This window comes from Collinsella sp. AF39-11AT, from assembly GCF_003474585.1.
In the GTDB taxonomy this organism is placed as follows: Bacteria; Actinomycetota; Coriobacteriia; order Coriobacteriales; family Coriobacteriaceae; genus Collinsella.
Genome location: NZ_QROG01000018.1, coordinates 1 through 46,193 on the forward strand (window position 1 = coordinate 1; position 46,193 = coordinate 46,193).

Here is a 46,193-nt window from a genome sequence, read left to right on the forward strand (position 1 = left end):
GTGAGGTCGGTCAGGGCGTCCAGGCGGGGCGACGCGAGGCTCAAGTCTCTTCTGATCTTCTCGTGCAACAGCCTGGTGAGGTCGTCGGGGCGCTACGGCGAGTGCTACCGGGCCTGCAGGGCGCGGGGCATGGGGCACGGGCGGGCGCTCAAGGCCGTCGCGAGGAAGCGGCTCAGGGCGATATACGCCGTGATGCGCGACCGGGTGCCCTACCGGGAGTAGCGTCGAAGGTTGACAAAACTATAGGAACACCCAATGACTAGGTGGGGGAGGCGTGCGACAATGGTGGGCGTTGTGTTGTCCGCGCTAAGGAGTTGCCATGTTGTTGTGTCCCGTTTGCCATGATCCGTTGGTGGACGACGAGCGCGGTGCTGCGTGCGCGGGCGGACATCGATTTGACCGTGCGCGCGAGGGCTATCTGTATCTGCTGCGCTCGTCCAAGAGCGGCGACTCCATGGGCGATCCCAAGTCGCAGGCGCGCAGTCGTCGCGACTTTCTTAACCGCGGCTACTACGCGCCGTTGCGCGATGCGATGGTCGAGCTGGTGCGCGAGCAGGTGTCTGGACGTGCAGCGACTGCGAATGGCCCCATGACGCTGCTCGATATTTGCTGCGGCGAGGGCTACTACACCAGTGCCATGGGTGCGGTGCCGGGCGTGGATGCTTATGGGTTCGACCTGGGCAAAGAGATGGTGCGTCTGGCCGCCAAGCGCGGCGATGCGACCTACTTCGTGGCCAACATGAAGGACATCCCCGTGGCCGATGGCACCTTCGATATGGTGACCGAGCTCTTTGCTCCCTTTAACGAGCGTGAGTTTGCTCGCGTGCTGGCACCCGAGGGGTCGCTCTATACCGTTATACCGGGTGCCCGTCATCTCTTTGGGCTCAAGGAGGTGCTCTACGACACGCCATATCTCAACGATGAGAAGTTGCCGCAGACAACCGAGCTCGAGTTGGTTGGCACGAAACGGGTGTCTGCGAACATTACGCTCCAGACGCAGACCGATATCGAGGCGGTGTTTCAGATGACGCCGTACTACTACCGCACGCGCCCTGCCGACAAAGAGCGCTTGGCAAACCTGGACACCCTTCAGACCGATATCGACTTCATCATCGCCGAGTACCGCCACTAACCTACCAAAAAGGGACAGGTTTATTTTGGCAGGGTTTATCTGGGCAAACGTAAAGGGCCGACCGCGTTGCTGCGCGATCGGCCCTTTTTAGCTGCTTGATAGCAGGGGTTATGGGAGGCAGGTGCCTACAGGCGGTCCTTGTTTTCGGCCTTAATGTCGTGTGCCTGCTGAATAAAGAACAGGTCGTACACCACGATGACAAAGGCGCCATAGTTGATGGCGTCGCCGCCAAACGCGGGGAGCGTGAGCACAGCCTGCGCAATCGTGGCGATTGCGGCGACGATGCCGAGCTTAAACGCGCCGCCTACCTGCGAAGGCTTGTTGGCGCCCTTGATGCCCGCAACGCCCGCGGCGAGATCGATGAGGCCCTTGGCGACAAGCACGACCGTGGCGAGCATGGCGTACGGCCCGTAGGTGGACTCGAACTTGCCGGTCGCGATGCCGGCGATTCCAATGACGAGACTGGCGATGCCCAGAACAAAATAAATCAGGGCAAGGATTTTGAGAGTCTTGCGAGTGAAACTCATGGCTGGTCCTTTCGATACGAGTACGTCAACCTGGCGCACCCCATGTGCTGCACATATGATGAAGCACATTGTAGTTCAACGGGGCGATGCATGCGTTTGAAAGCGTCTCTTGCCTGTACGGTCCAACCTTTCAAAAAGGAAAGCTGGACGTAAGCCAAATCGATGGCAGCTCATGTGCGGCGCTGCGATGATGAGGATGTAACAAGGAGTTGGTCTAAGGAGGAGCCATGATGTACGGAACAGGGCAGGCGCGCGAGCCGCAATCGTTGGGAAGGCGCATGAGCGATTCTGTGATCGCTGCCGTGTGCACGGGATTGATGGCGGTGCTTTGCATTGGGATGCTGTGGGCCATGTCGCATGTGGGACAATAGCGGACGATTGGGTGCCGACACATGCGGCGCTCACGTATCCGCTTTGCTTGCTAAGGAGTACCCATGGGCGTCGTCGATCCCTTTTCTGTTGCTCGGGCCGCGGGGCTTGAGCTGATCGGGAAGCCCGAGGGCCTCACGCTCACCGACGGTGCGATGGAGCTGCGTGCCGATTTTGCCCGTATGCTCCCACGGCTCAAGCAGGGTCGTCTGCAGCAAGAGCTGTTGGTGAAGGCTGCACGCACAAAAGGTATCGAGAACCCCTGGGCGATTGACGCCACGGCAGGCTTTGGCGAGGATTCGCTGCTGTTGGCCGCTGTGGGCTTTACCGTCGATTTGTATGAACAGGATTGCGTGATCGCGGCGCTCCTTCAGGATGCCCTGGATCGCGCGGCAGATGATCCGGCGCTTGCGGCTGCCGTGGCGCGCATGCGCTTACATGCGGGCGAGGACAGTGTTGCCGGCCTTCGCCATGCGGCTGAGCTGGTCGAGCGTGGTGAGCTCGCGGCTCCCGATGTGGTGTATCTGGATCCCATGTTTCCCGAGCGCACCAAGAGTGCGGCGGTCAAAAAGAAGTTCCAACTCCTGCACCATTTGGAGCAGCCGTGCGCCGATGAGGAGACGCTGGTTAAAGCTGCGCTTGCAGTGCGGCCGCGCAAGGTCGTTATCAAGCGGCCGGTGAAGGGGCCGCTGCTTGCCGGCGTTAAGCCGAGCTATCAGCTTGCGGGCAAGGCCGTCCGCTACGATGTTTTGGTGCCGCCGCGCCCGTAGCCTGCGTGCGATGGCCGGCGATGTGTCGGTGCCGTGCCGCTGCGTGAGCGTCGCGCCGATGCGGCGCCTATTTCCAAGGGTGCGACGTCAGGTGCCACCCGCCGCAGTATTCACATTTGTAGCAGGCCAAGCCACGTCGTCCACGGTTTTCGCAGTCGGCCATAACGGCCTCGGCCTCGGCGCGTGTGTCGTAGCGGTTTTTGCGCTCGCACGACTTGTAGCGCCAAGCCTCATCGCGCTCGGCGTCCAGGGCATCGCGGCGCTCGTCCTCGCGCGCAAACAGGTCGCTCATATCGCCGCCGGTGGCAGCGCCCAAAAACTCGCTTTTGGCCTTTGACCAGGCGGCTCGCTTTTTGCTTCCCATCTGCTTCATGCCCTTTCCAAACGCTGGTATCATTGCCCAATCAAAGTGATACCAATAAACGTGAGGTCGCCGCGTGATGATCAGAAAAACCCTCGATACCGACATTCCCGCCGTCATGGCTATCTATGACGCCGCCCGCGCCTTTATGCGCGCGCATGGCAACGCCACACAGTGGCCCGAGGGCACGCCTTCGGCCGAGCAGCTGGCTGCCGATATCGCCGCCGGTGGCAGCTATGTGTGCGAAGTCGACGGTCGCGTGGTGGCGACGTTTGCCTTTTTGCCGGGCCCGGACGAGTGCTATGACGTCATCGAGGACGGTCAGTGGCGTAGCGACACTCCGTACGCCGTACTGCACCGCGTGGCGTCCGACGGCACCGTGCACGGTATCGCGGCCGCGATGTTTGCCTTTGCCAAGGCGCGCGCTGACCACCTGCGTATCGACACGCACGCGGACAACCTGCCCATGCAGGGCGCGAGCATGAAGGCGGGGTTCGAGCGCGCCGGCGTCGTGTATGTGTCGGACGGCACGCCGCGTGTTGCGTTCGACTGGCTGCGCGAGGCATAAGGGCCGAGTCGCATACCAGCGTTTCATCGAAATGAAAATGGCCCCGCGTGGGGCCATTTTTGGTAAAACGCGTCGTTGTAGGACTCGCATTGTTACCGCCTCAGATGAGACCGGGCAGACAAAAGGGGAGGTGCCGGCTTTCGCAAGGCGCGAACCTGCGAAAATCGCCGCGCGGCAACGCGGGGCGATGAGCTCGGTCGGGGGATAGGGCCCGCTTCGCCCGCCGGCCCGTAAATTGTATCATCCAGTGTGGAACGAGAATGCCCGTTGCCGCGTGCGATGGGCTCGCAATAAGAGGAGAGCCATGTCGAAGCAGGCGGTCGTTGGAATCTTGGCGCATGTCGATGCCGGCAAGACTACGCTGGCCGAGGCCATGCTGTTCAACGCAGGTCGCATTCGCAAGCGCGGCCGTGTGGACGATGGCGATTCTCACCTGGACACTAACACGATCGAGCGCGAGCGTGGCATCACGATTTTCTCGTCGCAGGCCGTGCTCGACCACGACGATACCCACGTCATGCTCGTGGATGCACCCGGCCACGTCGATTTTTCGGCCGAGGCGGAGCGCACACTGCGCGCGCTCGACTACGCGATTTTGGTTGTGGGCGCCAACGATGGCGTGCAGGGGCACACCGAAACCCTGTGGCGCCTGCTTGCGCGCTATGACATTCCGACGTTCATCTATATCAACAAAATCGATTTGGAGAATCCCGGCCGCGATGTTTTGCTGGCACAACTCGGGCAGCGTCTTTCCGAGGGCTGCCTGAATGCCAACGAACTGCTGGCGGGCGGTGCCGTTCAGGAGGATGCTGCTGCGTTGGACGAGGCGGCGCTCGAGGAGTTTCTTGAAGCGGGTGAGCTTTCCGTCGCAACGCTGTCGCGCATGGTTGCCGAGCGCAAGCTCTTTCCCTGCTTTGCCGGCTCGGCGCTCAAGGACCAAGGCGTGGACGAGTTGCTGGACGGCATATGCGCGCTGATGCGTGAACAGGCGTGGCTCCCGGAGTTCGCCGCGCGCGTCTATCGCGTCAGCCGCGGCGATCGCGGCGAGCGCTTGGCTTGGGTAAAAGTGACCGGCGGCACGCTGCGCGCAAAACAGATGATCGAGGGGCGCTCCGGTGCCGAGGCATGGGAGCAAAAGGTCGATCAGGTGCGCATCTATAACGGAGAGAAGTACGAGCTTGCCCAGGAAGTTGCCGCTGGCGGTATTTGTGCCGTGACGGGTCTTGCGCACGTTCGCCCGGGGGATGCCTTGGGTGCGGAGCCCGGGTGCGATGCGCCCGTCATTGCGCCGGTCCTTACCTATACGGTGCTCCCGGGCGAACATGATGCCCATGCGGTGTTTAAAGCGCTGACTGAGCTGGCGGACGAAGACCCCATGCTCGGCGTAAGCTGGAATACGCATCTTGAGCAGATTCACTTGCAGTTGATGGGCGCCGTGCAGCTCGAGGTCTTGCAGCGGGTATTGGCCGATCGCTTTGGCCTTACGATTGAGTTTGAGTCCGGCGGCATTCTCTATAAGGAGACGATCTCGCAGCCGGTCGAGGGTGTGGGCCACTTTGAGCCACTGCGCCATTACGCCGAGGTGCACCTGCGCCTGGAGCCGCTGCCAGCGGGCTCGGGCGTGCAATTTGGTACCGTTGCCTCGACCGACGAGCTCGATCTTAACTGGCAGCGCCTGGCGCTCACCAACGCCATGGAGCGCGATCACCTGGGTGTGCTGACCGGCTCGCCCATTACCGATGTGCGCATTACGCTCACGGGCGGCCGCGCTCATGCCAAACACACCGAGGGCGGTGACTTTCGGCAGGCAACGTACCGCGCGATTCGCCAGGGTTTGATGCAGGCGCGTGAGGCCGGCGCGGCGGTGCTGTTGGAGCCGTGCTACCACTTTGAGCTCGAGGTGCCGGGAGATTGCGTGGGCAGGGCGCTTTCGGATGTCACGCGCATGGGCGCCGAGTACGAGCCGCCGGCGATGGCGGGCGACCGGGCGAAGCTTGTGGGTCGCGTGCCAGCATCCGAGATACAGGATTATGCGCTGGAGGTGGCTGCCTACACGAGCGGCCGCGGACATCTGTACCTGGAGTTCGCCGGTTATGCGGCATGCCATGATGCCGAGCGCGTCATCGAGGCGGCCGCCTACGAGCCCGAGGCCGATCTGCCCAACACGCCCGATTCGGTCTTTTGCGCCCACGGCGCCGGCTATACGGTCAAATGGTACGACGTGCCCGCCGCGGCACACGTAAAGATCGATCCCGCCACCTTCCGCCCCTATCGCCCCGCCGACGCGGAATTTTTCGGCCACATGTGACAAAGGGACAGCTCCTTTGTCACATTCAGTTGGTATAACTCGGTATAAGTTGGTATAACTATTGCTAGCCTTTGCCAATCCGAGGAGGCCGACATGAATCCAAATCCCTTTAAGCCAACGGCTGGTAAGCGGCCTCCGATACTCATCGGTCGCGAGTCGGTCATCGAAGATTTTGAGGAGGGGCTCGATAACGGTGCCGGAGCGCCGGGCAGACTCATGCTCATTACAGGAAACCGCGGCTGTGGCAAAACAGTTCTCCTGCGGGAGCTGCAACGTCTGGCCAGTGAGCGCGGATGGGCGGTTGTCTCCGATTCCGCTTCGCTTGGTTTATGCGACCGCTTGGCCGACGCACTCCGCTCGAATAAGCCCGTTGTGACGTCAATGGAGTTTGGCCCATCGTTTGGACGGATGTCGGTTGAGGCGGCGCGGGCAAAAGGCGAGACGTTGCGAGGGCTGGTCAACGAACGTCTCAAGAAGCTCGGTCCAGGCAAGGGCATACTGTTTGCGATTGACGAGGCTCAATCTGCGTCTATCGAGGAGCTGTCGGCTCTTGCCGTTCTCTATCAGCAGGTGCTGGGAGATCAGGATGCTACGGGCTTGCCCGATGGCGACCAGCGTGGTCTTGCGCTGGTCTTTGCCGGCTTGCCCAGCATGGTTGACGATCTGCTCGAAGAGCCGAGCGTGACGTTTTTGCGGCGCGCCCAGCAGCGTACGTTGGGGGCGATTTCTTTGCCCCAGGTGCGCGATTCATATATCCAGACGGTCGAATGTGCTGGTCTTTGCATTGATGCGGGGACGGCGGACCTTGCGGCGCACAAGAGCATGGGACATCCCTATATGGTTCAGCTGGTGGGATATTACATGTGGCGGTCTGCTGTCCGGCGTGGCTCGCAGGTCATTGAAGGGTGCGATGTCGAGGTTGGTCATGCGGATGCCGTCTCTGAGTTCTACGAAGCGGTTGACGCGCCTCTGTATTACGGGCTGCGCACCCCACAGCGCCTCTTTATCGAGGCTATGGCGGTTGACGAGGGCAAGCTGACGCGCATGGCGGATATCATTGAGCGCTGCGACCGCACCCAGAGCTGGGCGAGTAAATATCGCGCAAGCTTAATTCGCGAGCGCGTCATCGAGGCCGCCGGATACGGTCTCGTCCGGTTTAGCGTGCCTATGCTGGGCAAGTACATTCGCGATCGTGTTTTATGGCACGAGTGATGTGACAAAGGGACTGTCCCTTTGTCACATTCCTTTGTCACATTCGATTAACAGGAAGGGGAGCGATGACGGTGTCGCAACAACCAAGTGCTATCGAGGTGCGCGGTGCGCGCGTCCATAACCTCAAAGACATCGATATCGATATTCCGCTGGGAAAGCTCGTGGGTATTGCCGGCGTCTCGGGCTCGGGCAAGAGCTCGCTGGCGCTGGGTGTTTTGTATGCCGAGGGCTCGCGCCGTTACCTGGAGGCGCTCAGCACCTATACCCGCCGTCGTCTGACGCAGGCAGAGCATGCTCAAGTGGATGAAGCGCTGCACGTGCCGGCGGCGCTCGCATTGCATCAGCGCCCCAGCGTGCCGGGCGTGCGCTCGACCTTTGGCACCATGACCGAGCTCAACAACAGCCTGCGCCTGCTCTTTAGCCGTTGCGCCCATCACGTGTGCCCGCATTGCGGGACGCGTGTGGAGCCGAGCCTTAACGTGGCCGCAGGCCTGTCGCTCACGTGTTCGACATGCGGCCGCGAGTTCTACGCGCCGAGTGCCGAGGATTTGGCTTTCAATAGCGGCGGTGCATGCCCCACCTGTGGCGGTACCGGTGTCATGCGCGAGGTGGACGAAGCGAGCCTGGTGCCCGACGAGTCCAAGACCATCAACGAAGGCGCGGTGCTTCCCTGGGGCACGCTCATGTGGGACTTGATGAAGCAGGTAGCTGGCGAGATGGGTGTGCGTACCGATGTGCCGTTTAACCAGCTTACACCTCAAGAGCGCGACATCGTGTTCCATGGTCCGGCGGTTAAGAAGCATATTCTCTACGTTCCCAAAAACGGCGAGGGCGCCACGCCGCTCGACTTCACCTATTACAACGCCGTCTATACGGTCGAGAATGCGCTCGCCAAGGTTAAGGACGATAAGGGACTAAAGCGCGTGGCTCGCTTTTTGCGCGAGGGCCCGTGCCGTGACTGCGGCGGCACGCGTCTCTCCGAGGTTGCGCGCCAGCCCCAGGTGCGCGGTATCAATCTGGCGCAGGCCGCGGCCATGACGCTTGGCGATGCGATTGAGTGGGTGCGCGGGGTGCCCGCATCCTTGTCGGCCGAGATGCAGCCCATGGCGACGGATATCTGCGATTCGTTTTTGGGCGCGGCCCGTCGTCTGGTCGACCTGGGCCTCGATTACCTTTCACTCGATCGCGCAGGTGCCACGCTCTCCACGGGTGAGCGCCAGCGCGTGCAGCTCGCCCGCGTGGTGCGCAACCGATCGACGGGCGTGCTCTATGTGCTGGACGAGCCCTCGATCGGCTTGCATCCTGCCAATGTCGACGGCCTGGTGGGCGTAATGCGCGATCTGGTGGATGACGGCAACACCGTGGTCGTTGTCGACCACGACACGCGCGTATTGGCGGAAGCCGATTATCTGGTCGAGATGGGCCCCGTTGCCGGAGCGGGCGGCGGTAATGTGATCGCCGCCGGTACGGTGGATGAGGTCGAGCAATCGCAGGACAGCCGCATCGCCCCGTTTTTGCGCTCGGAGCCCAAGCGCTTGCGGCCGCAGGTGGCTGATGACGAAATGTTCGACCGGGGCCATATCCGCATGGCGACCGATGCCATCCATACCGTCAAACCGCTCGAAGTCGATATCCCGCGCGGTCGCTTGGTCGCGGTGACGGGCGTTTCGGGTTCGGGTAAGACGACGTTGGTGCTCGAGACGCTCATCCCGGCACTCAAGGCGCAGGCAGCCAGCGAGTGCCTGCCCAGGCACGTGCGTTGGATCGACGCCGAGGGCATCGCACGCGCCAACCTGATTGACGCCACGCCCATCGGCGCCAACGTGCGCTCGACGGTGGCGACTTATGCCGACATCCATGACGAGCTGCGTCGCGCCTTCGCCCGTACGCCCGAGGCCAAGGCAGCCGGCTACAAGGCGGGCGCATTTAGCTACAACACCGGCGCCTTGCGCTGCCCTACGTGCGATGGCACGGGTTCGATATCGCTCGACGTGCAGTTTTTGCCCGATGTCGAGATCGTCTGCCCGTCATGTCGCGGCTCACGCTATGCAGACGCGGCCTCGCATATCCATCGCGAGGGCAAGGACGGGAGCCTGCTTACGTTGCCGCAGCTCATGGACATGAGTGTGGACGAGGCCATCGACGCCACGGTGGGGCTCAAGAAAGTTCAGGCGCGCTTACAGACCCTGCACGACCTGGGCTTGGGTTATCTCACGCTCGGCGAGCCCACGCCGGCGCTTTCGGGCGGCGAGGCGCAGCGTCTTAAGCTCGCGAGCGAGATGGGCCGCGTGCAGGATGATGCCGTATTCGTGTTCGACGAACCCACAATTGGCCTGCACCCGCTCGATGTTCAGGTGCTGCTGAGTGTGTTCGACGGCCTCGTTGCCAAGGGTGCCACAGTCGTCGTGATCGAGCACGACCTCGACCTTATCCGTAACGCCGATTACGTAATCGACATGGGCCCAGGTGGTGGCGAAGCAGGCGGGCAAATCGTCTGCTTCGGCACGCCAGCCGATATCGCGGCCTGCCCCAAGAGCATTACCGGCCGTTACCTCTAACCGAATGTGACAAAGGGACAGTCCCTTTGTCACATCCGATGCCTATTTCACGCATTGAACGGCGAGATAGTCGCGGAAGAACGGTAATTCAAAAGCGACGATTCCGCGCCCGCGTTCTCCAATGATGCCGGCGTCTATCATGCGGCGTCGGTAGCGGGAGACCTGTTGCGGCGAACGCTTAAGGCGCTCGACAAGGTCAGCGGTGGTGGACTCTTCCTCGTCATCGAGCATGGCGATGAGAAATCGCTTGTCCTCTGCAGTGAGTTCCCGATAGGTCGCCGCGAGGATCCGGTCGTCCATTTCATCGCGTGCGATTTTGATTCCCTGGTCAAAGTCGCGAGATGATATTTCCCTCGAGTTGCTCGTGAGATCCCAGGCGCGGTAACCCACAAGCTGCAAAAGGAAGGGAAAGCCCGAAATCGAGCGAACGGCCTTATCGATTCCCCCAGCATCTGCCAGGCGATCGTTTTCCTGGATTGTGCGAATCAAGGCCTCGCGTACGTCATAGTCTGCGATGCGACCCAGATGATATTGTTGGGCGCGGCGAAGGAACGAGACCGTCTTGTGGTTCAGCAACGTCGAGACGTTGTTGGGAAGTCCCGCCATGAGCAGGGCGACGCGTTTCCCATCGGCCACAAAGTGCTGATACGTCGCTGCGAGCTGAATCATCTCGTCGAGCGTCGGGTCCACCTCGTCAACCGTGACGAGCAGCCCGGTGCCCGCCTCGTTGAGCTGGTCGATGATGTCACTCATGCGATAACGCCAGGTTGAGGCATCGTGAACGCGATTGACCTCGATGCTGCCGAGCGGTGCAATTTCGAGACCGGTGACTTCGAAGCGGCTGGACGAGTCGATAAGATGGCCTGCAGCACGTTTCGCCCCGAACTCGATTTCCTCAAGCATTCCCGAGAGCGCGGTCGTCTTTACGGCAATCCAGCCGTGGGATTCCGCCCTTGTCGCAAGCGACGACATGAGAGCGGTTTTACCGGTTCCACGCGCGCCTGAGAAGATCGAGGTCAATTCCGGGCGCCTGCGCTGGCTCAAGAAGGCGCGGTCCAAATCCCGAATAATCTGTTGTCTGCCAGCGAGATGGGCAGGAACCTCGCCAAAGCTAGGGGTAAACGGGTTTTCGAGGTATTCCACAATGCCATCCTTTCGCGTCGCCGTTTAACTTCATTTTATTTTAGTTAATTCTGATTAAAAGTGATGGTTCGTTATTTAGAGCATCAATCAGGCATGTGTGTCATCGACGTGGCGCTTGAATGTGACAAAGGGGCAGTTCCTTTATCACATTTCCGGAAAGCCTGCCTGGCGCAGGGCCTCGTAGAGGACGATGGCGGCGCTGTTGGAGAGGTTGAGTGCGCTGATGCGGTAGTCGGCCGGGTCGACGAAGTTGCCGCAGATGTCCTGTTGAAGGATGGCCTCGTGGCTGTCCTCGGTATGCCCGAGCGACTCCTCATGAGCCTCCCAGGCATCGGCGTTATCGAGTGAGTCGCAATCGCGTAGCATGGGGATGCGCTCGCAGCGTTCGGACGCCGCGGCAAGCAGTGGCTCGGGAATCCCCGAGCTCTCGCTGCCAAAGACCAGATAGTCACCGTCGCGGTAGGTGCTTTGCGCATAGGTGCGGCGCGCCTTTTTGGTCAGCAGATGCAGGCGTTCATCGGCGGGGGAGAGGCCGTTGCACGTAAGGAAATCCTCCCAGCCGGCATAGGTCGTCACGTCCAAGTTTTGCCAGTAGCCCAGGCCGGCGCGACGCACCGTCTTGTCGTCGAGCGAAAAGCCCAGCGGCTCCACCAGGTGCAGGCGGGTACCGGTGACCACGCAGGTACGGCCGATATTGCCCGTATTGGCCGGAATCTCGGGCGCATACAGCACGATATTGAACATGAATCTCCTTGGCTCAGAACGAAAAACCACCACGAAGGGGACAGGCACCTTCGTGGTGGTTTGGCGGTTACGTGGCAGAAAATGCTCGCTTCGATAGCCTAGGCGCGGTGCCAGTCGGTCAGACAGGCATCGAGGGAGGCGATGAGCGCGTCCTTGTCCATGTGACGGCCGATGATGCACAGGCTCGTCATGCGGTCGCCCGTCTCGTCGTCCCAAATCTGCATGATCTCGGGGTTCTCGTCGATGATCTTCTGCTTCTCGCCCTCGGGCGCCGAATCGACAAACAGACCGTTCTCCATCAGGCGCATCTGGTGGCCGGCCTGCTCGAACATGTAGCACATGTCCGGATCGCCGGTCTGCCACAGCGGACCCTTGACGCGGATGACCTCGTCGGGCCACTCTTGCTCAACAAAATCGGTGAACTTCTGCAGGTCAAACGGCTTGCGGCGCGAGTACACAAAGGTCTCGATGTCGTACTCGAGCACCTCGGGGTCGTCGTGCTCCTCGGGATGCTCCATGGCCTCGATCCAGGCGGCGGAGTTGTAGGCGCGCATAAAGTCGAAGCGGCCGGTGTCGAGCAGCTCCTCCATGGGGACCTCGCCGTTTTGAGCCTCGACAATCACGGCGTCCTTCTGCAGGCTGCGCACGATGGCCTTAAGCTCTGCGATCTGCTCGGGGGTGACGGTGTCAGTCTTATTAAGAATCAGCGTGGAGCAAAACTCGATCTGCTGGATGAGCAGGCTCTCGATGTCGTCCTCGTCGATATCCTCGGCTAGCAGGTCGCGACCGCCGTTGAACTCGTCGTACATGCGGGCGCAGTCGACCACGGCCACGATGTTGTCGAGCGCGAGCTTGGGCTCGCCGCCCACCTTGGCCTCGTCGCAGAAGCTCGAGATGGTGTAGGCGATGGGGATGGGCTCGCAAATACCCGAGGCCTCGATGATGATGTAGTCGAACTTGCCCGAATCGGCGATGCCCTGCAGCTGGTTGGCCAGATCGTCCGAAAGCGTGCAGCAGATGCAGCCGTTGGTGAGCGGGATGAGGTCGTCGGTCTCGGAAAGGCCGCCGTCGGCGATAAGGCTGGCGTCGACGTTGATCTCGCCGATATCGTTGACGATCACGGCGGCGCGGATGCCGCCGTCGTTAGCGAGGATGTGGTTGAGCAGCGTGGTCTTGCCGGCACCGAGGTATCCGGTAAGCATGATGATCTTCACGGGTCTGTTGGGCATGTGCCCTCCTTTGTTAGACATGGCTTACAGTTAAATCTTATGCCAAACGCCTGCTCTTATACCCACGCGCCGGCAAATAACACAGGCTACTCCCAGGCTCCCCACACATCGGGGCAATAACCGACGGTGGCCTTCTTGCCGTTGCGCACGATGGGCTCGGCCAGAACCTGCTGGTTCTCGAGCAGCTTATCAAAGCGCTGGCTGGGGGTGAGGTGCTGGATGAGTGCGAGCGTCTCCTCGTCCTTGGCTTTGGGGTTGAGCAGCTTGTCGATGCCGCCGACCGCCTGCATCACGCTCGTGAGCTCGCCCTTGCTCATCTCCCTTTCCTTAAGGTCGATAAACTGCACCTTAATGCGTCGCTCCTTAAAATAGCGCTGGGCCTTCTTGGTATCGAAGGACTTCTTAGTCCCGAAAATTTGAATATTCATATCTATGTTCCGCCGTTCTACCTGATGAAGTTGGTCCTAGCGCGATCGGCCTGGGGGGCTTCGATGCCGGCGGCCTTTCCCGCCTCGATGCAACGTAGGAGCCAGGCCATGTTTTTGCCGATGTTTCGCATGGTGGCAAGGCCTTCGGCGTCCTGGGCGGCCTCGCCCGGCATGGCGCCAAAGACGTTGTTCCAGTAGGTGGATGCCACCACGGGCATCTGGTTGATGGTGAAGTATTTGTTGAGCACATCGAAGGTGGTCGACGTGCCACCGCGACGGGCAACGGCGACAGCGGCGCCCGGCTTGTGCGCAAAGGCCTTGCTGCCAGCATAGAATGCACGGTCGAGGGCAGAGAGGATGCGTCCGCTGGGATGCGCGTAGTAGACGGGCGAACCAAAGACAAAGCCGTCTGCCTGCTCGGCAGCGGCAATCAGCTCGTTGACCATATCGTCGTCAAAGGTGCAGCGGCAATCGAGCTTGCCGCACTGGCCGCACCCGATGCAATCGCGAATAGGCTTGGCGCCCAGCTGAAACACCTGCGTCTCAATGCCCTCTGCGTTGAGCTGCTCGGCAATCTCGGCGAGTGCGCGGTCGGTGTTGCCGTTTGCCTTGGGGCTGCCATTGACCAAAAGAACCTTCATCACAAACTCCCTCTGCTGTCGGTGACTTCTGCGGAGGATTATCGCACGAGCGGGCAGATGGCGTGGGGCGCGATTCCAGCGACCGCCCATCATGCGCCCCGTCTCGATCGGTAGCTTCATCCGAGTGTTTCTCGGGGCCGGGAAGCCGGCCCCGAGGGCCAACGGCGGGCTCGCTCACCAGGTACGAGAGGGACACGGTCCAGAGTATGTTGGAGCTCGGGGCCTCATGCAAGCCGATTGTGAGGAGTCTGGGCAGGTCGCCTTCGATGGCGAACTCTGAGGTCTTAGAAGGCGGGCTGCTGCGGCGGCTATGGTTTATACTAAGGCGGTTGCTATCGAGTAATTCATACTTGGTTTGATTCGATTGTGAATGCGTAACTAGGATGGAAAGCAAAGGAAACTCTATGGAAACAGAGGATGCTGTTTGCTTGATGACTTCGATTGCCTTGATTGTCCTTTCAATCCAATACCGAAGAGGAAGATGGCTCTGCTCAATTGCTGGATATGATGTCACAAAAAGGGAGAGCGAGATTGATATACGCCCCTACGCAAAGCTGATTTCTTCTGTGACGTTATGGATGGGGCTGCTGTTTTTCTTGTGGGCGGTAGAGGGCTGGGTACGCGATTGGAATACCAGCGTTTTTGAAGTTTTGGTTCTACTTCTGTTCAGCTTGGCCTCTTTGTCGTTCGTGCGGCTCGTTAGGTTTGTGTTTATGAGGCGATAGCCAGCGGAAGTGGCTGGACGACAAAATGGACCAATGCAGCCAATTGTCAATAGAATTTGATAGGCTTGGCTTAACAGATTTACTCGAGGGCATATCCGTGGCGGGGGATAGGTTCTATCTTGTTGAGCACTTATTTGCATCAGGCAAAGTAAACCAAGAGTATCGAAACGGTGCCCCCGGGCCCGCTAGGGACTGCGGGGGGGCGTTCGGCTAACTGCGGGTACGGCCTATTTGCCCAATGTGTTCGCCCGAGATCGGAAATTAACCATCATGCGCCCCATAACGCTAGTCCAGCTTGGTGCCCGGTACCTGTGGCGCCTCTTTAATCAGCGCATTAAGTTCGTTCAAAATGGAAACGGGCTGTCGGTCGACGGCGTCCAGATGAAGCGTCGCCACGCGAAGGGGCGGCTGATATTCAAATGAGCCGAGGAGCACGGGCGATCCCAAGAACCGTTCGATTTCGTCTGCAACCGCGTCGGTCTCTTCGGGATCAAGCTCGTCAAAGAGCGCCACGAACATCGGTCCGGTCGAGCGGAACAGACGACCCTTGCCGCGCGAGCAATCCATGAGGCAGGCGGCGCTTTCTGCCAAAACGCGGTCGCCTGCATCAAAGCCAAAGCGGGCATTGACCTGTGCGATTTCGTCGATTTTAATGGCGATCAAGCCCGCGTTTCGTGCCACGCGACGCATCTCGCCAATGGCGTTGACCAGGGCGTGGATATCGCCCAGACCGGTCACGGAATCGGTCGTATCTGCCAAGCTTCGGTTGGTGACAATGCCCACATACATGTTGGGCTCGGTATCGGTGCCGTCCAGGCGGTAACCCGTGCAGTCGCAAAGCGCGTATTTTCCGGCGGTATTCATGACGCGATACTGCATGCAGTGGAAGTGCCACGTGCCGTTTACCACCATATCGAGCTCGGCACGTACGTTGTCGCGGTCCTCGGGGTGAACACGGGCAAGCCATATATCGAGCGAGTTGTAGGGATGCTGGGAGGGTAGGTCAAAATCGCGCACGGCATTAACCGACCATTGCGATTCGCCGGTGTCGAGGTTAATGATGAACGGATAGCGTGTCTCGGAGCTCATGGAGATCGCTTGAAACACTCGGTCGTTGCAGGGGGGTTGTTCGGTGATCGGGCGTTGCAGCGCATCGCCTTCTTCCGGTTGTTGCACACGGTACATGAGCTTGTAGCGATACATTTTGCGGTCGGCGTCCTTTGTCATCTGGCGACGCGTATCGCCTGCAAGCGGGTCGACGCGCGAGCAGCCAAAGCTAAAGCTGGCGATCATGGGCGCCTTGCCGTCCGATGTTGCCTCGATAAGATTGGCACGCGTCCACTCCAGGCGCTGCTCGAGCTCGGCTTCGTTTGTCGTGGGGGATATAAGTACAAATTCGTCTCCACCGATACGGAACAGCAACTCATCGTGCTCCATTGTCTCGGTGAGTGCGCGGCAGATGCTCAGAATGTAGCGATTGCCATCGGCGTGGCCAAACTTATCGTTGCAATGCTTGAGGCGATCGATGTCAATATAGGCACAGGTGAAGGGGGTGCCTTTGCGCCAGAGCTGATCGACATGGCGGTCGAGTCCGCCACGGTTGCCAAGATTGGTGAGCGAGTCGATATAGGCGCCGTGCTCAAGCAACTCACGTTCTTGTTGCAGGATGGCGAGCGTTTTCTGCAGTTGCTCACCGATGGCACGCAGCTCCGGGGGCAGCGCGGCAACATCGAGCTCGGTGGTTGAGGCCCCGTTCGCAAGTCGCTGAAGATGAGCGATGATTGATTGCTCGCCCAGGCGATACGACTCGTTCATGATGGATTGCCTCCTTGGATGGAACAATGGTTTGTATCTTACTTCCAATTCGGTTTAGATTGGAGTATTAGTTAGCTCATGGGAACAAATGCTCCCCTCGACGGTGGCGTTTTGCGTGCGAGCGTATTAGTTGTCGTTGCCACCATCGAGCAATGCCTCAAAATCCTCCGCCTGCATGGGGCGGTAGTAGAGGAATCCCTGAGCGTAGCGGGCGCCCATGTGGCGCAGCATGTTTGCCTGCTTGTCCGTCTCGACGCCTTCGATCACAACGGGCAGATGGAGTGACTGCGCCATCTCGAGCATTGATGAGATGATTTGCACGCTGCGGCCCTCATCGCCGTTATCGGGCACAAACGTGCGATCGAGCTTGATGACGTCGACGTTGACGTTCTTGAGCATCGCGAGCGTGGACTGGCCGGTGCCAAAATCGTCCATATAGGTCGAGAAGCCGCGGGTGTGCAGGTCGGCCGTTAGTTTATCCACGGCCTCGGACTCTCCCGTATAAGCTGTCTCGGTGATCTCGATGCGCATGAGCTCGGGCGGCAGGTTGTATTGGGCGGCGAGCGCTCCCATATGCTCGGCAACGTTGCAGGCGAGGATATCCACGCGCGACACATTAAGCGAGATCGGAACCACGCGAAGCCCCCGATTGATGCGCTCGCGCAGCCACAAGGCAACGCCCTGCCAAACGTATTTGTCGAGCGTCACCACAAAACCGCTTTCTTCGAGAGCGGGGATAAAGGTGGCGGGCGAAATGAGGGAGCCATCCTTGTCGATCCAGCGCGTGAGCGCTTCGGCGCCAATGATCTCGCCGGTTTCCATGTCGACCTGGGGCTGCAGGTAGTAGGTAATACGGCCGTTGGAGAGCGCGTACTGGAATTCGGTCAGCGTGCGGTGGAACGCGATTTCGCGCTCGTACTCCTCGGGGCGGAAAATGGCAATGCGCTCCTTAAAGTCGTTTTTTGCGCGCCGATTGGTAAACATGGCCTTGGCCTGCGCATCGATGGTGATTTTCTCGTTGGAGTCGATGGGGTAGACGCCCATGGACGGCCAGAATCCCACGCCGTCATCATACTTGGCCACGGCCTGGCGAACGCGGCTATAGATCTGATGGACGGTGTCGTGTTCAAAGGGGATGAGTATGCAAAAGTCGTCTTGGCCCCAGTACCCTGCGACGCCCATGTTGGCATTCTCGATGTCCTTGAGGACCGTGCCCACATCGGCGAGCATGCGGTCGCCCTCGGCCTGTCCGTGCCATTCGTTGAACAGTCGCATGTGTCCCATATCGACGGTGGCGATACACCAGGCGCCGTTGCGCCTTGTCTCGAGAAATTCGTTGGCGCGGCGCATAAACTCGCTGGGTCGATAGAGACCCGTGAGCGAATCGATGCGTTCGGCGATGGCGTTTTTGCGCTCCACCTCGGGTATGGGGAGGCTGTCGTTGGGAACAAGCCCGCCGGCCGTGCGAATGCGACGGTCGAGTTCGCCTAAAACGGCGGCCGTTTGATTGGTCAGGTGCTCGTAAAAGGCCGGAACGACAAGACAGACGGGGGTAATGGTGTCGTCCGCGATTCGAACGGGAGCGAAAACGGCCTCTTTGAGATGTTGGATCAGTTGCTCGAATGCTTCGTGATCCAAATTGTTGCTAAGCACGACGAACTGGGCGTTGCGTGAGCGGAAGACGCGACTCCTGCCGCGAGTAATCGACAGCATGCGGCCTGCGTATTCGGCGAGCATGTTGTCGACGGCCTCGGCCCCGTAGAGCTCGTTGAGCTTTGCCGTGCCGCGAACGCGCACTGCTATAAGCCCCGTCTTGCAATGGTCGCGACGGCAGGCATCGATAGCGTTGATCAGCGTGCGCTGCATTCCGAGGCCCGTGGCGGCGTCGACGGTCTCGGCAAGCGAGTGGTTGACGAGCTCGCCGACATAGAGCGAGGGGACATTTCCGTCGCCGTCGATACGAAACCCGCGAGCACGGCCGAGGATGTAGTCGCCGGCGGCATTGCGCACGCGGTACTGCATGACGTGGCGATGTTTGGAGCCGTCATAGATTTGGTCGATGTCGTTGGTATAGGCCTCAAGGTCATCGGGATGGACACGCGTTTTCCAGTAATCGTGGCAGTTGTCTATATGCTCCGAAGGAAGACCAAGATCGCGCAAGGCGCCTTGTGACCAAAGGGTTCGATGTTTGTCCAAGTTCTCGATAAAGAAATATCGGCCTTCGTTGAGCATCGAAAGGGCGTCGAAAATGCGATCGCTTATTTCGAAGTCGTCGGTGTGGGCTTGTGCGATATTGCGTCGATCAAGGTGCACGGCATGACGTAGCTTGTAGTCGTACATGCGATGGTCGGCATCGTTCGTCAAGCGATTGGGGGCTTCGCCCAGGGCGGGGTCGGCGTGTGCCACTCCGTAGCTAAACGAGTGAGGCATCTTGGAAGCGTTGTTTTCGAGCAGTACCGTTCGGCAGTGTTCCAGACGTTCGGCAAGGTCGTCCTCGGTCGCAATCGCAGATAGGATGGCGAACTCGTCGCCCCCCAGACGAAATGCCGCCTCGTCCACCTTCATATACAGTTTGAGATAGAGGCTCACCTGCAAGATATAGCGGTTGCCCTCGTCATGTCCAAAGATGTCGTTGCAGTGCTTGAGATTGTCGATATCGATGTACGCCATGGTAACGGGGGTGTCCTGCTCCCAGAGCTCCTCGAGGGAACGGGCAAAGCCGCCGCGGTTGCCAAGCCCGGTAAGCTGGTCGGTAAAGGCGGTCCTGACCAGATCCTCCTGACGCTTGAGAAGGTCGCGGACGGTCTTTTCGAGCGTTTCAGTGTAATTGCTGGGGGTATCCATGCTGTAGGCGGCTTTCTGGGGTCGGGGCGGATTGCGTCGGGCGAGCTCGTTGTGCACACGCGTTGTTGCTCAACGCCTCGCGTGTTTCCAAGCCCCCGCCTTGCTGCGTCGTTGGGTTTATTTGTCGGCTGACGTTCGTTGCTGATAACTACTGAGTAGTATAAACAAGTGTATGGAATTATGCAGGGGTGCCCATGTTGCGGGCGGCCATTATTCGCCATTATTCGCCAAACGGTAACGCGACGATGTTCGATGAAAATGCGACTGAGGCGATATATGTTGACGGGTATACTTGTTTCGTTTTAAAACGCAGGAACGGAGATGGTCGCATGGCACAGCCAGATACGACGCCCACGGTGGGGCTTGCGCTCGAGGGAGGCGGCTACCGCGGTATGTATACGGCGGGCGTGCTCGACGTATGGATGGAGCACGGCTTAACCTGCGACCATATGGTGGGTGTCTCGGCGGGCGCGGCGTTTGGCTACAACTTTAAATCGCGCCAGATCGGCCGCGCCATTCGCTACAACAAGGCCTATTGCGCCGACAAGCGCTATGCGAGCGTGACGAGCTGGTTGCGAACCGGCGATATGTTCAATGCCGAGTTTGCCTATCATGAGGTACCCATCGAGCGCGATCCCATCGATCTGGAGGCATATCGCGCCTGCCCCATGCGGTTTACGTGCGTATGTACCGATCTTAAGACGGGGCAGGCCGTCTACCATGACCTGCCTTACGGTGATGAGCATGATATCGAGTGGATCCGGGCGTCGTCGGCGATTCCCGTGGCAACACGACCCGTTGCCATTGAGGGGCACAAGTACCTGGATGGCGGCGTTGCCGATTCCATTCCCAGCGCATGGCTGTTTGCGCAGGGCTATGACCGCAACGTGGTGGTGCTGACGCAGCCGGCGGGCTTTGTAAAGCAGCCCAATAGCGTGATGCCTATGCTGCGTCGCGTGTATCGTCACTATCCGGAGTTTGTTGCGGCGCTTGAGCACCGGCACGAGGTATATAACGCCACGCTCGACGACCTGGCGCGTCGCGAGGCCGCTGGCGAGATCTTTGTGGTGCGGCCGAGCGAATCGGTGAAGGTGCCGTCGCTGTGCCGCGAGCCCGAGGAACTCGAACGCATCTATCAGATCGGCCGTCGCGATGCGGAGGCGACGTTGCCCGCGCTGGAAGCGTATCTGGCGGGGTAAGGGCTGCTACGGAAAGCGCATCCCGGAATATGCGCTCAGACTGGGATGCGGTTTCCGCGAGGGGGCGGTCGCGGAAACCGCATCCCAAAATTTGCGCTTGGAATGGGATGCGTTTTCCGCTGGCCCTCTATATGGAAAGCGCATCCCAGAATGGACGTCCAAACTGGGATGCGCTTTCCGCTCTTGAAGATATGAGGCTGCGGAGCAACTGCTCGGCATAGGTCTATGCTTGCTGCCAGGTATCGACGAGCTCCTCGGCTGCGGCGTAGGGGTCGTCGGCGCTGCAGACGGCGCTCACCACAAAGAAGCCGTCGACGCCGGTGGACTTGAGTTGCGGCAGATCGGCCGTCTTGACGCCGCCGCCCACCACAATGGGGACGGGGCTTGCCGCATGGAGGGCGGCCAGGTCCTCAAAGCTCTTGGTGATGATGGAGCCGTCGGCCGCACGTCCGCAGTCGCGCTTGGTTTCGGTCTCGTGGAGCGGGCCTACGCCCAGGTAATCGACCAGGCTCATGTCGGCGGTCTTGACGTACTCGAGCATCTCCTCGCAGCGGGCGGAAAGGCCCACGATGGCATCGGGACCCAGCAGCTTGCGGCAGACCTCGACGGGGATGTCGCTCTGGCCAACATGCACGCCGTCGACGGCAATACCCTGCTCGCGTGCGGCAAGTACGCAGTCAAGGCGGTCGTCGATCAGCAGCGCGACCTGCCCGGTTTTGCCGGCCTGAGCGATGGCCTGCGCGGCATCGCCCGTCAGTGCGATGATCTCGCGGGCGCTTGCCACCTTGGAACGCACCTGAATGCAGGTAAAGCCGGCGTCGAGCGCCTGGGCCACCACATCGCCCACGGGGCGTCCGAGGGTGTTTTCGGGGCCGAGTACCAGATAGGCCGAGATATCAAGGTTGTCGCGGATGCTCATCGTGCTTCCTCCTGCTTTTTGATCTGCGCTTCCATGCGCTCGAGTTTGCCGGTCATGGTGTCGGTAAATCCGGGTCGAATATCGGCTTTGAGCACGACTTCGGTGCGGATGCCCTTGCTCGCCAACACAAAGGTCGCGTCGCGCACGACCTGCATGACCTCGTCCCAGTCGCCCTCGATCTCGGTGAACATCGAGGTGGTGCGGTTGGGAAGGCCGCTCTCGCGAATGACGCGCACGACCTCGGCGATCTCGGCGGATAGCTCGTCACCGGTGCCGCACGGGGCGATGGCCACGGCGACCAGGGTGTTCATGCCGGCATTGGTTGCGGGCTCGGACATGGCTTATGCCTCCTCGAGCTCGAGTTGGTTGTCGGCAATGTCCTGGGCGGTTGCGCGGTAGAGCTCGTCGATAAAGGCGACCTTATAGCTTGCCGGGGCTTCGGCAACGGCGGCGGCACGCGTACCGGCAACGTTGTAGACGGCGGTGCCGCAGATGGCCGCCGTAAACGGGTCGGTGGCGCAGGCGTACACGGCCAACACGCCGCCCTGCGAGCAACCGCAGCCGGTGATCTTGGACATGAGCGGGCTGCCGCCGTGGGACTTGGCCACGGTCGTGCCGTCGGTAATCAGGTCGACTTCGCCCGAGACCACTACGGCGCCGCCGGTGTAGCGGGCGAGCGCCACGGCGGCATCGCGGGCGGCGTCTACCGTGTCGGTGGTATCGACGCCGCGCACGCGGCTCAGATCGGCCGCTTCGCCCTCAAGGCCCCACAGGCCGGCGAGCGCGATGATCTCGGAGGCGTTGCCGCGCACGATGGCGGGTTTGTACTGCTTGAGTTCGTTTACCAGCTGGGTGCGCAGGCTGCCGATGCCCAGTCCAACCGGATCGAGCACCCAGGGCTTGCCGGCGTCGTGGGCCGCCTTGGCCGCGCGGGGAATCGTCTGCTCGTAGATGGGGAAGAGTGTGCCCATGTTCAGATAGATGGCGCCGCCGCCGGCAACGAGCGCCTCGCCCTCGTCGGGCAGATAGACCATGGCGGCCGAACCACCCACGGCGAGCTGCGCGTTGGCGACAAAGTCAATCGTCACCGTGTTGGTGATGGAGCCCGCCATCGGATTGGTGGCGCGAATCTCCTCCACGGCCTTGACCACGTTTTGCTTGAGCTGTTTCGAATCGATCACTGCACATGCCTCCTTGGCATAGAAAAGGGGCGCTGTGCATAGACAGCGCCCCTAAAAAGGCGGCATGCTCCCTACGCCAGCATTAACTGACAGGTTCAAAGGATTGGGCCCCATGCCCTCTCAGCCTTGTGGTTTGCACCGCCGGCACTCCCGCATCGAATCTGTTGTTCCCTATACTAGCGCACCTGCCAAAAAGGGACAGGTTTATTTTGGCAGGTAACAACTGGGGCTTTGCGTTTTCCCAGATAAAACCTGCCAATATAAACCTGTCTCTTTTTGGCAGGTCGGTACAATAGACGGGATTAAGAATGACCGAGGGGGCCTTATGATTAAACTTGTGCTGACCGATATGGACGATACGCTGATTCCAGCCGGGCATGACGGCGCCAGCGACTACGCCATCGAGGGCATTCATGCCATGCAGGCGGCGGGTCTGCACTTTGGCCCGGTTTCGGGTCGCCAGCCCTCCGCGATGGGCTGGATGTTCCGCAATCGCGCCGAGTGCTTCTCGACCGGCGCGTTCTGCAACGGCCAGGTCATGTTTGTGGACGGCGAGGTGGTAGCCTCGCATGCGACCGACAACGCCGCCCTTATGCGCTTGGCTGACTACTTGGAGCAAGAGACCGACGATACGTATCTGAAGGTCTACGGCCTGGGTGATGACTTTTGGGGCAACGATGCCTATTGTGTGACGAGCGACCCCGAGCGCGTGCGCCGCGCCATGGAGTCGGGCGGCAACGCATGGCTCAAGGGCGAAGAGGCCCCGTGCCGTCCTGTCGTCGATGACGCGTCGGTGTTCAAGGCGAATATCTGGAGTGCTCGTTCGCGTGAGGAGCTCGCGGAGCTACGCGAGCGCGTTGCCGCTGAGGTGCCGGAACTCTCGCTTGTGTTTCCCAACAATCGTGTGCGCCTGTTCGACATTCTTCCAGCAGGTTGGGACAAGGGTTGCGCTGCGCTGGAGCTGGCGCGCGCTTTGGACCTGACGTCCGACGAGGTGGCCGTATTTGGCGATTCCGATAACGACCTGCCCATGATCGGTGCCGTCCCCAACTCCGTTGCAGTCGCCAATGCCAACGAGGCCGTCACGGCTGCCGCACGCTGGCATATCGGCGCTGCGGCAGACGATGCGGTTGCCGGGGCTCTGCATCAGATTGCCGCCTGCGCCGCGACGGGGGAGATGCCGTCGTTTATGCGTCAGGCAGATGCGGCGGGTTCGGGTATCGCGGACGTCTAGGGAGGCCATCATGAAGCTTCAACAGCTCAGGTATGTCGTCAAAGTTGCCGAATGCGGCAGCATCACCGAGGCCTCGCGCCGGCTCTTTGTGTCGCAGCCTTCGATTACCGCGTCGATCCGCGATCTCGAAAACGAGATGGGTGTGCACATCTTTGAGCGCACCAACAAGGGTGTCATTGTGTCCGAGGAGGGCGAGACCTTCTTGGGCTACGCGCGCCAGGTGCTCGACCAGGCGGATCTGCTCGAAGGCAAGTACAAGGGCGAGTCCGAGCAGGTGCCGCACTTTAGTGTGAGCTGCCAGCATTATTCCTTTGCCGTTAACGCGTTTGTCGATGTGATCCGTGAGTTCGATGCCGCGCGCTACGACTTTACCCTGCGCGAGGAGCAGACTCACGAGATTATCGAGGACGTCGCGCATATGAAAAGCGAATTGGGCATCCTGTATCTGTCCGAGCACAACCGCGAGGTCATCGAGCGCATGCTGGCGGCCAACGAGCTCGTGTTCGAAGGGCTCTTCTGCGCCACGCCGCATATCTTCGTCTGTGCCGACCATCCGCTGGCGGACCGCTCCAGCGTGACGCTCGAGGATCTGGAAGACTACCCGTTCCTGTCCTACGAGCAGGGCAGCTACAACTCGTTTTACTATTCCGAGGAGCTGACCTCGACGTTTGAGCGTCGCAAGAATATCCGCGTGCGCGACCGTGCGACGTTGTTCAATTTGGCCATGGGCCTCAACGGCTACACGGTATGCTCGGGCGTGATCAGCCACGAGCTCAACGGCCCCGGCATTATCTCGATTCCGCTCGACGTGGACGAGTACATGGAGATTGGCATCATCACGCGCAAGAACACGACGCTTACGCGCTACGGTCGGGCCTATATCGACGTGATTCGTCAGCATATCTAGACTGCTGCGTCCTGTACAGGTCAAATCTCTTCATGGCAGTCCCAACTGATATAGGAAGCATCTATATCAAACTGTTATAAACGTATATTTTACGATGGCTATATGAGCGCTCATACTCTGTCCCAGTAAAGCAACCAATGCAAAGGGAGATATCTATGAGCACTTCAATTCAACCGAACGCGCCGTTTCGCGCTGATATCGTCGGCAGCTTTCTTCGTCCGCAGGCCGTAAAGGATGCCCGCGCTGCCTATGCGGCAGGCACGCTTGATGCCGAGGGGCTTAAGGCCGTCGAGGATGAGGCTATTCGCGACCTGGTGGACAAGCAAAAGGCCGCCGGTCTGCAGGTGATTACCGATGGCGAGTTTCGTCGCAGTTACTGGCACCTCGACTTTATGTGGGGGCTCAACGGCATTGAACGCCGCACCTCGCGTACGGGCTATATGTTCCACGACGAGGAGACCACGGCTGACACCGCCGTGGTGACCGGCCCCATCAGCGGCGAGAACCACCCCTTCGTCGAGCACTTTAAGTTTGTCAAGGCACTCGAGGGGGAGGGCCACGTTGCACGCCAGACCATTCCGGCGCCGATCCAGACGTTCTCGGAGGTTACGCTCGACCGCTGCGATGGCCAGCAGGAGAGCCTGCGCGCTGTCTATAAGACCGATGAGGAACTTGCCGACGCCATCGCGGCGGCCTACCGCACCGTGATTGCCGACCTGTATGCCGCAGGCTGCCGCAACGTTCAATTTGATGACTGCACCTGGGGCATCTATTGCGATACCGACTTTGTGGCAAAGACTGGTATGAGCCCGGTCGACCTGCAAAAGGTGTCCGAGCTGGGCGTGGCGCTCAACAACGCCGCCATCGAGGGCAAGCCCGACGACCTGGTCATCAACACGCATGTGTGCCGTGGTAATTACCACTCCACCTATGCCTTCGAGGGCGGCTATGACCCCATCGCGCCGTACCTGTTCGCACACGAGAACGTCGATGCGTTTTACCTTGAGTTCGATACTCCGCGTGCCGGTGGCTTTGAGCCGCTCAAGTACGTTGCCCCCGGCAAGAAGGTCGTGTTGGGCCTAGTGACCACCAAGGCCGCTGAGCTTGAGGACGAGGATGCCATCGTCGAGCGTATTCACGAGGCTGCAAAGTATGTTCCGCTCGAGAACCTGTATCTGTCGCCCCAGTGCGGTTTTGCTAGTTGCGAGATTGGCAACAAGTTGACCGAGGACGAGCAATGGGCAAAGATCGCGCTGGTCAAACGCATTGCCGAGCGCGTTTGGAAGTAGCAGTAACGTTCGCAGGTGACGGCGCGTGCGAGACATGGTGCATCGCGTACAATGGTTCGGATCGTATCGTTCGGGCAGGTTATCCGATATGCCCGATCGCCCTTCCATTCGAAAGGACATCCATGTCCCAGTCTTCGACGCCCGCCGTCACCGATGCCATCTACGACGCATCGTCGCTCGGCCGTCCGCGCATGTTTTTGCTCGGCCTGCAGCATCTGTTTGCCATGTTTGGCGCCACGGTGCTGGTGCCCGTGCTCACCGGCCTCTCGGTGTCGCCAACGCTTTTGTTTGCCGGCTTGGGCACGCTGCTGTTCCACTTCCTGTCGCGTGGTAAGGTGCCGGCATTTTTGGGCTCATCGTTTGCCTTTATTGCCGGTTATGCCGCGATTGCGCCCAACGGCGAGGCCGAGCTTTTGCCCTACGCCTGCCTAGGTGTAGCCTGTGCCGGCCTGCTCTATCCGGTGCTGGCGGCCCTGTTTCGCGCGTTTGGTGCCAAGCGCGTTATGCGCTTCTTTCCGCCGGTGGTGACTGGCCCCATCGTCATTTCCATCGGCCTGATCTTGGCAAGCTCTGCCATCGCCAACTGCCAGACCAATTGGCTTGTTGCCGTTGTCGCTGTGGCGGTGATCGTCATCTGCAACATCTGGGGCCGTGGCATGGTCAAGATCGTGCCGATTCTGCTGGGCGTTGTGGTGAGCTATGCCGTTGCGACTGCGCTCGGCGAGGTTGATTTCTCGGGCGTCGCAGCCGCTCCCTGGGTTGGCTTGCCCGTCGTGTGGGATAACACCGTGTTTGCGCTCTTTGGCCCGCAGTTCGATAGCGGTCTTGCCACGACGGCCATCATCACCATTATGCCGCTGGCCTTTGCGACCATGATCGAGCATATCGGTGATATCTCGGCTATCGGCTCCACTTGCGAGCGTAACTACATCGCCGATCCTGGCCTGCATCGCACGCTGCTTGGCGACGGCCTGGCGACCATTCTCGCATCGCTCTTTGGCGCTCCAGCTAACACCACCTATGGCGAGAACACCGGTGTGCTTGCCCTAACGCGTGTGTTTGACCCGCGCGTGATTCGCATTGCCGCATGTTGTGCCATTGTGCTCTCGTTCTGCCCCAAGTTCGCGGCTGTCATTGCGGCCATGCCGGCGTGTGTGATCGGCGGCGTGTCTCTCGTGCTCTATGGCATGATCAGCGCCGTGGGCGTCCGCAACCTCATCGAGAACCAGGTCGATTTCCAGAACAACCGCAACGTGCTGGTGGCCGCCCTGGTGCTGGTGCTTTCGCTCGGCATTGCGTACAGCACTGCCGGAGCTATCGTGTTGGAGCTGGGCGGCGTGACCATTTCGCTCTCGGGCCTTGCCGTGGGTTCGCTGGTGGGCATTGTGCTCAATGCCATCCTACCGGGCAACGACTTTGAGTTTGATGTCTCCGAGCTTGAGGAGGCTGCTGAGTAGCAGCTGTGTTCAGCTAAAACAAGATATGGTGCCCATGCGTATATGCGCGTGGGCACCATATTTAATGCGTCAGTATCCAGTGGATGCCGCGGGCCATGCGCAAGTCGGTCTGGGAAAAGTGATTGCCGGGGTTGAGCTCCAGCGTCGTGGGAATACCACGTTCGCCGAGCAGCTTTTCCATTGCGCGCGTATCGTCGAGTACGTGCCGCATCATGCGGTTGGGAGTCTTGGCCTCCTTTTTACCGAGCGACAGATAGACAGCCTGCGGGCTGCTGGCAAATGGCGCCGTGCTGGCGCGATCGACAAAGTCGGGAAACCATAGCGACCCCGATGCGCTCGCGGCGCGGTCAAAGGCGTCGGTTTGCCAGAGGGACCAGAGTGCGAAGAGGCCCGCGAGCGAGTAACCGGCAATGCCGCGCCAGGTGGGCGGCTGAGGAAGCGACGACTCGACCTGGGGGATTATCTGATTCAGCAGCTCATCAAGAAAATCGGCAGCTTGGCCGCCGAAAGGTTCGGCATCGCGTACGGTCCCGTCGCATGCCCAGGGGCTCAGCTCGCGATTCCAATCGAGCCCGCCAATGGTGACAAGGGCGAATGGCGGACAGTTGAGCTCTCGGCAACACTTATAAACCTCGCTGCCGTCGCCCACGACCACAGGAAGGTAGATGACAGGCGCGCTTTCCGTATGATTCGAATAAACGGTTATCTGCTTTTGATGCGCTTCCATGACGGGCTTCTCTCGGCGTTGTGATATCGACGGCCCCCATTGTCGCACGCCGGCTCATGCAGGTTGGGCTAGACCAAAGACAATCTCGTGCATACCCTGCGGACGCATATGGAAAACGCCACCGCCGGAGGGGAGCTCGGCGGTGGCGTTGTTAAACGGTGCTGGGACTCGGAGCCTTCGCGGGAGCTGCCATGTGCGCAGAGGCGTCTAAGAGCGCTTGCGGCTCGCCATGGTGCCTGCGGCGATAGCGGCTGTTCCCGCAAGGACGGTTGCCACGATGGCCGCACCCGAGGTGTCGCCGGTTGCCGCGAGCACGCCGGTAGTCTTGGCTTTCGTGATTGAAGCCGCAACGGCCTTGGTCGGCTTTGAGCCCTCAGGCTTGGGGTTCTGCTTGGACTCCGCGGGCTTGCTTTCTGCGGGCTTGGTCTCGTCGGGCTTGGGGTCTTCCGGCTTGGCTACCTCGGGAGGTGCGATGACCATGCTCTTGGCGACAGCTTCGTTATAGGGGGAGTCGATCACAGCGTCGCCCGTGCCGATGGCTTGGCCTGCCTCGTAGATGCCGTCACGGAGCTTGCGATAGTCAATGACCTTGCCGCCTTCGGGCGTCTGGATGGCGGCGTTCTCAATCTTGATGGTGCCGATTGCCTTGCCGTCAGCGCTCATGGCACGGGCAAAGATTGCCGCTGTATCTCCTTCGGCCGTTACCTTGCTGCGGATGATCGAGATGACTGCGGGTGTGACGCCCTCGCTGGTCTGGGCGATGATGCCGATGTTCTCGCCTTGGGGCTCGGGGCTCGTCTCGCCATCTTGGTTTTCGCTGTAGGGGATGGGGCCGTCGCCGTTCTCGACATAGCGGGCTATGGCCTTGACAACGGAGTCGCTGATGTAGATGTGGCCACCCTCCTCGTTGGGTCGATCGCTTCTGGTGGAGAATGCAGCCGAAACCTCGCCTTCCGCAAACGCGTCCACGGTGGAGCCGTTCTTGACGACGATATCGTCTGGGTAGGTGAAGAGGGCAATGGCGCTACCGTATCTGCCTTTACTTGCGCGGACTGTCACGTTTGCATGATCGAGGGTGATGCCCTTGTGGGCATAGACGCCATATTCAACACCGTTTACGTTGAGGGAGGCGTTTGTGGCTGCGAGGCTGCCCTTGGCCTCGACGGCAGCGTCTTTCTCGGAGCTTGCCTTGACCTGGCTGCCGTCCGAGATGTTGATATTGCCGCCGCTCCAAAGGGCCTCACCATCAGCTGAGCTTGCCTCGACCGTCCCGCCACCCTTGATGGTGAGGTTCTTGTCGGTTCCAATACCCTTGTCCTCGGTAGTCCTGGCGGTGACGGCTCCGCTGTCGTCAATCGTGATATTACCGTTTGCCCTGATGCCATCCGATGCACCCGTGGCGTTGACGTTGCCCGAACCTTTGATAGCGAGATCACCCCCGGCATTTATGGCGTCAAACCCAGTGCTCGTGGCGTTGACGGATCCGGCTCCGTCGATGTTGATATTACCCGTGGAGAGGATAGCGTCCTCAGTAGATGTCACGCTGAGCGTGCTGCCCGCGTCGCCTTGGATATTGAGCTCGGCGTTCTCGTTAGTGCCATGAGAAACGTTGATGCCTTCGATCCATTCGGCAGTGACGATGTTGGTCCCCGAGTAATTCACGTTGAGCTTGCCTGCGGCCTGGATCTCGCCGCCGTTATAGTTGTTGAGCTTCAAGTCGTCGGCGCCGTCCCACGACCAGGTACCGGCCTCGTCGCTCGCCGCGGTGTTGTACTTGTTGCCGCCGACCTTGACCCATTCCGCTGCGAGCGAGACGCTCGGCATGAGCAGCGAGCTCACCGTGAGCGCGCACACGGCGCCCGTGACGATGCGGCGCGTCACGCGGCGCCAGCTGCCGTGCGCGAGTCCTATGCGACGGCGAACGTCGGGTTCGGCAACATGGGTTCCGGCGGTAGTGTCATTGCGCTTGGGGGTCGTGAACAAGGCTGCCATGGTTGCTCCCGTTCTCATAGGGCCTATACGGCTAGATTCAGCGTATCTGCTGGATGTTGCCGGCGGTAGTGCCGTTTGGAGGGCAAAATGTCCAAAATCCGGAAGAGGAATAAGCTGCGCACCTACGCGTTGTCGGGCATTAATCACAAAGCGCGGAGCCGCTTGTTGCGACTCCGCTCGCGTGTGCGCCATACGAGTGCAAACAGGAAACGCCACCGCCGGAGGGGAGCTTGGCGGTGGCGTTGCTAAACGGCGTGCGGACTAGGCGTATTCGGGGGTGCCGCCCCGTGCGTTAAAGATCGAGGCGTCTATGCACGCTTGCGGCTCACCACGGTGCCCGCGGCGATGGCGGCTGTTCCCGCAAGGGCGGCTGCCACGATGGCTGCGCTCGAGGCGTCGCCGGTTGCCGCGAGTTTGCCGGCGGTCTTGGCTCCCGTGGCTGCAACTGCAACGGTCTTGGTCGTCTTCGTGCCCTCGGACTTGGAACCCTCGGGCTTGGTCTCGCCTGGCTTCTCCTCGGGTTTGATCTCCTCGGGAGGCGCGATGACCGTGCTCTTGGCGACAGCGGCGTCATAGGGAGAGTGGATCGTGGCGTCGCCCGTGCCGATGGTTTGACCCGCTTCGTAGATGTCGCCGTTGCTGAGCTCTTCTTTGTTGCGATAGTCAATGACCTTGCCGCCTTCAGGCGTCAGGATGGTGGAGCCTTCGATTTCGATGGTGCCGATTGCCTTGCCGTCCGCGCTCATGGCAAGGGCGAAGATCGCCGCCGTGTCTCCTTCGGCAGTGACCTTGCTGCGGACGATCGAAATAGTCGCGGGCGTGATGCCCTCGCTGGTCTGGGCGAAGATACCGATGTTCAGACCCCTAGGCTCAGGGATGACCACGCTGCTTTGGTCGTTGCTGTAGTGGTCAGGGCTGTCGCTACCGGACTCGACATAGCGGGCTATAGCCTTGACAACGGAGTCGCTAATGTAGATGTGACCACCCGCTTCGTTGGGGTTGTAGTTTCTGGTGGAGATTGCGGTCGAGAATTGGTCTTCTGCGAACGCATCCACAGTCGAGCCGTTCTTGATGACGATGTCGTCCTCGTCGGTGAAGAGGGCGCTGGCTTCACCGCTCCCTGCACTTGCACGGACCGTCACGGTTGCGCCATCGATCGTGATGCCCTTGTAGGTATAGATGCCGTATCCAACACCATGTGCGTTAAGGGATGCGTTCGAGACCGTGAGGCTGCCTATGGCCTTAACGGCATAGTCTTCCTTAGAGTTTGCCTTGACCTGGCTACCGCCCGAGATATCGATGTTGCCACCAGACCAAATCGCCACGTCTTCGATAGAGCTGGCCTCTACCTTGCCGCCGCCCTTGATGGTGAGGGTCTCGCCAGTTTGGATACCCTCATCCCTGGTGGCCTTGGCGGTGACGTTTCCGCTGTTGTCGATCGTGATATTGCCACTCGCCCTGATGGCATCCGATTTGCCTGTGGCGTTGACGGTGCCCGAACCCTTGATGGTGATGTCTCCCTCGGCGTCAATGGCGTCAGACTTGGTGCTCGTGGCGTTGACGGTGCCGGCTCCGTCGATGTTGATGTCTCCGTCGGAGGTGATGGTGTCCCTAGACGACGTCACGCTGAGCGTGTCGGATGCACCGCCCTGGATGTTAAGCTCGGCGCTCTCAGCATTGCCATCCTCAACCGAGATGCCGTGGCCGTCGCCGTTGGTGACGGTGTTGTTTCCCGAGTAATTGACGTTGAGCTTGCCTGCGGCCTCGATTGCACCGCCGTTATAGTTGTTGAGCTTCATGTCGTCGGCACCGTCCCATGACCAGGTGCCGGCGGCGTCGCCCGCCTCAGTGCCGTAATTGTACTGGGTGCCGCCGACGTTGACCCACTCCGCCGCGAGCGAGATGCTCGGCATGAGCAGAGAGCTCACCGTAAGCGCGCATACGGCGCCTACAACGATGCGGCGCGTCACGCGGCGCCAGCTGCCGTGTGCGAGCAGCGTGCGACGGCGCACGTCGGGCTCGACAAAATGGGCTCCAGAGGTTTTGTCATTGCGCTTGGGGGTCGTGAACAAGGCGGCCATGGTTACTCCCATCCTCATAGGGCCTATGCGATTACGCCCAGCATATCTACAGAATGTGGCCGGCGGTAGTGCCGTTTGGAGGGCAAAATGTCCAAAACTTGGGAAGCAATATATCGCGCGTCCGTGCGTTGCCTGGGCTTAAAAGAAAAGCGCGGAGCCGCTCGATGCGACTCCGCGCTTTGGTGTTCTGCTTTGGCAGCTTTGCCGTTACGCTACGAAGAAGTAGACGAGGAAGGCAAGAGCTGCGATCCACATGAGCGGCTTGATCTTGGAGGCCTCGCCCTTAAAGAGCGCGACGACCACATAGGCGATAAAGCCCAGGCCAATGCCGGCAGAGATGGAGTAGGTAAAGGGCACACCCGCGGCGATCATAAACGCCGGGAAGCCCTGCGAGACATCGGACCAGTCGATTTCGGTGGCCTCGCTCATCATGAGGTAGCCGACATAGACCAGGGCACCGCAGGTGGCGGCGCTGGAAACGATGGAGACGACGGGGGAGAAGAACGCGGCGAGGATAAACAGCACGCCGGTCGTGACGGAGGTGAGACCCGTGCGGCCACCGTCGGCAGCGCCGGAAGTGGACTCGACGAAGGTGGTGATGGAGGAGACGCCCATAAAGCCACCGGCAGCGGCGGCCACGGAGTCAACGACCAAGATGGGGCGGATGTCCTCGACATTGCCGTCCTCGGTCAGGAACTCTCCCTGCTTGGCGACGGCCATGGCGGTGCCCATGGTGTCAAAGAAGTCGCTCATGAGCAGCGAGAAGGCAACGACGAGCAGCATCGGGTCGGTCAGAACCTTCACGATGGCAATGTTGCCATCGGCCGTGTTGGCAAACGGGGCGCCAAAGGTCGAGAAGTTGAGCGGGGCGATGAGGCCCTCGGGGGCATGGGTGACGCCCAGCGGGATACCGGCGATAACGGCGACGATGATGCCGATGAGCAGCGAGCCCGGCACGTTGCGGGAGGCCAGGGCAACCGTCACGACGATGGAGATGATGCCGACGATAAAGGCGGGGGAGGTGATGTCGCCCAGACCGACGAGTGTACCGGCGCCAGCGGTGATAATGCCGGCGTCGCACAGGCCGATCATGGCGATGAACAGACCCAGGCCCACCGAGATAGCGTGGCGCAGAACCACGGGGATGGCGTCCATAATGGCCTCGCGTAGGCCGCAAAGGACGAGCAGCAAGATGACGACACCCTCGAGGAAGATGACGCTCATGGCCACGTGCCAGTCACCGCCGCACATGGTGGTGGTGATGCCCGCAATCATGGCGTTGATGCCCAGGCCCGACGCGCATGCGAGCGGACGGTTGGCGAAGATGCCCATGCAGATGGTCATGATGCCGGCGCCCAGGCAAGTGGCGCAGGCGAGCGCTCCCGCATCGATGCCGGCGCCCGAGAGCACTGCGGGGTTGACGGCGATGATGTAAGCCATCGCCAGGAACGTTGTCAGTCCAGCGCGAAGTTCGGTCCCGATTGTGGACTTGCGCTCACTGACGTGAAAAAGTTCGTCCATGCATACCCTTTCCTTGTTCGGCCCCGAGTTTAGGCCGATTGACACGAACCCATCCACTATATCGCCTTTGTGAAGTTGGTGTTCCTCACATGTTGATGTTCGGCGGTTTGTAACGGACGGGCGGTATCTTTCGCATGAAATTGTGTAGGTACCGTATACTTAAGCGGTTACAACGACCCCTATGGAGGAACGTATGATTAAAGAGCTTTGCCACGACGAGGCTATCCTGTCCCAGCGTTGCGAGGTTGCGACCGTCGAGGACGAGTCGGTTGCTCAGGACCTGATCGATACCATCAAGTCGCTCGACGATGCCGGCTGCCTTGCCGCTAACCAGATTGGCGTTACCAAGAAGGTCTGCGTCTACCTGGACGACGCCGGCGAGCCCCACGTGCTCTACAACCCCCGTCTGGTGTTTGGCCTGGGCGCCAGCAAGATGGAGGAGAGCTGCCTGACGCACGAGGAGGTCACCAAGTCCACGCGCTATATCAAGTGCAAGGTTGCCTTTGACCAGATCGTCGACGGCAAGATGAAGGAGTGCCGCCGCGATTACGCAGGCTTTGAGGCGCAAATGATCCAGCACATGATTGATCACTGTCTTGGAAAGTTGGTCTAAGGGGACCAAAGCACCGCACCTCGTCGTTTTTAGTCCGGGTATGACATTGTTGTCATGTCCGGACTTTTTTGTTTAGCGCTCCTTTGTTTGGTGACAATGACCTTAGTAAGAACATTGAGCTAGGAGGCGCTATGTGCACGAGCATTCGATTTACCGATAATTCCGGCCACATGTATCTGGGCCGCAACCTCGACTGGAGCTTTGGATACGGCGAGCAGGTTCGCGTGGTGCCCCGCGGGTTCCACATCCCGTACTCGTTTATCGACGATGCGACGGCGGCGCATGCGGTAATCGGTATGTGTATCGATTACAAGAACTATCCCATGTTTTTCGATTGCGGCAACGATGCGGGCCTGGCTGTGGCGGGGCTCAACTTTCCCGGCTATGCCGAGTATGCCGAGGGGCCGGTTGATGGCAAGACCAATATCGCGGCCTACGAGTTTCCCCTGTGGGTGGCGGCGACGTTCTCGACGGTCGACGAGGCCGAGGCTGCACTGCGCGATACGGTGATTGTCGCCAAATCTGCCGGCGAGGGCCTGGGCGTGTCGCTGCTCCATTGGATTATCGGCGACAGCCAGCGCAGTATCGTGGTCGAGATGATGGCCGACGGCCTGCATGTATACGACGACCCGGTCGATACCCTTGCCAACCAGCCGACTTTCCCGTGGCATATGGAAAACCTGCGCACCTATATCACCGCCACCAGCGATTTTCCGCAGACGGCGACATGGCGCGCCGCCGAGCTCAAGCCCTATGGCGCTGGTGCCGGCATGCGCGGTATTCCGGGCGACTGCTATTCGCCGAGCCGTTTTGTAAAGGCGGCCTACCTCAATGCCAATTACCCGCAAAAGGGCAGCGAGGCCGAAAACGTCGTCCGCATGTTCCGCTCGCTCGAGGGCGTGGCGATGATCGAGGGAGCGTCCAAGATGGGCGACGGCAAGTTCGAGAAGACCATCTACACCGGATGCTTTAGCGCGCGTACGGGCAATTATTACTACGCGACCTACGATGACCCATCGATTCGCTACGTGAGCCTGATGGATGCCGAGGGCGCGAGCCCCGATAGGCTCGTGGTTCCCGAGCCGCGTCGTTCGTAGCCCATAGCTTTACTGCAATGCAAAATGGCCCTGCATCTCCCGTGAGGTGCAGGGCCACTGCGACCTGGGCTTTATCCCGCATGCGCCCCGAGAAAATGTCCCTTAAGCGCGCGCTGCCTGGGCGATACCAGCCTTGGTGCTTGCGCGTTTGCCGGCGAGTTCGCAAAAGACCGCGCCGCCGATGATGAGCGCGGCGCCCATCAGGCGGACCGGCGTTATGCCTTCGCTCAAAAGGATGGCGGAGAACACAACGGCCGAAAGCGGCTCGAGGTAGCCGACAACCGCGACGGTCTGCACGGGCAGCCTGGCGACGGCGCTAAAGTAAAGCAGGCAGCCGACGCCGGTGTTGACGACGCCGAGCATAGCGACGGCACGCCAATCGATGCTTGCGGCGATACCGGGGGAAAAGAACGAGGGGGCGCCTTGGGTGACGAGCGTGAGGACCAGCGCGGTCACAAAGGCGGCGCTCACCTGGAGTGCAGAGTTCTCGAGGCCTTCGATGTGTGGCGCGCCTTTGCTGGCGATGACCATCAACGCGTAGCAGAAGGCCGAGGCAATGCCACAGACGATGCCCGCAATGGGCATGTTGCCGCCGAGATCCTGCGCTGCAACGAGAAAAGCGCCGCAGGCGACGGCGATAAAGCCGGCGATTTTGCCCCCGGTCAGTTTTTCGCCAAAGATAAACGGCGAGAGGGCCATGACGATGATGGGGCCGCAGTAGTACAGCAGCGAGGATACGCCGACGCCGATCGTCTGATAGGCGCGGAACAGAAAAATCCAGCTGGCGCCCAACGCAGCTCCCGAGAGGATCAAGGCCACAGCTTCGCGAGGGCGGGATGGCGCCTGCAGTTTATGGCGTTGGGTGATGGCGAGGATGGTGACAAGCGAGAAGGCTCCCAGAAAGGTGCGCAGCAGCACGATATCGGAGCTCGGCAGCGCGATGGCCGCGGCAATGATGCCGTTGGAGCCAAACAACAACAATGCTGCTAAATACGTAATCAGTCCGTTGTTCATGCGCAGCCGCCCCTTTCATATCCCTGCATGTTCACTATGGGTGAGGTTGCCTTAGAAGAAAAGCGAATATAATGCATGGATAACATGACAAAACATCATGCAAAGGCGGAGGCGTGTCGTGGAAACGAATATTCAAAAGATGCAGGTGCTGCTCGAGACAGTGCGCGCCGGAAGCTTTACGCGCGCCGCCGAGCGCCTGAGCTATTCGCAATCGGGCGTGAGCCGCATGGTGGCCGACCTCGAGGCCGACTGGGGCTTTAAGGTGCTCGACCGCAGCCGCGAGGGCGTGACGCTTTCTGCCGACGGGCGGCAGGTCATGCCGGCTGTCGAGGCGCTCTGCGAGGAATTCATTCGCTTGCAGCGGCGTGTGGATGAGATGCGTGGGCTCATGCGTGGCAAAATCTGCATCGGTACGTTTTCGAGCGTGGCGACCCACGTACTGCCGCCGGTGATTGCGCGTTTTCGCGCCGATTATCCAGACGTCGATTACGAGTTGCTGATGGGCGACTATTCAGAGATTGAACAATGGGTGGCGCAGGGCCGCTGCGATCTGGGCTTTATCCCGCATGAGCCCCGAGAAAATGGCATGACATCGCGATCTTTGGTGCGCGACGAGTTGATGGCGGTGGTGCCGACAGACTCTCTGCTTGCTAGTGAGGGGGCCGTTTCACTTGCCGATTTGGCCAACGAGCAGTTTATTCTGCTGGAACGCGGCACCGATGACGAGATTACGCCGCTGTTCCGTCGGGCGGGGCTGACGGTGCGCTCAAAACTGTCGACCTGGGATGACTATGCGATTATGGCCATGATCGAGGACGGCTTGGGCGTGAGCATCCTTCCGGCGCTCATCTTGCGGCGCTGCCAGTTCAATGTCGCCATTCGTCCGCTCGAGGGACGTCCCCATCGGCAGATTAACGCCATATATCGAACGGCCGACGTTTCGCTTGCTGCTGCTCGATTCCTTGAATACCTCTAAACGCGTGCACGTTATTGTCCGCTTTGGGCAAATCTCGGAGTTCGGTACGTTTTCTTATGAAATTGAACTTTCGAATTAGGTACGGCGCTATACTGCTTGCTAAATTGAACCTTGGTTCAATTCGTGTCCTATAAATTGAACTTTGCCAGCAAGGAGGTTCCTGTGGCCCAAGAGACGTTTAGCGATCGCCTGCGACAGACTATGTCCGATCGCGACGTTCGCCAGTCGGACGTGATCCGCGCATCGGAGATGCTCGGCAAAAAACTCGGCAAGAGTCAGATGAGCCAATATGTGAGCGGCAAGACGATCCCGCGGCGTGATGTGGCAGAGCTGCTCGCCCGTATTTTGGAGGTCGATGTTACCTGGCTGCTCGCCGGTGACGCCGATCGAGGCGAGACGTCCTCGTCCCATAACGTTGCCAAATCCGAACCTAGTCCTTCAGCTCAAATTCCAAGGAGCACCACCATGCGTACTTTTTCTAAATCCACCAAGCTCGATAACGTCCTGTATGACGTGCGCGGTCCCGTCGTCGACGAGGCTGCCCGTATGGAGGACGAGGGCGAGCGCATCCTCAAGCTCAATATCGGTAATCCGGCGCCCTTTGGTTTCCGCACGCCCGATGAGGTCATTAAGGACATGCGCCAGCAGCTGCCCGACTGCGAAGGCTATTCCAACTCGCGCGGCCTGTTCTCCGCGCGCAAGGCGATCATGCAGTACTCGCAGATCAAGGGCCTGCCCAATGTTCAGATGGAGCACATCTACACGGGCAACGGCGTGTCCGAGCTCATCCAGCTTTCGATGAACGCGCTGCTCGATAACGGTGACGAGATTCTGATTCCCAGCCCCGATTATCCGCTGTGGACGGCGTGCGCAACCCTTGCCGGTGGACATCCCGTGCACTATCTGTGCGACGAGCAGGCCGATTGGTATCCCGACCTGGCCGATATGGAGTCCAAGATCACGAGCGCGACCAAAGCCCTCGTCATCATCAACCCCAACAACCCCACGGGTTCCGTCTATCCGCGCGAGGTGCTCGAGGGTATCGTCGAGGTTGCACGCAGGCATCAGCTGATGATCTTTGCTGATGAGATCTACGACCGCCTGTGCATGGACGGCTACGAGCACGTCTCCATTGCATCACTCGCCCCCGACCTGCCCTGCGTCACCTTTAGCGGCCTTTCCAAGTCGCATATGATCGCGGGCTATCGTATTGGCTGGATGGTGCTTTCGGGCAACCAGCGCTGCATGAGCGACTTTATTATGGGCATCAACATGCTCTCGAACATGCGCCTGTGCTCCAACGTGCCGGCTCAGTCAATCGTCCAGACGGCGCTCGGCGGACACCAGTCGGTCAACGACTACATCCGTCCTGGCGGTCGTGTGTATGAGCAGCGCAACTTTGTGTACGAGGCGCTCAGCAAGATCGATGGCATCTCGGTGGTCAAGCCCCGCGCGGCGTTCTATATCTTCCCCAAGATGGATGTCAAGAAATTCAACATCACAGATGACGAGCAGTTCGCCCTCGACCTGCTGCACGAGAAGAAGATCCTGATCACCCGCGGCGGCGGCTTTAACTGGGCCGAGCCCGACCACTTCCGCATCGTGTACCTGCCGCGTATGGAAGTGCTCAAAGAGTCGCTCGAGGACCTCGCCGACTTCTTCGATCATTACCGTCAAGCGTAGGGGATTGGATATCTTCCGCTGCGAGGGTTGAGACGTCGCAGGATAGGCATACGACAGCGAGCGAGCCGCATTTGCGCCAAGGTGACGTGAAGCGAAAGGGCGCTGACCTTTTGGTCGCGCCCTTGAAGCTGAACGTCAGATTGGCGTGAATGCGGCTCGCGCAGCGTCAAGTGGTCCGCCGTTCGGTAGAACGGCGGAACTATATAACAATTCCGCAACAGTGGTCGATTTCGTGTTGGATGATCTCGGCGGTGTAGCCCGAGAAGTTTTTGATGCGGTGGACGAAGTTCTCGTCCAAATACTCCACCTTAATGCGACGGTAGCGGGTACAGGGGCGCTCGCCGATCAACGAGAGGCATCCTTCGCTCGTCTGATAGGCATTGACCTGCTCAAGAATTTGAGGGTTGTACATCAGCAGCGTCCTGTTGCCGTCCTTTACGCAGATGATGCGCTTGCGCACGCCGATCATGTTGGCGGCGAGCCCCACGCACTCGTGCTCATGCTCAAGGAGCGTATCCAGGAGGTCCTGCCCGGTCGCGGCATCGTCGGGTCCCGCGTCTTCGGAAGGCAGACGCAAAAAGAACTCGGATTTCATGATGGGCTTAATCATGGCGGGCTCCTCATGTCTCATGCTTTCGTGGACTTTCAATAATAGCGCGGAAGGAAAGCAGCGCGTCCGCGTTACGATCTTTCGACGTTGGACCATGTTGCCAGATTCGTCGTGTTGCGGCATTTGGCGTAAGTCTAGGGCTCATTCTCGCCCTGGACGGTTCCTCCGGGGCGATGCGACGGTCGTTCCAAGAGGAAGGAAATGCATGGGGAACAAATCTCAGCAACAAGTTAGGGCAACGCCATCGGGCACTTCGGCGTTTCTCGTCGTCATGTATATCGCAGCCTTTGTTGCCGCGTTTAACGAGAACATCATTAACGTGGCGCTGCACGACATTATGGCGGCCTTTTCGGTGAGTGCCACCACGGCGCAGTGGCTTGTTTCGGGCTACATGATCGTGACGTCGATCTTTACGGCCATCATGGCCTTTCTGTCCGGACGCTTTTCGACGCGCAAGCTGCTGTTCTTTGCATGCGGCTGCATGGTCGCCGGCGAAGTCCTGTGCCTGGTCGCCCCGTCGTTTGTCGTTTTGCTGCCAAGTCGCATTTTGCAGGCTGCGGGATCGGGCATCTTGTTTCCGCTCATGATGAATGTGGTGCTATCTTGCGCTCCGCGCGAGAAGCTCGGTCTGTATCTGAGCTTGGGCGGTGCCTGCATTACGCTGGGGCCGGCGTTTGGACCTGTGATCAGTGGTCTTATGTGCACGTTGTTTGGCTGGAGGGCGGTGTTCCTAGTGCCGCTGGTGGGCGGTGTTGTGGTCGCTGCGGCGGGTGCAAAGCTCGTTCGAAATGTCGGAGAGCGCCTGGATGTTTCGCTCGATATCCTGTCGGTTATTTTGCTCGCCGCCGGCATTACGGCGTTCGTGTATTCCGTAGGCGAGTTCTCGGCCAATGTGATGGCCGGCATCGTGACGCTTTTCGCCGCGGTTGTGCTGCTCGGCCTGTTTGCGGCCCGTCAGCTCAAGCTCGTCCATCCGGTGCTCAACGTGCGTCCCATGACGAGCGTTCGTTTTTGGCCTGCCTGTCTGCTTGTGGTGGTGTCGATGATGACGACGTTCTCGATGAGCGTTTTGTTGCCGCTCTATTTTGAGGGCGCATACGGCATGACCGCGCTTGTCGCGGGCCTGCTCATTTTGCCGGCAATTGCCTGCAACGCCGTGACCTCGATTGTGGGCGGACGCGTGATGGATGCCCATGGCGCATGGCCGCTGCTACCGGTCGGCTTTGCCCTGATTGCCGTGGGGCAGACTGCCATCTCGATGACGGCGGCAAGCATGAACATCGGCGTCGTCGTGGCGCTGACCGTTGTGGTGTATGCCGGAGTCGGTTTGGTGCTGAGCCCCTCGCAAACGGCCGGCTTGGAGACGCTGCCCGCCGCTGAGCATCCTCACGGAACGGCATTGCTCAACACGTGGAACATGATTGCCGCATCGTTTGGCCCGTCGCTGTTTATCGGCCTGCTCTCGAGTTCTGCGGCGGCTGCCGGTGCTGCCGGCGTGGCGACGGACGTTGCCCAGGCGATTGGATTTGCAGCCGCCGTGCGCATGGCGGCCGTGATTGCCCTGGTTGGCTTCGCGGTGTCGGTTGTGTACGCTCGCCGCGAGTCGCACATGTCGCATTAATGTGTGCACATAGATTCTGCAGCTAGATTAGCGGACGACACCATAAACTAATGGACGTTTTGCCGAGAGGCATGAATGTTTAAAGCGCAAAGAGTGCGCGACGGGCCCCGCGAATGGGGCGATGATGCCCGAGAGGGCCAAGAAGGAGTCTCATGTCCGAGAACGAAGAGATCATGAACGAGACCGAGAACGAGACCATGGCTGCCGAGGTCGAGGCAGTCGAGACCGTGGAGACCGAAGCTGCCGAGGTTGAGGCTGCTGACGAGGTTTCCGCCGAGGAGGAGGCCGAGGTTGTCGAGGCCGCCGTTGATTACGATGACGAAGAGCTGATGGACAAGATGCAGAAGGCCGCCCGCCTGCTGCGTAGCCGTCGCTTTGCTATTTCCAAGGAGGAGGAGGCCAAGGCCGAGCGCATGGCGAACATCGAGCGCGCCATCAAGCTGCTTGACCTCAAGCCCAAGATGGAGCAGAAGGAGATGTCCGACCTGCTGGGCATGCGCCTTCGTGAGCTCGATGGCCTGATGGCCGAGGCCGAAGCTGCCGATCTGGTCGGCCGCATCGACGACGCCGAGGGCGATATGCGCAAGATCGTCGTCTTCGCTGCCGAGGATGCCGCCGAGGGCCTGGTCGAGCTTGCCAACAAGAAGGAGAAGCTCCTGCCCGAGCTTTCTTACGAGGAGGCCACCGAGCTGATGGCTGCCCTCGATAAGGTTATCGCTCCGCTCGTCGCCATGGGCCTGGACGAGGACCGCGGTCCTCGCGGTGGCCGTGACGATCGCGGTGGCCGTGGCGGCGACCGTGGTGGCCGCGGTGGCTTTGGCGATCGCGGTGGCCGCGGCGGTGACCGTGGCGGTCGCGGTGGCGATCGTGGCGGCCGTGGCGGCTTTGGTGACCGTGGCGGCGACCGTGGCGGTCGCGGCGGCTTTGGCGGCAACCGTGGTGGCTATGGCGACCGCGGTGGCAACCGTGGCGGCTTCGGCGGCAACCGTGGTAACGACCGCGGCGGTCGCGGCGGCGATCGCGGCGGCCGCAACGGTGGCGGCTTCCGCGGCAACCGCTTCTAATTAGTTACGCGGTTCTACGAACCGCGTAACCAGTTGACGCTGCAAACGCCCCTAAGCGGCAATCTGACGTTCAATTTCAAGGGCGCGACCATAAGGTCAGCGCCCTTTCATTTCACGTCACCTTGCTCGCTTAGGGGCGTTTTCGCTGACTTATGCTCAACCTGCGGCGTTGTCTTGCTCCGGGGGTGGCAGTTGGGGACGTTCCTTTTCTGCCGGTAGTTTGGGACACTCCTTGTCAGGTAGTCATTGGGGACGTTCTTGTTTGACTAGTCGTTTAAGAACGTCCCCAACGACTACATAGGATGAGAGTGGATAATCTCCCGGTTTGAGCCTGCATTCAAGCTCAAAGTGGGAGATTATCCACTCTCATTTGTTGTATGTCCGAAAATCCACGCTCGTTTAAATTCTGCCTACATTTGCAGGAACAGTTCGTGGAGGTGGGTGTCTTCATCGAGCTCGGGGTGGAAGGTGACGCCGAGCTGGTTGCCCTGGCGGGCGGCGACGATGCGGCCATCGACGTTAGCCAAAGTCTGGGCATTGCCGTGCACTTCGACGATGCGGGGCGCACGGATAAACGTCAGCGGCACTTCACCGTCGATGCCGGCTACCTGCCCCTTGGCTCGAAAGCTGCCGAGTTGCCTGCCGTAGGCATTGCGCTCAACGAGCACATCCATGGTTGCCAAGCGCGGCGTCCCCTTATCGTCGTGGGCGGCAAGATCGCGCGCTAATAGAATCAAGCCGGCGCAGGTGCCCAGGACGGGCATGCCCTCAACAATGCGGGTGCGAAGCTCATCGAGCATACCAAGCTCGGCAAGTAACTTGCCCTGAACGGTGGACTCGCCGCCGGGGAGGACCAGGCGGTCAAAGTTCTGCTGCAAATCGGCCGCCTGCCTCAGCTCAATACAACGTGCGCCCAGCTCGGATAGCCTTGCCTCGTGCTCGGCAAAAGCGCCTTGGACCGCCAGCACGGCGACCGTCTGGTCTGCGTAATCGCTCATGTGCGATCCTTTCTGCTGGACTAGCGTCCGCGCTCCTCCATGATGATCTCGATCTCGTCGGCGTTGATGCCCACCATGGCCTCGCCCAGGTCCTCAGAAAGTTCGGCAATGAGTTTGGCGTCGGTGAAGTTTGCCACGGCCTTAACGATGGAGGCGGCGCGCTTGGCGGGGTCGCCGCTCTTAAAGATGCCCGAGCCGACAAAGACACCCTCGGCGCCCAGCTGCATCATCAGCGCGGCGTCGGCGGGGGTCGCTACGCCGCCGGCGGCAAAGTTCACGACGGGGAGCTTGCCCGTGGCATGGACCTCGCGGACCAGCTCGACCGGCACCTGCAGCTGCTTGGCTGCCTCAAAGAGCTCGTCGTCACGCAGGGCAACTACGTCGCGGATCTGCTTTTGGATCTTGCGCATGTGGCGCACGGCTTGGACGACGTCGCCCGTGCCCGGCTCGCCCTTGGTGCGAATCATTGTGGCGCCCTCGGCAACACGGCGCAACGCTTCGCCCAGATCGCGGGCACCGCAGACAAACGGGACGTCAAACTGGGTCTTATCGATGTGGTAGACATCGTCGGCGGGGGAGAGAACCTCGGACTCATCGATGTAGTCGATCTCGATGGCCTGAAGGACCTGCGCCTCGACGATGTGACCGATGCGGCACTTGGCCATGACGGGGATGGAGACGGCCTCTTGAATGCCCTTGATCATCTTGGGGTCACTCATGCGCGACACGCCGCCGGCGGCGCGGATGTCGGCCGGGATGCGCTCGAGAGCCATGACGGCGCAGGCGCCTGCCTCCTCGGCGATACGTGCCTGCTCGGGCGTGGTGACGTCCATGATGACGCCGCCCTTGAGCATCTGCGCGAGCTCGCGATTGAGTTTGACGCGATCGGCCTTGCTGGTCTGTTCTGCCATGGTTGCTCCCTTGGTTGGCATGTACATTGCTTGACGGAACATCCTATCGGGGAGCTGGGTATGGCGAAATACTCAGTTTTCGAGATAATAACAAGGTCAGACTAATGCCAGATTGAATGATTCGATAAGGTCAGGTGATGCCCATGCTTGACTACAATTTGGAAAATCGCGGCGAAGCATCGCTCTATGAGTATGTTTACCAGCAAATTCGAGATGATATCGTTGCTGGACGCATTGCGGCGGGGGAGCATCTGCCGTCTAAGCGCGCCTTTGCCAGTCATCTGGGAATCAGTGTCATTACCATCGAGAACGCATATAGCCAGCTACTTGCCGAGGGCTATATTTGCTCAATGCCGCGTCGTGGCTACTACGCTTGCGAGCTTCCGGATGCACCGGTCTTGGCTTTGGCTGCGGAGGGCATCGACCGAGATGCCGTCTCTGTGGGCCCCAGTGCGCGTGATGTCAACGGACAGGTCGAGCGATTCGATGCGCTTTCTCCTTCCACTTTGGAGGCGGCGCGGCTTTGGCAAAGCGCACTGCGGGCGACGCTGGCATCCGAAGACGAACGCGAAATCTTTTCGACTGCGCCGGCACAGGGCACCGCTCGGCTACGACGCGCAATTGCTCACCATTTACGCGGGACAAGGGGCATGAATGTCGATCCCGACAACATTGTTATCGGTGCGGGCGCCCAGCTGCTCGATACCATGTTGGTTCAGCTGCTTGGAGCCGACAAGGTATATGCCGTTGAGAATCCGGGCTATTTGCGGCTGACGCGCATCTACCAGGCTATGGGTTGCGAAGTTCGACATATCCCGTTGGATGACGACGGCGTGGACCTGAGCGCTCTGCAGAAAACTGGGACCGATGTTCTTCACCTGATGCCGTCCCATCAGTATCCGACCGGCCTTGTGGCGAGCATTGCACGTCGCTATGCGCTGCTGAGCTGGGCCGCCGAGCGACCAGGTCGGTATCTCATCGAAGATGACTTTGATTGTGAGTTTCGCCTTGCCGGGAAGCCGATTCCCGCGCTCGCGTCGATCGATGCCGCCCAGTCGGTTATCTACACCAACACGTTTTCGAAGAGCCTTTCATCGGCGTTGCGTTTGGCGTACATGGTGTTGCCCGATGAGTTAATGGAGCGGTTTAGGCGCAACCTTGGTTTCTACGCCTCGTCGGTGAGCTCTGTTGACCAGGTCGCTTTGGCGCGTTTGCTGGAATCGGGTGATTACGAGCGACATGTGAACCGCGTGCGCGTTCGTGCTCGCGAGGCGCGTGATGGCCTGATGGCGCTTGTGCGGAAGGTATTTCCGGCAGGAGAGGTCTCGATCGAGCATGCAGACGCGGGCCTTTACTGCATCGTGGTTGCGGAGCGTGGCGCGGGCGGAAGCTCTTTTACGCGGGCACTTATGCACTCGAATATCCCTTATATCGATATCGGTGACTGCTTTTGGTGTGCCGATGGCGCATCTGTCCCTAAAAACTTGGCTCGAATCCTTGTTCAGTATGACGATTTGAGTCCAAATGCGCTAAACACCCTGGAATCACAGCTAATGGGGGTGCCCTCTAGCCTAAGTGAGTAGACTTTTGGCGTTATGCCGACCAGACCGTTTTGCAGCAAGTCGTCTACCTGCGGCTTTGCAAGACAAGATGGCCTGCCTGCTCGGGAGTTTCCAAAAAGGGCTCTTCGGTGGTTTCTGTGGGAGAGATTCCGGCATAGGCCCA

At 60.0% G+C, this 46,193-nt stretch carries 40 protein-coding genes, 1 pseudogene and 1 riboswitch; of the genes and pseudogenes, 21 read left to right on the forward strand and 20 right to left on the reverse strand.

Annotation, left to right across the window (positions count from 1 at the left end; all coding sequences use genetic code 11):
- A pseudogene (locus tag DW037_RS10790) lies at positions 1 to 222 on the forward strand (IS110 family transposase); the annotation flags it as partial.
- A gap of 97 nt (positions 223 to 319) precedes the next feature.
- Positions 320 to 1,132 carry a putative RNA methyltransferase gene (locus DW037_RS07665; protein ID WP_117786865.1) on the forward strand — a complete coding sequence of 271 codons (813 nt, stop codon included), beginning with the start codon at positions 320 to 322 and terminating at the stop codon, positions 1,130 to 1,132.
- A 125-nt stretch (positions 1,133 to 1,257) separates the two neighbouring features.
- Here DW037_RS07665 and DW037_RS07670 read toward each other — a convergent pair whose 3' ends face one another.
- Positions 1,258 to 1,659: a hypothetical protein gene (locus DW037_RS07670; RefSeq protein ID WP_117786864.1), complete on the reverse strand. Its 402-nt coding sequence runs from the start codon at positions 1,657 to 1,659 to the stop codon at positions 1,258 to 1,260.
- 227 nt (positions 1,660 to 1,886) lie between these two features.
- Between DW037_RS07670 and DW037_RS10630 the strand changes: the two genes are divergently transcribed.
- The gene (locus DW037_RS10630; protein ID WP_158549061.1) at positions 1,887 to 2,030 is read left to right on the forward strand and encodes a hypothetical protein; all 144 of its coding nucleotides are present in this window, start codon (positions 1,887 to 1,889) and stop codon (positions 2,028 to 2,030) included.
- A 63-nt stretch (positions 2,031 to 2,093) separates the two neighbouring features.
- On the forward strand, positions 2,094 to 2,798 hold the full coding sequence (locus DW037_RS07675; protein WP_117786863.1) for a class I SAM-dependent methyltransferase: 705 nt from the start codon (positions 2,094 to 2,096) through the stop codon (positions 2,796 to 2,798).
- A gap of 67 nt (positions 2,799 to 2,865) precedes the next feature.
- On the opposite strand, the gene DW037_RS07680 is transcribed toward DW037_RS07675, so the two are convergent.
- A complete protein-coding gene (locus DW037_RS07680) occupies positions 2,866 to 3,171 on the reverse strand; it encodes a hypothetical protein (protein WP_233540653.1) in 306 nt (101 codons plus the stop codon).
- A gap of 67 nt (positions 3,172 to 3,238) precedes the next feature.
- On the opposite strand from DW037_RS07680, the gene DW037_RS07685 reads away from it, so the two are divergent.
- From DW037_RS07685 to DW037_RS07700, 4 genes are all read left to right on the forward strand, one after another.
- Entirely contained in the window at positions 3,239 to 3,727 is a 489-nt protein-coding gene (locus DW037_RS07685; RefSeq protein WP_117716525.1) for an N-acetyltransferase, read from the forward strand.
- Positions 3,728 to 4,031: 304 nt separating this feature from the next.
- Positions 4,032 to 6,035, forward strand: a complete 2,004-nt coding sequence (locus DW037_RS07690) for a translation factor GTPase family protein (RefSeq protein ID WP_118373111.1) — start codon at positions 4,032 to 4,034, stop codon at positions 6,033 to 6,035.
- 93 nt (positions 6,036 to 6,128) lie between these two features.
- A complete protein-coding gene (locus DW037_RS07695; RefSeq protein ID WP_117757292.1) occupies positions 6,129 to 7,247 on the forward strand; it encodes an AAA family ATPase in 1,119 nt (372 codons plus the stop codon).
- Between the two features lie 65 nt (positions 7,248 to 7,312).
- Positions 7,313 to 9,805, forward strand: a complete 2,493-nt coding sequence (locus tag DW037_RS07700) for an excinuclease ABC subunit UvrA (protein WP_118373112.1) — start codon at positions 7,313 to 7,315, stop codon at positions 9,803 to 9,805.
- Positions 9,806 to 9,847: 42 nt separating this feature from the next.
- Here the strand turns inward: DW037_RS07700 and DW037_RS07705 are convergent, their stop codons facing one another.
- The 5 genes from DW037_RS07705 to DW037_RS07725 form a co-directional block, all read right to left on the reverse strand.
- Positions 9,848 to 10,948, reverse strand: a complete 1,101-nt coding sequence (locus DW037_RS07705; protein WP_118373114.1) for an AAA family ATPase — start codon at positions 10,946 to 10,948, stop codon at positions 9,848 to 9,850.
- Between the two features lie 144 nt (positions 10,949 to 11,092).
- Positions 11,093 to 11,692, reverse strand: coding sequence for a tRNA (cytidine(34)-2'-O)-methyltransferase (locus tag DW037_RS07710; protein ID WP_118373116.1), 600 nt, complete (start codon positions 11,690 to 11,692; stop codon positions 11,093 to 11,095).
- Positions 11,693 to 11,790: 98 nt separating this feature from the next.
- A complete protein-coding gene (locus DW037_RS07715) occupies positions 11,791 to 12,921 on the reverse strand; it encodes a GTP-binding protein (protein WP_117640599.1) in 1,131 nt (376 codons plus the stop codon).
- Positions 12,922 to 13,007: 86 nt separating this feature from the next.
- Positions 13,008 to 13,349, reverse strand: a complete 342-nt coding sequence (locus DW037_RS07720) for an arsenate reductase family protein (protein ID WP_118373118.1) — start codon at positions 13,347 to 13,349, stop codon at positions 13,008 to 13,010.
- 17 nt (positions 13,350 to 13,366) lie between these two features.
- On the reverse strand, positions 13,367 to 13,990 hold the full coding sequence (locus DW037_RS07725; protein WP_117640601.1) for a flavodoxin family protein: 624 nt from the start codon (positions 13,988 to 13,990) through the stop codon (positions 13,367 to 13,369).
- Positions 13,991 to 14,394: 404 nt separating this feature from the next.
- Between DW037_RS07725 and DW037_RS07735 the strand changes: the two genes are divergently transcribed.
- A complete protein-coding gene (locus DW037_RS07735; protein ID WP_117635527.1) occupies positions 14,395 to 14,715 on the forward strand; it encodes a DUF3784 domain-containing protein in 321 nt (106 codons plus the stop codon).
- 285 nt (positions 14,716 to 15,000) lie between these two features.
- On the opposite strand, the gene DW037_RS07740 is transcribed toward DW037_RS07735, so the two are convergent.
- Together DW037_RS07740 and DW037_RS07745 are read right to left on the reverse strand one after the other, a co-directional pair.
- Entirely contained in the window at positions 15,001 to 16,530 is a 1,530-nt protein-coding gene (locus tag DW037_RS07740; protein WP_118373122.1) for a diguanylate cyclase domain-containing protein, read from the reverse strand.
- 126 nt (positions 16,531 to 16,656) lie between these two features.
- Positions 16,657 to 19,374 carry an EAL domain-containing protein gene (locus DW037_RS07745; protein WP_118373124.1) on the reverse strand — a complete coding sequence of 906 codons (2,718 nt, stop codon included), beginning with the start codon at positions 19,372 to 19,374 and terminating at the stop codon, positions 16,657 to 16,659.
- 329 nt (positions 19,375 to 19,703) lie between these two features.
- Between DW037_RS07745 and DW037_RS07750 the strand changes: the two genes are divergently transcribed.
- Positions 19,704 to 20,573, forward strand: a complete 870-nt coding sequence (locus DW037_RS07750; protein ID WP_118373125.1) for a patatin family protein — start codon at positions 19,704 to 19,706, stop codon at positions 20,571 to 20,573.
- A gap of 223 nt (positions 20,574 to 20,796) precedes the next feature.
- Here the strand turns inward: DW037_RS07750 and DW037_RS07755 are convergent, their stop codons facing one another.
- From DW037_RS07755 to thiM, 3 genes are read right to left on the reverse strand one after another with little or no spacing between them, the layout of a single operon-like run.
- Positions 20,797 to 21,492: a thiamine phosphate synthase gene (locus DW037_RS07755; protein WP_117790768.1), complete on the reverse strand. Its 696-nt coding sequence runs from the start codon at positions 21,490 to 21,492 to the stop codon at positions 20,797 to 20,799.
- On the reverse strand, positions 21,489 to 21,830 hold the full coding sequence (locus DW037_RS07760; protein ID WP_233542308.1) for a thiamine-binding protein: 342 nt from the start codon (positions 21,828 to 21,830) through the stop codon (positions 21,489 to 21,491). Before DW037_RS07760 ends, DW037_RS07755 begins: the two co-directional genes overlap by 4 nt.
- A 3-nt stretch (positions 21,831 to 21,833) precedes the next feature.
- Complete coding sequence (gene thiM, locus DW037_RS07765; RefSeq protein ID WP_118373127.1) at positions 21,834 to 22,673, reverse strand: hydroxyethylthiazole kinase; 840 nt, start codon at positions 22,671 to 22,673, stop codon at positions 21,834 to 21,836.
- A gap of 51 nt (positions 22,674 to 22,724) precedes the next feature.
- A riboswitch (TPP riboswitch) is annotated at positions 22,725 to 22,835 on the reverse strand.
- 163 nt (positions 22,836 to 22,998) lie between these two features.
- Between thiM and DW037_RS07770 the strand changes: the two genes are divergently transcribed.
- From DW037_RS07770 to DW037_RS07785, 4 genes are all read left to right on the forward strand, one after another.
- A complete protein-coding gene (locus DW037_RS07770; protein ID WP_117629614.1) occupies positions 22,999 to 23,907 on the forward strand; it encodes an HAD-IIB family hydrolase in 909 nt (302 codons plus the stop codon).
- Between the two features lie 10 nt (positions 23,908 to 23,917).
- Positions 23,918 to 24,814: a LysR family transcriptional regulator gene (locus DW037_RS07775; RefSeq protein WP_118373129.1), complete on the forward strand. Its 897-nt coding sequence runs from the start codon at positions 23,918 to 23,920 to the stop codon at positions 24,812 to 24,814.
- A 155-nt stretch (positions 24,815 to 24,969) separates the two neighbouring features.
- Positions 24,970 to 26,103: a 5-methyltetrahydropteroyltriglutamate--homocysteine S-methyltransferase gene (locus DW037_RS07780; RefSeq protein ID WP_233505683.1), complete on the forward strand. Its 1,134-nt coding sequence runs from the start codon at positions 24,970 to 24,972 to the stop codon at positions 26,101 to 26,103.
- 122 nt (positions 26,104 to 26,225) lie between these two features.
- The gene (locus DW037_RS07785) at positions 26,226 to 27,560 is read left to right on the forward strand and encodes a uracil-xanthine permease family protein (protein WP_117629617.1); all 1,335 of its coding nucleotides are present in this window, start codon (positions 26,226 to 26,228) and stop codon (positions 27,558 to 27,560) included.
- Positions 27,561 to 27,621: 61 nt separating this feature from the next.
- On the opposite strand, the gene DW037_RS07790 is transcribed toward DW037_RS07785, so the two are convergent.
- From DW037_RS07790 to DW037_RS07805, 4 genes are all read right to left on the reverse strand, one after another.
- Positions 27,622 to 28,287: an alpha/beta hydrolase gene (locus tag DW037_RS07790; protein ID WP_117629618.1), complete on the reverse strand. Its 666-nt coding sequence runs from the start codon at positions 28,285 to 28,287 to the stop codon at positions 27,622 to 27,624.
- Positions 28,288 to 28,494: 207 nt separating this feature from the next.
- On the reverse strand, positions 28,495 to 30,279 hold the full coding sequence (locus DW037_RS07795; protein WP_158551665.1) for a carbohydrate-binding domain-containing protein: 1,785 nt from the start codon (positions 30,277 to 30,279) through the stop codon (positions 28,495 to 28,497).
- Positions 30,280 to 30,587: 308 nt separating this feature from the next.
- On the reverse strand, positions 30,588 to 32,360 hold the full coding sequence (locus tag DW037_RS07800) for a carbohydrate-binding domain-containing protein (RefSeq protein ID WP_158551666.1): 1,773 nt from the start codon (positions 32,358 to 32,360) through the stop codon (positions 30,588 to 30,590).
- Between the two features lie 207 nt (positions 32,361 to 32,567).
- Positions 32,568 to 33,881: an NCS2 family permease gene (locus DW037_RS07805; protein WP_118373131.1), complete on the reverse strand. Its 1,314-nt coding sequence runs from the start codon at positions 33,879 to 33,881 to the stop codon at positions 32,568 to 32,570.
- A 193-nt stretch (positions 33,882 to 34,074) separates the two neighbouring features.
- Between DW037_RS07805 and DW037_RS07810 the strand changes: the two genes are divergently transcribed.
- Positions 34,075 to 34,494: a peptide deformylase gene (locus tag DW037_RS07810; RefSeq protein WP_035137017.1), complete on the forward strand. Its 420-nt coding sequence runs from the start codon at positions 34,075 to 34,077 to the stop codon at positions 34,492 to 34,494.
- A 131-nt stretch (positions 34,495 to 34,625) separates the two neighbouring features.
- Complete coding sequence (gene bsh, locus DW037_RS07815) at positions 34,626 to 35,591, forward strand: choloylglycine hydrolase (protein ID WP_117636874.1); 966 nt, start codon at positions 34,626 to 34,628, stop codon at positions 35,589 to 35,591.
- Between the two features lie 102 nt (positions 35,592 to 35,693).
- Here the strand turns inward: bsh and DW037_RS07820 are convergent, their stop codons facing one another.
- On the reverse strand, positions 35,694 to 36,605 hold the full coding sequence (locus DW037_RS07820; protein ID WP_117629623.1) for a DMT family transporter: 912 nt from the start codon (positions 36,603 to 36,605) through the stop codon (positions 35,694 to 35,696).
- A gap of 118 nt (positions 36,606 to 36,723) precedes the next feature.
- On the opposite strand from DW037_RS07820, the gene DW037_RS07825 reads away from it, so the two are divergent.
- Both DW037_RS07825 and DW037_RS07830 read left to right on the forward strand, forming a co-directional pair.
- Entirely contained in the window at positions 36,724 to 37,581 is an 858-nt protein-coding gene (locus tag DW037_RS07825) for a LysR family transcriptional regulator (RefSeq protein ID WP_233503102.1), read from the forward strand.
- A 201-nt stretch (positions 37,582 to 37,782) separates the two neighbouring features.
- Positions 37,783 to 39,264 (forward strand): aminotransferase class I/II-fold pyridoxal phosphate-dependent enzyme, encoded by a 1,482-nt coding sequence (locus DW037_RS07830; protein ID WP_117629664.1) that lies wholly within the window; start codon positions 37,783 to 37,785, stop codon positions 39,262 to 39,264.
- Between the two features lie 199 nt (positions 39,265 to 39,463).
- Here the strand turns inward: DW037_RS07830 and DW037_RS07835 are convergent, their stop codons facing one another.
- Positions 39,464 to 39,874 carry a peptide deformylase gene (locus DW037_RS07835; protein ID WP_117629625.1) on the reverse strand — a complete coding sequence of 137 codons (411 nt, stop codon included), beginning with the start codon at positions 39,872 to 39,874 and terminating at the stop codon, positions 39,464 to 39,466.
- Between the two features lie 205 nt (positions 39,875 to 40,079).
- On the opposite strand from DW037_RS07835, the gene DW037_RS07840 reads away from it, so the two are divergent.
- Together DW037_RS07840 and DW037_RS07845 are read left to right on the forward strand one after the other, a co-directional pair.
- Positions 40,080 to 41,495 carry an MFS transporter gene (locus DW037_RS07840; protein WP_117629626.1) on the forward strand — a complete coding sequence of 472 codons (1,416 nt, stop codon included), beginning with the start codon at positions 40,080 to 40,082 and terminating at the stop codon, positions 41,493 to 41,495.
- Between the two features lie 152 nt (positions 41,496 to 41,647).
- The gene (locus DW037_RS07845) at positions 41,648 to 42,559 is read left to right on the forward strand and encodes a hypothetical protein (protein WP_035137032.1); all 912 of its coding nucleotides are present in this window, start codon (positions 41,648 to 41,650) and stop codon (positions 42,557 to 42,559) included.
- Positions 42,560 to 42,969: 410 nt separating this feature from the next.
- On the opposite strand, the gene pdxT is transcribed toward DW037_RS07845, so the two are convergent.
- Both pdxT and pdxS read right to left on the reverse strand, forming a co-directional pair.
- A complete protein-coding gene (gene pdxT / locus DW037_RS07850; protein WP_117790673.1) occupies positions 42,970 to 43,557 on the reverse strand; it encodes a pyridoxal 5'-phosphate synthase glutaminase subunit PdxT in 588 nt (195 codons plus the stop codon).
- Positions 43,558 to 43,577: 20 nt separating this feature from the next.
- Entirely contained in the window at positions 43,578 to 44,468 is an 891-nt protein-coding gene (gene pdxS / locus DW037_RS07855) for a pyridoxal 5'-phosphate synthase lyase subunit PdxS (protein WP_118373133.1), read from the reverse strand.
- Between the two features lie 143 nt (positions 44,469 to 44,611).
- Here pdxS and DW037_RS07860 point away from each other — a divergent pair, with 143 nt between their 5' ends.
- Positions 44,612 to 46,051 (forward strand): PLP-dependent aminotransferase family protein, encoded by a 1,440-nt coding sequence (locus DW037_RS07860; RefSeq protein WP_158571972.1) that lies wholly within the window; start codon positions 44,612 to 44,614, stop codon positions 46,049 to 46,051.
- The last annotated feature ends 142 nt before the right edge of the window (positions 46,052 to 46,193 follow it).

What these genes read in the sequence shown, in the direction of transcription:
- DW037_RS07740 (WP_118373122.1), bottom strand. Translation starts at nt 16,530, where the DNA reads ATGAACGAGTCGTATCGCCTGGGCGAGCAATCAATCATCGCTCATCTT.
- DW037_RS07665 (WP_117786865.1), top strand. Translation starts at nt 320, where the DNA reads ATGTTGTTGTGTCCCGTTTGCCATGATCCGTTGGTGGACGACGAGCGC.
- DW037_RS07745 (WP_118373124.1), bottom strand. Translation starts at nt 19,374, where the DNA reads ATGGATACCCCCAGCAATTACACTGAAACGCTCGAAAAGACCGTCCGC.
- DW037_RS07820 (WP_117629623.1), bottom strand. Translation starts at nt 36,605, where the DNA reads ATGAACAACGGACTGATTACGTATTTAGCAGCATTGTTGTTGTTTGGC.
- DW037_RS07760 (WP_233542308.1), bottom strand. Translation starts at nt 21,830, where the DNA reads ATGTCCGAGCCCGCAACCAATGCCGGCATGAACACCCTGGTCGCCGTG.
- DW037_RS07690 (WP_118373111.1), top strand. Translation starts at nt 4,032, where the DNA reads ATGTCGAAGCAGGCGGTCGTTGGAATCTTGGCGCATGTCGATGCCGGC.
- DW037_RS07715 (WP_117640599.1), bottom strand. Translation starts at nt 12,921, where the DNA reads ATGCCCAACAGACCCGTGAAGATCATCATGCTTACCGGATACCTCGGT.
- DW037_RS07735 (WP_117635527.1), top strand. Translation starts at nt 14,395, where the DNA reads ATGGAAACAGAGGATGCTGTTTGCTTGATGACTTCGATTGCCTTGATT.
- pdxS (WP_118373133.1), bottom strand. Translation starts at nt 44,468, where the DNA reads ATGGCAGAACAGACCAGCAAGGCCGATCGCGTCAAACTCAATCGCGAG.
- DW037_RS07675 (WP_117786863.1), top strand. Translation starts at nt 2,094, where the DNA reads ATGGGCGTCGTCGATCCCTTTTCTGTTGCTCGGGCCGCGGGGCTTGAG.
- DW037_RS07805 (WP_118373131.1), bottom strand. Translation starts at nt 33,881, where the DNA reads ATGGACGAACTTTTTCACGTCAGTGAGCGCAAGTCCACAATCGGGACC.
- DW037_RS07780 (WP_233505683.1), top strand. Translation starts at nt 24,970, where the DNA reads ATGAGCACTTCAATTCAACCGAACGCGCCGTTTCGCGCTGATATCGTC.
- DW037_RS10630 (WP_158549061.1), top strand. Translation starts at nt 1,887, where the DNA reads ATGATGTACGGAACAGGGCAGGCGCGCGAGCCGCAATCGTTGGGAAGG.
- DW037_RS07720 (WP_118373118.1), bottom strand. Translation starts at nt 13,349, where the DNA reads ATGAATATTCAAATTTTCGGGACTAAGAAGTCCTTCGATACCAAGAAG.
- pdxT (WP_117790673.1), bottom strand. Translation starts at nt 43,557, where the DNA reads ATGAGCGATTACGCAGACCAGACGGTCGCCGTGCTGGCGGTCCAAGGC.
- DW037_RS07750 (WP_118373125.1), top strand. Translation starts at nt 19,704, where the DNA reads ATGGCACAGCCAGATACGACGCCCACGGTGGGGCTTGCGCTCGAGGGA.
- DW037_RS07770 (WP_117629614.1), top strand. Translation starts at nt 22,999, where the DNA reads ATGATTAAACTTGTGCTGACCGATATGGACGATACGCTGATTCCAGCC.
- DW037_RS07670 (WP_117786864.1), bottom strand. Translation starts at nt 1,659, where the DNA reads ATGAGTTTCACTCGCAAGACTCTCAAAATCCTTGCCCTGATTTATTTT.
- DW037_RS07700 (WP_118373112.1), top strand. Translation starts at nt 7,313, where the DNA reads ATGACGGTGTCGCAACAACCAAGTGCTATCGAGGTGCGCGGTGCGCGC.
- DW037_RS07860 (WP_158571972.1), top strand. Translation starts at nt 44,612, where the DNA reads ATGCTTGACTACAATTTGGAAAATCGCGGCGAAGCATCGCTCTATGAG.
- DW037_RS07790 (WP_117629618.1), bottom strand. Translation starts at nt 28,287, where the DNA reads ATGGAAGCGCATCAAAAGCAGATAACCGTTTATTCGAATCATACGGAA.
- DW037_RS07785 (WP_117629617.1), top strand. Translation starts at nt 26,226, where the DNA reads ATGTCCCAGTCTTCGACGCCCGCCGTCACCGATGCCATCTACGACGCA.
- DW037_RS07800 (WP_158551666.1), bottom strand. Translation starts at nt 32,360, where the DNA reads ATGGCCGCCTTGTTCACGACCCCCAAGCGCAATGACAAAACCTCTGGA.
- DW037_RS07845 (WP_035137032.1), top strand. Translation starts at nt 41,648, where the DNA reads ATGTCCGAGAACGAAGAGATCATGAACGAGACCGAGAACGAGACCATG.
- DW037_RS07725 (WP_117640601.1), bottom strand. Translation starts at nt 13,990, where the DNA reads ATGAAGGTTCTTTTGGTCAATGGCAGCCCCAAGGCAAACGGCAACACC.
- DW037_RS07680 (WP_233540653.1), bottom strand. Translation starts at nt 3,171, where the DNA reads ATGAAGCAGATGGGAAGCAAAAAGCGAGCCGCCTGGTCAAAGGCCAAA.
- DW037_RS07840 (WP_117629626.1), top strand. Translation starts at nt 40,080, where the DNA reads ATGGGGAACAAATCTCAGCAACAAGTTAGGGCAACGCCATCGGGCACT.
- bsh (WP_117636874.1), top strand. Translation starts at nt 34,626, where the DNA reads ATGTGCACGAGCATTCGATTTACCGATAATTCCGGCCACATGTATCTG.
- DW037_RS07835 (WP_117629625.1), bottom strand. Translation starts at nt 39,874, where the DNA reads ATGATTAAGCCCATCATGAAATCCGAGTTCTTTTTGCGTCTGCCTTCC.
- DW037_RS07775 (WP_118373129.1), top strand. Translation starts at nt 23,918, where the DNA reads ATGAAGCTTCAACAGCTCAGGTATGTCGTCAAAGTTGCCGAATGCGGC.
- DW037_RS07795 (WP_158551665.1), bottom strand. Translation starts at nt 30,279, where the DNA reads ATGGCAGCCTTGTTCACGACCCCCAAGCGCAATGACACTACCGCCGGA.
- DW037_RS07685 (WP_117716525.1), top strand. Translation starts at nt 3,239, where the DNA reads ATGATCAGAAAAACCCTCGATACCGACATTCCCGCCGTCATGGCTATC.
- DW037_RS07810 (WP_035137017.1), top strand. Translation starts at nt 34,075, where the DNA reads ATGATTAAAGAGCTTTGCCACGACGAGGCTATCCTGTCCCAGCGTTGC.
- DW037_RS07755 (WP_117790768.1), bottom strand. Translation starts at nt 21,492, where the DNA reads ATGAGCATCCGCGACAACCTTGATATCTCGGCCTATCTGGTACTCGGC.
- DW037_RS07695 (WP_117757292.1), top strand. Translation starts at nt 6,129, where the DNA reads ATGAATCCAAATCCCTTTAAGCCAACGGCTGGTAAGCGGCCTCCGATA.
- DW037_RS07830 (WP_117629664.1), top strand. Translation starts at nt 37,783, where the DNA reads ATGTCCGATCGCGACGTTCGCCAGTCGGACGTGATCCGCGCATCGGAG.
- DW037_RS07710 (WP_118373116.1), bottom strand. Translation starts at nt 11,692, where the DNA reads ATGTTCAATATCGTGCTGTATGCGCCCGAGATTCCGGCCAATACGGGC.